31 protein-coding genes and 1 other RNA gene (2 of these 32 only partly in view) are annotated in these 57,671 nt (G+C 55.4%); 20 read left to right on the forward strand and 12 right to left on the reverse strand.

Going from position 1 to position 57,671, the window contains the following annotated elements; genetic code table 11:
• The 11 genes from nuoL to menE form a co-directional block, all read left to right on the forward strand.
• Positions 1-178 carry the end of an NADH-quinone oxidoreductase subunit L gene (nuoL, locus tag M2403_RS10615; RefSeq protein WP_208950899.1) on the forward strand. Its footprint begins 1,670 nt before the window's first position, so the window shows 178 of its 1,848 coding nt (coding positions 1,671-1,848); its start codon lies beyond the left edge, outside the window; it ends in the stop codon at positions 176-178.
• A 97-nt stretch (positions 179-275) separates the two neighbouring features.
• Entirely contained in the window at positions 276-1,805 is a 1,530-nt protein-coding gene (gene nuoM, locus M2403_RS10620; RefSeq protein WP_152324363.1) for an NADH-quinone oxidoreductase subunit M, read from the forward strand.
• A gap of 6 nt (positions 1,806-1,811) precedes the next feature.
• Complete coding sequence (gene nuoN, locus M2403_RS10625; RefSeq protein WP_259229104.1) at positions 1,812-3,272, forward strand: NADH-quinone oxidoreductase subunit NuoN; 1,461 nt, start codon at positions 1,812-1,814, stop codon at positions 3,270-3,272.
• A gap of 205 nt (positions 3,273-3,477) precedes the next feature.
• On the forward strand, positions 3,478-3,993 hold the full coding sequence (locus tag M2403_RS10630; RefSeq protein ID WP_217153359.1) for a DUF1097 domain-containing protein: 516 nt from the start codon (positions 3,478-3,480) through the stop codon (positions 3,991-3,993).
• A gap of 103 nt (positions 3,994-4,096) precedes the next feature.
• Positions 4,097-4,405, forward strand: coding sequence for a DUF883 family protein (locus M2403_RS10635; RefSeq protein ID WP_152324361.1), 309 nt, complete (start codon positions 4,097-4,099; stop codon positions 4,403-4,405).
• Positions 4,406-4,635: 230 nt separating this feature from the next.
• Positions 4,636-5,976 carry an isochorismate synthase MenF gene (gene menF / locus M2403_RS10640; protein ID WP_165058284.1) on the forward strand — a complete coding sequence of 447 codons (1,341 nt, stop codon included), beginning with the start codon at positions 4,636-4,638 and terminating at the stop codon, positions 5,974-5,976.
• Positions 5,977-5,999: 23 nt separating this feature from the next.
• The gene (gene menD / locus M2403_RS10645; RefSeq protein ID WP_259229105.1) at positions 6,000-7,673 is read left to right on the forward strand and encodes a 2-succinyl-5-enolpyruvyl-6-hydroxy-3-cyclohexene-1-carboxylic-acid synthase; all 1,674 of its coding nucleotides are present in this window, start codon (positions 6,000-6,002) and stop codon (positions 7,671-7,673) included.
• Entirely contained in the window at positions 7,670-8,467 is a 798-nt protein-coding gene (menH, locus tag M2403_RS10650) for a 2-succinyl-6-hydroxy-2,4-cyclohexadiene-1-carboxylate synthase (RefSeq protein ID WP_259229106.1), read from the forward strand. Before menD ends, menH begins: the two co-directional genes overlap by 4 nt.
• Positions 8,454-9,311, forward strand: coding sequence for a 1,4-dihydroxy-2-naphthoyl-CoA synthase (gene menB / locus M2403_RS10655; RefSeq protein WP_152324357.1), 858 nt, complete (start codon positions 8,454-8,456; stop codon positions 9,309-9,311). Before menH ends, menB begins: the two co-directional genes overlap by 14 nt.
• A complete protein-coding gene (gene menC, locus M2403_RS10660) occupies positions 9,311-10,312 on the forward strand; it encodes an o-succinylbenzoate synthase (protein WP_152324356.1) in 1,002 nt (333 codons plus the stop codon). The genes menB and menC overlap by 1 nt, the downstream gene beginning before the upstream one ends.
• Positions 10,297-11,673 (forward strand): o-succinylbenzoate--CoA ligase, encoded by a 1,377-nt coding sequence (gene menE, locus M2403_RS10665; protein ID WP_217153362.1) that lies wholly within the window; start codon positions 10,297-10,299, stop codon positions 11,671-11,673. The genes menC and menE overlap by 16 nt, the downstream gene beginning before the upstream one ends.
• A gap of 55 nt (positions 11,674-11,728) precedes the next feature.
• On the opposite strand, the gene M2403_RS10670 is transcribed toward menE, so the two are convergent.
• Positions 11,729-13,162 carry a catalase gene (locus tag M2403_RS10670; protein WP_217153363.1) on the reverse strand — a complete coding sequence of 478 codons (1,434 nt, stop codon included), beginning with the start codon at positions 13,160-13,162 and terminating at the stop codon, positions 11,729-11,731.
• Between the two features lie 320 nt (positions 13,163-13,482).
• Here M2403_RS10670 and M2403_RS10675 point away from each other — a divergent pair, with 320 nt between their 5' ends.
• Both M2403_RS10675 and M2403_RS10680 read left to right on the forward strand, forming a co-directional pair.
• A complete protein-coding gene (locus M2403_RS10675; protein WP_152324353.1) occupies positions 13,483-14,028 on the forward strand; it encodes a YfaZ family outer membrane protein in 546 nt (181 codons plus the stop codon).
• A 156-nt stretch (positions 14,029-14,184) separates the two neighbouring features.
• Positions 14,185-15,393, forward strand: a complete 1,209-nt coding sequence (locus M2403_RS10680) for a nicotinamide mononucleotide deamidase-related protein YfaY (protein WP_217153364.1) — start codon at positions 14,185-14,187, stop codon at positions 15,391-15,393.
• Between the two features lie 652 nt (positions 15,394-16,045).
• Here the strand turns inward: M2403_RS10680 and yfaE are convergent.
• The 4 genes from yfaE to ubiG form a co-directional block, all read right to left on the reverse strand.
• Positions 16,046-16,306, reverse strand: a complete 261-nt coding sequence (gene yfaE, locus M2403_RS10685; RefSeq protein ID WP_152324350.1) for a class I ribonucleotide reductase maintenance protein YfaE — start codon at positions 16,304-16,306, stop codon at positions 16,046-16,048.
• Positions 16,307-17,437 (reverse strand): class Ia ribonucleoside-diphosphate reductase subunit beta, encoded by a 1,131-nt coding sequence (nrdB, locus tag M2403_RS10690; RefSeq protein WP_013574613.1) that lies wholly within the window; start codon positions 17,435-17,437, stop codon positions 16,307-16,309.
• 71 nt (positions 17,438-17,508) lie between these two features.
• Positions 17,509-19,791: a class 1a ribonucleoside-diphosphate reductase subunit alpha gene (nrdA, locus tag M2403_RS10695; RefSeq protein ID WP_259229107.1), complete on the reverse strand. Its 2,283-nt coding sequence runs from the start codon at positions 19,789-19,791 to the stop codon at positions 17,509-17,511.
• A gap of 503 nt (positions 19,792-20,294) precedes the next feature.
• Positions 20,295-21,032 carry a bifunctional 2-polyprenyl-6-hydroxyphenol methylase/3-demethylubiquinol 3-O-methyltransferase UbiG gene (gene ubiG / locus M2403_RS10700; RefSeq protein WP_152324347.1) on the reverse strand — a complete coding sequence of 246 codons (738 nt, stop codon included), beginning with the start codon at positions 21,030-21,032 and terminating at the stop codon, positions 20,295-20,297.
• 260 nt (positions 21,033-21,292) lie between these two features.
• On the opposite strand from ubiG, the gene gyrA reads away from it, so the two are divergent.
• Together gyrA and rcsC are read left to right on the forward strand one after the other, a co-directional pair.
• Positions 21,293-23,944 (forward strand): DNA topoisomerase (ATP-hydrolyzing) subunit A, encoded by a 2,652-nt coding sequence (gyrA, locus tag M2403_RS10705; RefSeq protein WP_165058267.1) that lies wholly within the window; start codon positions 21,293-21,295, stop codon positions 23,942-23,944.
• 149 nt (positions 23,945-24,093) lie between these two features.
• The gene (gene rcsC, locus M2403_RS10710) at positions 24,094-26,961 is read left to right on the forward strand and encodes a two-component system sensor histidine kinase RcsC (RefSeq protein WP_165058265.1); all 2,868 of its coding nucleotides are present in this window, start codon (positions 24,094-24,096) and stop codon (positions 26,959-26,961) included.
• Between the two features lie 75 nt (positions 26,962-27,036).
• Here rcsC and rcsB read toward each other — a convergent pair whose 3' ends face one another.
• The 3 genes from rcsB to M2403_RS10725 are packed head-to-tail and all read right to left on the reverse strand — an operon-like array spanning position 27,037 to position 31,641.
• On the reverse strand, positions 27,037-27,687 hold the full coding sequence (gene rcsB, locus M2403_RS10715) for a response regulator transcription factor RcsB (protein ID WP_013574620.1): 651 nt from the start codon (positions 27,685-27,687) through the stop codon (positions 27,037-27,039).
• A 4-nt stretch (positions 27,688-27,691) separates the two neighbouring features.
• Positions 27,692-30,382 (reverse strand): phosphotransferase RcsD, encoded by a 2,691-nt coding sequence (gene rcsD, locus M2403_RS10720; protein WP_259229108.1) that lies wholly within the window; start codon positions 30,380-30,382, stop codon positions 27,692-27,694.
• 38 nt (positions 30,383-30,420) lie between these two features.
• A complete protein-coding gene (locus tag M2403_RS10725; RefSeq protein ID WP_259229109.1) occupies positions 30,421-31,641 on the reverse strand; it encodes an MFS transporter in 1,221 nt (406 codons plus the stop codon).
• A 754-nt stretch (positions 31,642-32,395) separates the two neighbouring features.
• On the opposite strand from M2403_RS10725, the gene M2403_RS10730 reads away from it, so the two are divergent.
• From M2403_RS10730 to M2403_RS10745, 4 genes are all read left to right on the forward strand, one after another.
• Positions 32,396-46,264: an Ig-like domain-containing protein gene (locus M2403_RS10730; protein ID WP_259229110.1), complete on the forward strand. Its 13,869-nt coding sequence runs from the start codon at positions 32,396-32,398 to the stop codon at positions 46,262-46,264.
• 75 nt (positions 46,265-46,339) lie between these two features.
• On the forward strand, positions 46,340-47,719 hold the full coding sequence (locus tag M2403_RS10735) for a TolC family outer membrane protein (protein ID WP_165058259.1): 1,380 nt from the start codon (positions 46,340-46,342) through the stop codon (positions 47,717-47,719).
• 48 nt (positions 47,720-47,767) lie between these two features.
• On the forward strand, positions 47,768-49,945 hold the full coding sequence (locus M2403_RS10740) for a type I secretion system permease/ATPase (RefSeq protein ID WP_259229111.1): 2,178 nt from the start codon (positions 47,768-47,770) through the stop codon (positions 49,943-49,945).
• Positions 49,946-49,962: 17 nt separating this feature from the next.
• Positions 49,963-51,132, forward strand: a complete 1,170-nt coding sequence (locus tag M2403_RS10745) for an HlyD family efflux transporter periplasmic adaptor subunit (protein WP_259229112.1) — start codon at positions 49,963-49,965, stop codon at positions 51,130-51,132.
• A gap of 207 nt (positions 51,133-51,339) precedes the next feature.
• On the opposite strand, the gene M2403_RS10750 is transcribed toward M2403_RS10745, so the two are convergent.
• Both M2403_RS10750 and M2403_RS10755 read right to left on the reverse strand, forming a co-directional pair.
• Positions 51,340-51,421, reverse strand: a non-coding RNA gene (locus tag M2403_RS10750) — RtT sRNA.
• A gap of 111 nt (positions 51,422-51,532) precedes the next feature.
• Positions 51,533-53,521 carry a DUF4034 domain-containing protein gene (locus M2403_RS10755; RefSeq protein ID WP_259229113.1) on the reverse strand — a complete coding sequence of 663 codons (1,989 nt, stop codon included), beginning with the start codon at positions 53,519-53,521 and terminating at the stop codon, positions 51,533-51,535.
• Between the two features lie 769 nt (positions 53,522-54,290).
• On the opposite strand from M2403_RS10755, the gene ompC reads away from it, so the two are divergent.
• A complete protein-coding gene (gene ompC, locus M2403_RS10760; RefSeq protein WP_152324338.1) occupies positions 54,291-55,418 on the forward strand; it encodes a porin OmpC in 1,128 nt (375 codons plus the stop codon).
• A gap of 126 nt (positions 55,419-55,544) precedes the next feature.
• On the opposite strand, the gene M2403_RS10765 is transcribed toward ompC, so the two are convergent.
• On the reverse strand, positions 55,545-55,931 hold the full coding sequence (locus tag M2403_RS10765; protein ID WP_104921314.1) for a helix-turn-helix domain-containing protein: 387 nt from the start codon (positions 55,929-55,931) through the stop codon (positions 55,545-55,547).
• Between the two features lie 501 nt (positions 55,932-56,432).
• On the reverse strand, positions 56,433-57,671 hold the 3' portion of the coding sequence (locus M2403_RS10770; protein ID WP_152324337.1) for a penicillin-binding transpeptidase domain-containing protein. Its footprint extends 534 nt past the window's final position; only the last 1,239 of its 1,773 coding nucleotides appear in the window; its start codon lies off the right edge, out of view; it ends in the stop codon at positions 56,433-56,435.

Consider the following 57,671-nt stretch of genomic DNA (forward strand, 5'->3'; position numbering starts at 1 on the left):
GCTGGTCGCGAAACTCCTGCAACGTGATCCGCTGAACTCGATGATGAATCTGCCTGCGCTGTTTGCCCGTCTGGGTAACCGTGGTCTGACTCTGAGCGAAAACGGTCAGGTACGTTGGTACGTCGCGTCAATGGGGCTCGGTGCGGTCGTCGTTCTGGCGCTGCTGCTGGTGATTTAAGCCTGCATTACGGGTGTAGTTATCAATGCCGGTCTGTTGGTGTAACTGACCGGCAAGTGAAATAGCCTTCGGGCATAAAAGAAGGGAACGACACGCCATGCTATTACCTTGGCTAATATTTATCCCCTTTATCGGCGGGCTGCTGTGCTGGCAGACTGAGCGCTTTGGGAGCAAAGTACCGCGCTGGATCGCGTTGATTGCGATGGGGCTGACGCTGGCTCTTTCCGTGCAATTGTGGTTGCAGGGAGGATATTCATTAACGACGCCTGCGGGTATTCCACAGTGGCAATCCGAATTTTCGGTGCCGTGGATCCCTCGTTTTGGCATCAGCTTCCATCTGGCGCTGGACGGTTTGTCCCTGCTGATGGTGGTTCTGACCGGTCTGCTGGGTGTCCTGGCGATCCTCTGTTCGTGGCGTGAAATCCAGAAGTATCAGGGCTTCTTCCACCTGAACTTACTGTGGATCCTCGGCGGCGTAATCGGCGTGTTCCTCGCCATCGACATGTTCCTGTTCTTCTTCTTCTGGGAAATGATGCTGGTGCCGATGTACTTCCTGATTGCCTTGTGGGGACACAAAGCGTCAGACGGTAAAACGCGTATCAGCGCAGCAACCAAATTCTTCATCTATACGCAGTCCAGCGGTCTGGTGATGTTGATTGCCATCCTCGGTCTGGTGTTTGTGCATTACAACGCCACCGGTGTATGGACGTTCAATTACGCTGACCTGCTGAAAACGCCAATGTCGCACGGTGTTGAATACCTGCTGATGCTCGGTTTCTTCATCGCGTTCGCGGTGAAAATGCCGGTTGTGCCATTGCACGGCTGGTTGCCCGATGCACACAGTCAGGCACCGACCGCCGGTTCCGTCGACTTAGCCGGTATTTTGCTGAAAACCGCAGCCTACGGGATGTTGCGTTTCTGTCTGCCGCTGTTCCCGGAAGCGTCACACCAGTTTGCCCCGATTGCCATGTGGCTGGGTGTGATTGGTATCTTCTACGGCGCGTGGATGGCGTTCTGTCAGACCGACATTAAACGTCTGATTGCATACACCTCAGTTTCGCATATGGGCTTCGTACTGATTGCTATCTACACCGGCAGCCAGCTGGCATACCAGGGCGCAGTGATTCAGATGATTGCACACGGCCTGTCCGCAGCCGGTATGTTCATCATCTGTGGTCAGCTTTACGAACGTCTGCATACCCGTGATATGCGCCAGATGGGCGGATTGTGGGGCCGGATTAAATACCTGCCAGCGTTGTCGCTGTTCTTCGCCGTCGCCACCTTGGGGATGCCGGGTACCGGTAACTTCGTCGGTGAATTCCAGATCCTGTTCGGCAGCTACCCGGTTGTGCCGGTGATCACTGTCATCTCAACATTTGGTCTGGTGTTCGCTTCGGTTTACTCACTGGTGATGATGCAGCGCGCTTACTATGGCAAAGCAAAATCTGACGAACCGCTGCCGGGCATGACCTCACGCGAACTGTCGATCATCTTGTTGCTGGTAGTATTGCTGGTGGCGCTGGGCTTCTACCCGCAGCCAATTCTGGATACTTCAAGCGCCGCGATGAGCAACATTCAGCACTGGTTCGGGTCTTCAGTTTCCACTATTTCAACGACAAGGCCGTAATTCGCCATGACATTTACACTTCAAAATCTGATCGCACTATTACCGCTGATGATCGTCGGATTGACGGTGGTGGTGGTGATGCTGTCCATTGCGTGGCGACGCGACCATTTTCTTAATGCCACTCTGACAGTCATCGGGCTGAACGTTGCCTTACTTTCCCTTTACTACGTCGGGCAGGTCGGGCCGCAGGACGTCACACCGTTGCTGCGCGTTGACGGCTACTCGATGTTCTACATCGGGCTGGTGCTGCTGGCGAGTCTGGCCACCAGTACGTTTGCTTACCCGTGGCTGGCCGGTTATCCGGACAACCGTGAAGAGTTCTACCTGTTAGTTCTCATCGCGGCCATGGGCGGCATTCTGCTGGCATGTTCAAACCATCTGACGTCAATGTTCCTCGGGATCGAACTGATTTCCCTGCCATTGTTCGGCCTGATTGGTTACGCCTACCGCCAGAAACGTTCGCTGGAAGCCGCTATCAAATACATGCTGCTGTCGGCTGCTGCGTCTTCTTTCCTGCTGTTCGGTATGGCACTGCTGTACGCACAGTCCGGTGATTTGTCCTTCGCATCTCTGGGCAAAAATCTGGGTGACGGCGTGATGCTGCATCAGCCGCTGCTGATGGCCGGTCTGGGCATGATGATTGTCGGTCTGGGGTTCAAACTGTCGCTGGTTCCGTTCCACCTGTGGACGCCAGACGTTTATCAGGGCGCACCTGCACCGGTTTCGACTTTCCTGGCAACCGCCAGCAAAATCGCAATCTTCGCGGTAGTGATGCGTTTGTTCCTCTACGCGCCGGTGGCTGACAGCGAATCGATCCGGATTGTGCTGAGCATTATTGCGTTCTGCTCAATTCTGGTCGGTAACCTGATGGCAATCAGCCAGAGCAATATCAAACGTCTGCTCGGTTACTCTTCCATCGCTCACCTTGGTTATCTGCTGGTGGCGCTGATTGCGGTACAAACGCATCAGTTGTCGATGGAAACTGTCGGCGTTTACCTGGCCGGTTATCTGTTCAGCAGCCTCGGTGCTTTCGGTGTGGTCAGCCTGATGTCCAGCCCGTACAAAGGTCCGGACGCGGAATCGCTGTTCTCCTACCGTGGTCTGTTCTGGCATAAGCCAATTCTGTCTGCGGTAATGACCGTGATGATGCTGTCACTCGCCGGCATTCCGATGACGCTGGGCTTTATCGGTAAGTTCTACGTGATTGCGACCGGTGTGACCGCGCATCTGTGGTGGCTGACCGGTGCTGTGGTTGTCGGTTCTGCGATTGGTCTTTACTACTATCTGCGCGTAACGGTGAGCCTGTATCTGAGCGCGCCTGAAACGCTGGTTCGTGATACGCCTAATAACTGGGCGCTCACGGCAGGCGGGGTGGTTGTACTGATTTCCGCGATTCTCGTGCTGCTGCTGGGTATCTTCCCGCAACCGCTGATCTCGCTGGTGCAGATGGCGCAACCGCTGCTCTGATAAAGCCTGTACACGCAGTCCTGAAAGCTGACATAGCCGCTCTCATGAGCGGCTTTTTTAATCGTATCGATGCATTTTTGTGATATCAATCACATTTATATGTACGTTCATTCAAATATTACATTTGTTTTGTGATCTTGCCCATTCCATTATTCCCGCCAATGCGTACACTGCGCGCTTGTTCAGATTCGTATGGATTTACACCATGAATGTTTTAGTGATGATTGCCATAACCACCGGCATCCTCTCCGGTGTCTGGGGTTGGGTGGCCATCAGCCTTGGGCTGATAAGCTGGGCGGGATTCCTCGGATGCACGGCATATTTCGCCTGTCCGCAGGGTGGACTACGCGGATTACTGATCAGTACGCTGACCTGCATGAGCGGTGTCTTTTGGGCGGTCGTCATTATCGCGGGCAGCGCCATGCGCCCCGAATGGAGCATTCTCGGTTACATGCTGACCGGCGTCGTCGCTTTCCTGATGTGCATTCAGGCCCGGCAACAGTGGCTGGCTTTTGTGCCGGGAACATTTATCGGTGCCTGTGCGACTTTTGCCGCGCAGGGCGACTGGCGTCAGGTGGTGGTGTCATTGCTGGTCGGACTGGTATTCGGTTACGCGATGAAAAACAGCGGATTATGGCTGGCGAAACAGCGTGAAAAACCGCGTGCGCAGCTGGAAAAATCCGTCGTTTTTGTGAAAACCAAAGGGTCAGAAGGTTCTTAAAACTCCCGAATTTACGGCAGTTTATGGGATCCGGCGGGCATTTACTCCCGTTCTGCGCTAGGGTTATAGGCAGTGTGAACTTTCACATCATAAGGAGATAAATATGGCTGACCAATTTGAGACACAGCAGAACTCGTTAGATGACGATTTGCGTATGCTGACTGAAACTCTGGAAGAAGTGCTGAAATCTTCCGGTGATAAAGCCGATGAGAAGTATGTTCAAATCAAAGCGCGTGCAGAAAATGCACTGAAAGATATCAAATCGCGCATTGATCCTCAGGCTCGCTCTTACTGCAAAAAAGCCCGCAAAGTTGCAGAACAAACTGACAGCTATGTGCGCGAAAACCCATGGCACGGCGTTGGTGTAGGCGCGGCTGTCGGTCTGGTGGTTGGCCTCCTTCTGCGTCGCTAATCCCGCTGAGCAGGAGCGGTTTTCGCTGCTCCTGCTACCTCACGTTTGATTACTCCTTTCTCTCCTCCTATACTCCTTCTTAGCTAACGTCACTCACTTCAGCTTGATCTGTCGCATATTTTCATTTTTCGTATCGCCGCATAATTCATCCGTAATTGATCCAACCCGTTTTTTGATCCAGAAGGGTATTTCTGCCCGTCACAAAACATCCGGTATGGCCCGAGGTAGCGGTGAAACAAATATCAGCAATCATTGAACAGCTTGATACAGCCCTGGCAGGCGAATGGCCTGATACCGCGGGTATCCGACAGTTCAGTTATTCTCTGCAAAAACAGCCTGACACCGGCCTGCTTGAATGGTTATCCGCACAACCTTGCTATCCAAAATTCTACTGGCAGCAGCGCGATGGCGATGAAGAAGCCGCCGTGTGTGGCGATGCCTATGCGTTTGGCAACCTGTCGCAGGCGCAGGATTTTATCCGAGAGTACCAGGACATTTCCGATCTGCATATCTGGGGCCTGAACGCCTTTAATGCGGACAACGATGACGCCGCATTTGCGGCCAACGCTCTCTTCCTGCCACGCATTGAGCTCTGCCGCAAAGGCACCACTTACTGGCTGCGCTGTACCGTTTTCAGCACCCTTTCGTTATGGAATGAAGCGCGCCGGACCCGGTTGTTCCTGCGTTCGCTGGTCGCCAGCCGGGATTTGCCGCCGATCACTTCCCGCGTCATCCAGCACCAGCATTTGCCCGCTCAGCCGCAGTGGAACGAACTGATTTCACAGGCGCTGACCTGTATCGAACAGCAGCAATTCGACAAAGTCGTTCTCGCCCGTAAAACTACCCTAACGCTCAGCCAGCCGCTGAACGCCTGCGCTTTCCTCGCCGCCAGCCGCGAAGTCAATCATCGCTGTTATCACTTTATGCTGGCGTTCACGCCGCAACAGGCTTTTCTGGGATCCAGCCCGGAACGTCTGTTCCTGCGCGACCATACTGAGTTATTCACCGAAGCGCTGGCGGGCACTGTCGCTAATCATCCTGATGATGGTGAAGCACAAATGCTGGGTGAATGGCTGCTGAATGACGGCAAAAACCAGCGTGAAAACTTGCTGGTGGTTGATGATATTTGCCAGCGTTTGCAGGGCGGGGCGCATTCTCTGGACGTGATGCCCGCTGAGATTCTGCGGTTACGCAAAGTGCAGCATCTGCGCCGCAGCATCCACGGCGAGCTCGCCGAGGCCGATGACGCCGGATGCCTGCAACGTCTGCAACCGACGGCGGCGGTGGCCGGATTACCGCGTCAGGCCGCGCGTGAATTTATCGCCCGTTATGAGCCATTTGACCGCCAGTGGTACGCCGGTTCTGCCGGGTATCTCAGTACCGAACAAAGTGAATTTACCGTGGCATTGCGCTCTGCGGCGGTAAAAGGGCAACAGCTGGAACTTTACGCCGGGGCGGGGATTGTCGCCGGTTCTGACGCTGCACAGGAATGGCAGGAAATCGAAAACAAAGCCGCCGGTTTGCGTACTTTGCTGGAAGAGCACTACACGCCTGCCGTTCAGGCCGGATAATCCTTTGCCGGAGTGAGTTCATCATGTCTGTTGCCGTCTTTAACCGTCGCTGGGCGACGCTGATCCTTGAAGCACTGACCCGCCATAATGTGCAGCATGTCTGTATTGCTCCCGGTTCCCGTTCAACGCCGCTGACCCTTGCAGCCGCGGCACATCCGTATCTGATCTGTCACACCCATTTTGACGAACGCGGCCTCGGCCATCTGGCGCTCGGCCTGGCAAAAGCCGGCGGGCAACGTGTTGCGGTGATTGTCACTTCCGGCACGGCGGTCGCCAATCTTTATCCGGCACTGATCGAAGCCGGGCTGACCGGCGAAAAACTGGTGCTGCTCACCGCCGATCGCCCGCCGGAACTCATTGACTGTGGCGCCAATCAGGCCATCCGCCAGACCGGTATTTTTGCCAGCCATCCGGTTCAGACGCTGGATTTGCCGCGTCCGACGCCGGAAATCAGTGCCCGCTGGCTGGTGTCGGCGCTCGATAACGCGCTGGCGCAGCAGACGCATGGCGCGGTACATATAAATTGCCCGTTTGCTGAGCCGCTTTATGGTGAAGATAACGGTGAACATCAGGTCTGGCTGCAAACGCTGGGCGACTGGTGGCAGGGAGATCAGCCGTGGCTGTCTTATTCGCCGGTGCAGCATCCGGTGGCACAGTCTGACTGGTTTTCATGGCGGCAAAAGCGCGGCGTGATTATCGCCGGTCGTATTTCAGCGCAGGAAAGTGAGCTGGTCGCCCGCTGGGCAGAACTGCTTGGCTGGCCGCTGATAACCGACGTTCAGGCATCAACCGGTAATCCGCTTCCCTGTGCCGATTTATGGCTTGCCTCCCCGCAGGCGCAGGCTGTGCTGTCGAAAACTCAGCTGGTCATTCAGTTTGGCGGCGGTTTAACCGGTAAGCGTTTGCTGCAATGGCAGGCCGCGTGCCAGCCGGAGGAATACTGGCTGATCGACACCTTACCGGGCAGGCAGGATCCGGCGCAGCACCGTGGCCACCGTATTCAGGCCGATGTCGCTGAGTGGCTTCTGGCGCACCCTGCGCAGCCTCAGCCGGACTGGGCAGAAGAGCTGGAACAGTGTTCCCAACGCGCGCTAAACGCCGTGGAAAATCGTCTTGAAGGCACCTTTGGTGAGGCCGCGGTGGCGTGGTGTCTTCCCGCTTTATTGCCGGAGCACGGTCAGCTTTTTCTTGGCAACAGCCTGATTGTCCGGCTCGTGGATGCTTTCGCGCAGTTGCCTGCCGGTTATCCGGTTTTCGCCAACCGCGGCGCCAGCGGAATTGACGGCCTGCTTTCAACAGCCGCCGGTGTTCAGCGCGCAACCTGCAAACCCACGCTGGTGCTTCTCGGCGATATCTCCGCACTTTACGATTTAAACGCGTTGGCGCTGATGCGCCAGTGTTCCGCCCCGACGGTCATCATCGTGGTGAACAACAACGGCGGGCAGATTTTCTCTTTGTTACCGACGCCGGAGGCCGAGCGTCAGCGTTTTTACTGCATGCCGCAAAACGTTGAATTCAGCCATGCGGCAGCGATGTTTGGTCTGGATTACGCCTGCCCGGATTCCATGAGCACGTTACGCGACGCCGTCAGCCAGTGCTGGCAGCACGGCGGCGTAAAACTTATCGAGCTGAAAGTCAGTGAAACGGAAGGCGCTGAGTGTCTGCGTGATTTAGTCAGAGAGGTCAGCGCATCATGACGCTGGCCTGCACGCGGCTCAGTGGCGACGCCGAAGGGCGTCCGTGGCTGGTCTTTCTCCACGGTTTGCTGGGCAGTGCGGAAGACTGGCAGCCGCTTTTGCCTTCGCTGACCGGATGGCCGTGCTTACGGGTGGATTTGCCGGGGCACGGGCGTTCCACCGCGATTACCGCCGCTGGTTTTGCCGACGTCAGTCAGTTGCTGACCGACACGCTGAACGGGCAGGGCATAACTTCTTACTGGCTGATCGGTTATTCGCTGGGCGGGCGCATCAGCCTGTATCACGCCTGTCACGGCGACACGTCCGGCTTGCAGGGTGTGCTGGTGGAAGGTGCACATCCCGGGCTGACCTGTCCGGCGGAACGCGCGCAGCGCCGTCATCACGATCAGCAATGGGCTGCGCGTTTCACGCAAGCATCCTGGCCGCAGACACTCGCCAGCTGGTATCAGCAGCCGGTGTTTTCCAGCCTGACGGACGAACAACGCGCCGGGCTGGTTTTATTGCGTGAGGGCAATAATTCCCGCGCCGTTGCCGCGATGCTGGCCTCCACGTCGCTGTCGGTGCAGCCGGATTTGCGCCCTGAACTGCGTCTGCTTTCCCGTCCACTGGCGTGGCTGTGTGGCAGTGCCGACACCAAATTTATCCATCTTGCACAGCAGTCCGGTTTCGAACTGCGTACCGTCGCCAATGCCGGGCATAACGCCCATCGTGACAATCCGGCGGAATTTGCCCGTCAGGCGCTGGCGTTCATTAATTCACCTGTCTTAAAGGAAGTTGAACATGATTTATCCTGATGAAAAAGAACTGTATGCGCCGGTTGAATGGCGTGATTGCACCGGCGAATTCGAAGATATCCGTTATCACAAATCTGCAGATGGCATCGCTAAAATCACCATCAACCGTCCGCAGGTGCGTAATGCGTTTCGCCCGCTGACCGTCAAAGAAATGATCCGTGCGCTCGACGATGCCCGTAACGACGAAGGTATTGGCGTGATCGTGCTGACCGGCGAAGGCGAAAAAGCCTTCTGCGCCGGCGGTGATCAGAAAGTCCGCGGCGATTACGGCGGCTATCAGGACGCCAGCGGCGTGCATCACCTGAACGTGCTGGATTTTCAGCGTCAGATCCGTACCTGCCCGAAACCTGTTGTGGCGATGGTAGCCGGTTTCTCCATCGGCGGCGGACACGTTCTGCATATGATGTGCGACCTGACGATTGCCGCGGATAACGCCATTTTTGGCCAGACCGGCCCGAAAGTCGGTTCCTTCGACGGCGGCTGGGGCGCTTCTTATATGGCGCGCATCGTCGGCCAGAAAAAAGCCCGCGAAATCTGGTTCTTGTGCCGTCAGTACGACGCGAAAGCCGCGCTGGAAATGGGCCTGGTTAACACTGTAGTTCCGCTGGCCGATCTGGAAAAGGAAACGGTGCGCTGGTGCCGCGAAATGCTGGAAAACAGCCCGATGGCGCTGCGTTGCCTGAAAGCTGCACTCAATGCTGACTGCGACGGTCAGGCCGGGTTGCAGGAACTGGCGGGTAACGCCACGATGCTGTTCTACATGACCGACGAAGGTCAGGAAGGCCGCAACGCGTTTAATGAAAAACGCCAGCCGGACTTCAGCAAATTTAAGCGTAATCCGTAATGCGCCGCGCCACGGTGTACCGGTATAGCCTGCCGATGGAGGCGGGCGTGGTGCTGCGCAATCAGCGTCTGAAAACGCGTGACGGTTTGCTGGTATCACTGTGGCAGGACGATAAAACCGGCTGGGGCGAAATTGCGCCGCTGCCCGGTTTTAGTCAGGAAGCGTTGCCGCAGGCGCAGGATGCCGTTCAGCACGGGCTGAGTCAGTGGGTGCAGGGCGCATCGCTGACGGCGGTAGCGTCGGCGTTCAGCAGTTTGCCTTCTGTGGCGTTCGGCCTCAGTTGTGCCGATGCGGAATTGCGCGGCGAATTGCCGGAAGTCATGAGTTTGCGCTGTGCGCCGCTGTGTCATGGCGATCCGAACGAACTGTATGCGCGTCTGGGTGAATTGCCGGGTGATTTATTTGGCCAGAAAGTCGCCAAAGTGAAAGTCGGTTTGTACGAATCGGTAGGCGACGGGCTGAATGTCAGTATGTTGCTGGAGGCGTTGCCGGAGCTGCGTTTACGCCTCGACGCTAACCGCAGCTGGACGCCGGTCAAAGCCGAGGGGTTTGCCCGTCACGTCGCCCCTGAGCTGCGTTCCCGCATCGCTTTTATCGAAGAACCCTGCCTGACGCGTGAACAATCCCGCGATTTTTCCCGTACCACCGGCATTAAGATTGCCTGGGACGAAAGCGTGCGCGAGCCCGGTTTTACCGTTCAGGCCGAGCCGGGTCTGGCGGCAATCATCATCAAACCTACGCTGACGGGAAGCCTGTTACGCTGCCGCCAGCTGATTGCGCAGGCCCACGCGGCGGGGCTGGAAGCAGTCATCAGTTCATCGATTGAATCCAGCCTCGGGCTGACGCAGCTGGCGCGTATCGCGCAATGGCTGACGCCCGACGCCGTGCCGGGGCTCGATACACTGGATCTGATGCAGGCACAGTTGATCCGGCAATGGCCGGGTTCCACACTCCCGCTGACGGATGTTTCTCAACTGGAAAAGGTATGGCAGAGCAAATGATCAATGACTGGCCGTGGCGTGAACGGGCGAACCGTTCGCCGTTTGCCATGGCGCTGAAAGCCGGGGATATCACCTGGTGCTGGCGTGATTTGCAACATCGTGTTGATTCACTGGCCGCCGGATTTATTCAGCAGGGCGTCAGTGAAGGCGCGGGTGTTGTGCTGCGCAGTAAAAACAGTCTGGATGCGCTGCTCAGTTATCTGGCGCTGTTGCAGACTGGCGCGCGTTTACTGCCGCTGAATCCGCAGTTGCCGCAAGGTCTTTGCGAAAAATTATTACCCCAGCTGGACATCAGTTTTGTGCTGGAACTGACCGGACAGCCGCTGTCCCTGAGCCAGACGCCGCTGCATTTGCGTAACGCGTTTTCCGTCAGCTGCGTTTCATGGCAGCCGGAGCGTATTGCAACAATGACGCTCACTTCCGGCTCCAGCGGGTTGCCGAAAGCCGCAGCGCATACCCTTTCCGCTCATCTTGCCAGTGCGCGCGGCGTTCTGGGTTTGATTCCGTTTACACACAACGACAGCTGGCTGCTTTCGCTGCCGCAGTTTCATGTATCGGGGCAGGGGATTATCTGGCGATGGCTTACCGCCGGTGCCACGCTGGTGCTGGCTGGGGATAAAAATATCGAGACCGCGCTGGCGGAATGCAGCCATGCGTCGCTGGTGCCGACGCAGCTCTGGCGTTTGTTGCAACAAACGGCATTCCCGGCGTCCCTGCGACACGTTCTGCTCGGCGGTGCGCAGATCCCGCTGGAGCTGACCACGCAGGCCGAAAAGGCTGGTGTGCAGTGCTGGTGCGGTTACGGGATGACGGAAACGGCGTCCACGGTGACGGCCAAACGCGCTGATGCGTCGGCGGGTGTGGGCATGCCGCTGGCCGGAAAAGACGTCCGTATTTCTGACGAAGAAATCCTGATCCGTGCCGACAGTCTGGCGGCCGGTTACTGGAAAAACGGTAGTCTGATGCCGCTGACGGATGCCGATGGCTGGTTGCATACCCGCGATCGCGGCGGGTGGCATGCCGAAGAACTGTTTATCGCCGGGCGTCTGGACAATCTGTTTTTCAGCGGCGGCGAAGGCATTCAGCCGGAAGATATCGAAAAAGTGCTGGTCAGCCATCCTCAGGTTTCGCAGGCTTTTGTGGTTCCCGTTGCTGATGAACAATTCGGACATCGTCCGGTGGCGGTGCTTGACGCACAGGCCGGGCTGGTTTATGCGGAACTGAATCTCTGGCTTAGCCGGAAATTACCGCATTTCCAGTTGCCGGTGGCGTATCACGCGTTGCCCGAAACGCTGGCGCAGGGCGGTATCAAAATCTCCCGGCTGCGCATCCGGCAGTGGATTGAAACGCTGACCGCGTAGACGAAAAAAGGGCCGCATTGCGCGGCCCTTATCATTGCTTACGGTGTAAACCGGATCAGGCTTTCAGTGCTTCTTCAACGCCCGCGCCATACGCCGGATCGACTTTATAGAACAGGTCGAGCTGGCGTAGTTGCGTTTCAGGTGACGCATGCTTCAGTTCACCGGCAATGCGCGCAAACATACGCTGATGTTCGGCTTCAGACAGGAGGTTAAACAGCAAACGCGGCTGAGTGAAATAATCATCATCTTCACGATGATTCCAGTGATCGGCTGCGCCCTCAATGCTCAGCGGCGGTTCGCTGAAATCGGGCTGTTCCTGGAATAAACCTGCGCTGTTCGGCTCGTACGTCACGCCGTTACCGCTGTTGCCGTCAACGCGCATCGCGCCGTCGCGGTGATAATTATGGAACGGGCATTTTGGTGCGTTCACCGGGATCTGATGATGGTTCACGCCCAGACGATAACGGTGCGCGTCGCCGTAAGAGAACAGGCGGCCCTGCAACATTTTGTCCGGTGAGAAGCCGATGCCCGGCACCACGTTCGCCGGGCTCATCGCCACCTGCTCAACTTCGGCAAAGTAGTTTTCCGGATTACGGTTCAGCTCGAATTCACCGACCTCAATCAGCGGATAATCGCTGTGCAACCAGACTTTGGTCAGGTCAAACGGGTTGTACGGCAGTTGAGAGGCTTCCGCTTCCGGCATGATTTGCACGAACAGTTTCCAGCGCGGGAAATCGCCGCGTTCGATGGCGTCATACAGGTCGCGCTGTGAACTTTCGCGGTCGGTGCCGACCAGTTTTTCGGCTTCATCGTCCATCAGGTTTTCAATACCCTGCTGGCAGCGGAAATGGAATTTCACCCAGAAACGCTCATTTTCTGCGTTGATAAAGCTAAAGGTGTGGCTGCCGAAACCGTGAATGTGACGGTAAGACGTTGGCAGGCCACGGTCACTGACGTCGATGGTCAGCTGATGCAACGCTTCCGGCAGATGCGAGAAGAAATCCCATTTATACGCCGGGTTACGCAGGTTAGTGCGCGGGTCGCGTTTCACGACGTGGTTCAGATCCGGGAACTTCAGCGGGTCACGCAGGTAAAATACCGGCGTGTTATTACCGACCAAATCCCAGTTGCCTTCTTCGGTGTAAAACTTCATGGAGAAGCCGCGGATATCACGTTCTGCATCCGCCGCGCCGCGCTCACCGGCCACGGTAGAGAAACGGATAAACATGTCGGTTTGCTTGCCGATTTCAGAGAAGATCTTCGCGCGGGTGAACTGCGTAATATCGTGCGTCACAGTGAAGGTACCGTGCGCGCCGGAACCTTTCGCGTGCATTCGACGCTCAGGGATCACTTCGCGGTCGAAGTGCGCTAATTTCTCAAGAAACCAGACATCCTGCAGAAGCAGCGGGCCACGGCGGCCAGCGGTGATGACATTGTTATTATCGACGACGGGTGCGCCAGAGGCTGTTGTTAATCCTTTCTTCGTCATGACAATTCCTTCCAGTTTGAAACGGGTGTGGGGTAAAAGGGGCTGTGGAAGCCTTTTTACATTCCTTGTCTGAGGGTTGCTTTCCTAAGCAAAATTCACTCTACCCACAAGTAATAAACCCTATATTGATCAGGGGCAAATAGGCTGGAGTTATCATTCCGATTAGAAATCGTCGTTTCATCAATGAAATCGATGTTTCTTACAATTTACCGCCTTTTCGCGAATGTTTTAAAGTTCCAAAAAGTTGTTACAACAGAGTGAATTGCTTTAGACTTCACGCGGAAGAATCATTGTCGTTTAGCAATTATTTAGGATAAATAATGAAAAAGTTTCTTGTCGCTGGTGTTGCTGCCAGCCTGATGTTCGCGGCTGCTTCTGCAAATGCAATCAGCGTGAATGGTGAAGTTGGCGAGCATTACACTCACTTAGGCGTGGGCTTCGGCACCACTTCTCCGGGTCTGGCTTTAAGCGGTGACTGGACACATAACGATGACGACGGCGATGTTGCAGGTCTGGGTCTGGGCTACAACATCCCGCTGGGTCCGTTCATGGCCACCGTTGGCGGGAAAGGGCTTTACACCAACCCGAAAGACGGCGACGAAGGTTACGCGGCAGCAGTTGGTGGCGGCCTGCAATTGCCAATCGCTAAACTGTTCACCCTGTACGGTGATTACTATTATTCCCCGGATTCACTGTCCAGCGGCATTGGCAACTATAAAGAAGCTAATGCAGGCGTGCGTCTGACCGCGATTCCGTTAGTGACCGTGAGCGTGGGTTACCGGTACATGGCGCTGGACGGCAAAGATGGCAACCGTGACAACATCGTGGCTGATGGCGCATACCTCGGCGGCGCCATCAACTTCTGATCCCCGTCCTCTTTCGGGAAATCTCCTGATAAGCCTGCTTAGCAGGCTTTTTTTTCGCCTGAATGTTCCCTTCCGCACTCTCACTTTGTGCTTTTGCAATTGTGTTTCGGCCTGAGCCTTTCTACAGTGGAGTGACAAAAACAGAAGGAGAACGGGATGCTTAGGGTTGAGATGCTGAGTACGGGTGACGAAGTGCTGCACGGCCAGATTGTGGATACAAATTCTGCGTGGCTGGCGAATTATCTGTTCGAACAGGGTTTACCGATGACCAGCCGCGAAACCGTGGGTGACAGTCTCGACGCGCTGGTGGCCGTTCTCGAAGAACGCAGCCATATCGCGGATGTGCTGATTGTAAACGGCGGTTTAGGGCCAACAACGGATGATTTAAGTGCGCTGGCCGCGGCTAAAGCCTGTGGCGTAGAACTGGTGGAGAATGCCGGCTGGATTGAAACCATGCAGGCATTCTTTAATGAACGTGGCCGTCCGATGGCCGAATCTAACCGTAAACAGGCACAAATTCCGGCCAATGCCGAACTGCTGGATAACCCGGTCGGCACCGCCTGCGGGTTTAGCGTGAAGCTCAACCGCTGTGAGATCTTCTTCACGCCGGGCGTACCTTCTGAATTTAAAGTGATGGTGGAGCAGCAAATCGTTCCGCGACTTCACAAACAATTTCCCGCACTTGAAGCGCCGTTGTGTCTGCGTCTGACCACGTTCGGACGCGGCGAAAGCGATCTCGCCACCGAACTGGATAAACTTGAACTGCCGGAAGGTGTGGTGATGGGTTACCGTTCGTCATCGCCGATTATCGAGCTGAAAGTCACCGGCCCGCGTTCGCAGGAAGCCGCGATGCACAAAGCGTTTGAGCGTGTACGGGAAGTGGCGGGGGAGAGCACGATTTTCGAAGGGCTGGGCAGTCTGCCAGATCGTCTGGCTGAGCGTCTGCTGGCACAAAATCTGCGTCTTGCGGTGAGTGAAAGTTTCACCGGTGGTCTGCTGAACTGGCGGCTGCAAAGCGCAGGTGTTCCGCTGGCAGGAGGAGAGCTGCTGGCGCACAGCGAAGAAGCGTCACCGGAAAAATCCCTCGAATGCCTGCTGGCGCGGGCTCAGGGGCTGGCGGAAAAAACCGGCGCACAACTCGCACTGGCCGTCGGCGCACTGTCCGGCGAACACCTGAGTCTGGCATTGCATACGCCGTCCGGCACCAGCGGATTAACTATTCGTTATACCGCCACGCGTCACGGACTGACGTTACGGCAGGAGACGATGGCGATGGTGGCAATGGATATGCTGCGCAGGTATCTGAACGGGTGGGAGCCGGTAGCGGACTATCCTTGGCTCGACCGAGTCGAGAAAGTCTGGTGATTATTTAAGGTCAAGACCTTGGGCTGCGGCCCAAACTGGCTCTAAGGTCAAGACCTTGGGCTGCCGCCCAAACTGGCCCAAAGGACGCGTAAACGCGCGCCCTCTGGACTCCCGCGTTTTTTAAAACACGTGCCAAGCAACCCGGCTCTGTTTCAGAAACGCCAGCTATTGCCGCATAATCCCGCCGCTGCGCGGTGCCCTCCGTTCGGGTTACAACCCGCGCAAAATCGCGCGGTTTTCCACCTCTCCTCCGGCGCGATTTTTGAACGCGGCCAGAGGCTTTTTAGGTCACAGCTTCACCGGCTCGGATCACATGAAAAGCAAAACACTTTGCTTAATATTCAATTGGTTTTTTCTTTTAAAATGGTGGGATGGCGCGATAAAAAAATCCTGCTGAACGGAGCGGCTTCGAGACCTTAGGCTCGAAGGCCGAGAGAAGGCACCGCGCAGCGGCAGGGTTTTGAGCCACATGTGGAGTCACAGAACACGTCCATCGGCCTTGCGACAGCGCATGTTTTAAAAAAACGCGGGAGTCCAGAGGGAGAAGGTTTATTCTCCCTCTGGTCGGTGTGGGCCGACGCCCACGACCTTGATTTTGATTTAGAATTTAAACCGGAAGCCAATCTCAACAGCGGGCACGGGCAGCAGCCCGCTAAAATTCAACTTCAATATCCCCCACCGGCAGGCAGCAGCATGGAAGGACATCTCCTTCCGCCACAAACGCCAGAGGTTTCTCACTGTACTCAACCGTCCCGCGAACGAGCTTCATGCGACATGAACCGCAATAACCTTCGCGACACTGGTATTCCACTTCAACCTGATGATGTTCAAACACTTCCAGCAAGTTCCGGTGCTCTGCGTTACAGACCAGTTGCTGGCCGTTTGCTGAAAGTGTGATGGTTCTGTCCGTCATTTACAGCTCGAAATCACTCAGATCGTCAGCATGAACTTCAGAGTCAATCTGACCGACCAGATAGGAGCTGACCTCCACTTCCTGCGGTGCAACCTGCACGTTGTCGGACACCAGCCAGGCGTTGATCCACGGAATTGGGTTAGAGCGGGTTTTAAATGGCGCATCCAGACCCACAGCCTGCATACGGATGTTGGTGATGTACTCGACGTACTGGCACAGAATGTCTTTGTTCAGGCCGATCATCGAGCCGTCTTTGAACAGATATTCAGCCCAGTCTTTTTCCTGCTGCGCGGCGAGCACGAACAAATCATGGCATTCCTGCTGACATTCCAGCGCGATCTCAGCCATTTCCGGATCGTCCTGACCTGAGCGAAGCAGGTTCAGCGCGTGCTGGGTACCGGTCAGATGCAGGGCTTCGTCACGGGCGATCATCTTGATGATTTTCGCGTTGCCTTCCATCAGTTCACGTTCTGCGAACGCAAACGAACAGGCGAAGCTGACGTAGAAACGCACGGCTTCCAGGGCGTTGACACTCATCAGACAGATGTAGAGTTTTTTCTTCAGCTCACGCAGGTTTACCACGACAGTTTTGCCGTTAACCTGATGCGTGCCTTCGCCCAGCAGGTGATAGTAGCTGGTCATCTCAATCAGCGTATCGTAATAGCCGGAGATATCTTTCGCGCGCTTGAGGATTTCTTCGTTGGTCACGATATCGTCAAACACAATCGCCGGATCGTTAACGATGTTACGGATAATGTGCGTGTAAGAACGTGAGTGAATGGTTTCTGAGAACGCCCAGGTTTCGACCCACGTTTCCAGCTCCGGGATAGAAATCAGCGGCAACAGCGCGACGTTCGGGCTGCGGCCCTGAATGGAATCGAGCAGCGTCTGGTATTTCAGGTTGCTGAGGAAGATGTGTTTTTCGTGATCCGGCAGTGCCTGGAAATCGATACGGTCGCGGGAAACATCAATCTCTTCCGGACGCCAGAAGAAGGACAGCTGCTTTTCGATCAGTTTTTCAAAGATTTCATGCTTCTGCTGGTCGAAACGGGCAACGTTAACCGACTGGCCAAAGAACATTGGCTCAAGAAGCTGATCGTTTTTATTCTGGGAAAAAGTACTGTAGGCCATAACTTCCTCGAAATTCTCGGCAAAAACCCCCTGACGGGGGTTTTGAATAATAATTGAGTTAAAACAGACGATTAGATTTTGCAGGCGCCGCTTTCGCAGTCATCAACCACTTCAGCTTTCATGTCTTCCTGCACATCGTCAGCACCGTCGCGGGTGTTCTGATAGTACAGCGTTTTCACGCCAAATTTGTAGGCCGTCAGCAGGTCTTTCAGCAACTGCTTCATCGGCACTTTGCTGTTCGGAAAGCGCGACGGGTCGTAGTTAGTATTAGACGAAATCGCCTGGTCGATGAATTTCTGCATCACGCCAACCAGTTGCAGATAACCGTCGTTGTTCGGCATATCCCACAACAGTTCGTACTGATCTTTCAGACGCTCATATTCCGGCACAACCTGACGCAGGATCCCGTCTTTCGACGCTTTGATACTGATGTGGCCGCGCGGTGGCTCGATACCGTTGGTGGCATTGGAGATCTGCGAAGACGTCTCGGAAGGCATCAGCGCGGACAGCGTGGAGTTACGCAGGCCGTGGGTTTTGATGCTTTCGCGCAGGGAATCCCAGTCCAGATGCAGCGGCTCGTCGCAAATCGCATCCAGATCTTTCTTGTAGGTATCCACCGGCATGATGCCCCGGGAATAGGTGGTTTCATTGAACCACTGACACGCGCCTTGCTCTTTCGCCAGCTCGTTGGAGGCTTTCAGCAGGTAATACTGAATGGCTTCAAACGTTTTGTGCGTCAGGTTGTTGGCGCTGCCATCGGAATAACGCACGCCGTTTTTCGCCAGATAATACGCGTAGTTAATCACGCCGATACCCAGCGTACGACGGCCCATCGCGCCACGTTTCGCGGCTTTGATCGGGTAATCCTGATAATCGAGCAGGGCGTCAAGGGCACGAACTGCCAGCACTGCCAGCTCTTCCAGATCGTCGAGGCTTTCGATAGCGCCGAGGTTGAAAGCAGACAGCGTACACAGCGCGATTTCGCCGTTTTCGTCGTTCACATCGTCCAGCGGTTTGGTTGGCAGCGCGATTTCCAGACACAGGTTAGACTGACGAACTGGCGCGATTGCCGGATCAAACGGGCTGTGGGTGTTGCAGTGGTCAACGTGCTGAATGTAGATACGGCCTGTAGAAGCACGTTCCTGCATCATCAGCGAAAACAGCTCAACCGCTTTTACTTTCTGCTTACGGATGCTGGCGTCCTGCTCGTACTTCTCGTAGAGACGTTCGAACTCGTCCTGATCGGCAAAGAAGGCATCGTACAGGCCTGGCACGTCGGACGGGCTGAACAGCGTGATATCGCCGCCTTTCACCAGGCGCTGATACATCAGTTTGTTGATCTGCACGCCGTAGTCCATATGACGGACGCGGTTGCCTTCAACACCACGGTTGTTTTTCAGCACCAGCAGGCTTTCAACTTCCAGATGCCACATCGGATAGAACAATGTGGCTGCGCCGCCGCGAACGCCGCCCTGAGAACAGGATTTCACGGCGGTCTGGAAGTGTTTGTAGAACGGGATACAACCGGTGTGGAACGCTTCGCCGCCACGGATCGGACTACCCAGCGCACGGATGCGACCGGCGTTGATGCCGATACCGGCACGTTGGGAAACGTATTTCACGATAGCGCTGGACGTCGCGTTGATGGAATCCAGGCTGTCGCCACATTCAATCAGAACGCAGGAGCTGAACTGACGGGTTGGGGTGCGCACGCCAGACATGATCGGCGTAGGCAGAGAAATTTTGAAGGTAGAAATCGCGTCATAGAAACGTTTGATGTAATCCAGACGGGTTTCACGCGGGTAGCCGGAGAACAGGCAGGCCGCGACCAGAATGTACAGGAACTGTGCGCTTTCGTAGATATCGCCGGTCACGCGGTTCTGTGCCAGATATTTCCCTTCCAGCTGCTTCACAGCGGCGTAGGAGAAATTCATGTCGCGCCAGTGGTCAATAAAACTGTCCATCTGCTCGAACTCTTCAGCCGTGTAGTCTTCCAGCAGATGTTTGTCGTATTTACCCATTTCAACCATGCGCGTGACCTGGTCGATCAGTTTTGGCGGTTCAAACTGGCCGTAGGCTTTTTTACGCAGGTGGAAGATTGCCAGACGGGCGGCCAGATATTGGTAATCCGGGGCATCTTTGGAGATCAGGTCGGCAGCCGCTTTGATAATCGTTTCATGAATATCAGCGGTTTTAATCCCGTCATAGAACTGGATGTGTGAACGAAGTTCTACTTGAGAAACTGATACGTTTTGAAGACCTTCCGCTGCCCAGTCAATGACACGGTGGATTTTATCAAGGTTGATGCGTTCTGTGCGGCCATCACGTTTAGTAACAAGCAGACTTTGGTTCATTCGGTGTGATACCTCAAAGGTTTATACAGTGCCTGACCTGGCCGTGAAAACACGCGCGACAGCACAAAGAGTCCCTTGTGTGCTGGTCAGGATATAAACACAATATATTGTGGGTTTGTTATTTTCTGATGACAAGATAGTGACTGAATGGCCCTTTTGCAAGTGAACAAAATGGCCTGTTTTGTGGATAAGTTGGGGAGAAATTTCTGCCTCAAGCCTGAGGAGTCCGTCATTGCTGGCGCGACAAACCTGTCAATATCTGAGATACGATTTTCTTATATTTTTGCGAAAGGTGATCGACTGCCGGTTTATTAAACGTTAGAAAAAAACGCTATATTGATCTGGATAACTATTCTAAAAAAACATGTTGCGCCTGCCGGATGAACCAACGCCCTAAAAACTAAGGTTTAAGTGAAATTATGAGCAGGGATGTTTGGGTAAACTCTGAAGATTTCAGCCCGGAACGCATCTTCCGGGCTTGACGCAGGGGGGATTTCGGGCACTCAGCTCACGCTGTTATTTTCAGCCTGTGTATGAATCATGTAATTCACATCAACGTTTGGCCCGAGTTTGAAATGGTCGGTCAGCGGGTTGTAATGCAGCCCCATAATGTGGCGTTCAAACAGCGGTGTGCGGTCAATCATGTTCAGCAGCTCTGACGGCTTGATGAACTTTTTGATGTCATGCGTGCCCTTCGGCACCATCTTCAGCACGTATTCCGCGCCGAAAATCGCCATCAGCCAGGCTTTGTTATTGCGGTTGATGGTGGAGAAGAAAACGTGGCCGCCGGGCTTTACCAGACGGGCGCAGGCCGCAACCACTGACGCCGGGTCTGGCACGTGTTCCAGCATTTCCATACAGGTCACGACATCGTACTGCTGCGGATGCGCATCGGCATGTGCTTCGACAGTTTCCTGCACGTAAGTGACTTTCACACCGCTTTCCAGCGCATGCAGACGCGCGACCTGCAACGGCTCGCCGCCCATGTCCAGACCGGTCACTTCTGCGCCAGCCACCGCCATGCTTTCACTTAAAATTCCGCCGCCGCAGCCGACGTCGAGAACCTTCTTCCCGAACAGGCCGTCGGCGCGCTCCAGAATGTAGTTCAGACGAAGTGGATTAATGCGGTGAAGGGGTTTGAATTCGCCTTCCAGATCCCACCAGCGCGAGGCGACGGCCTCAAACTTGGCGATTTCTTCATGGTCAATATTCTGTGGCTTAGAGGCCGGTGTGGTTGTCATGAGCGTGATGAACTCCTTATATCCAGATGAGCGGATTATACATATTCCGTCCGGTTTGGTTCAGTTTTGTCGCGACTGGCTAATCTTTGTACGAATTCACGCGCTTTGCGCAAAGGTTTGAATCATGTTGGATAATACTGCGCAAAAGGGGGAGGTTGTTTTCCACGTTTGGCTGGTTTGTGGTATAGTTTTACACCTTTGCGCTATATATGCCTACGTGGGCAGCGGCCATGAATAATCAGTAGAGGGATAGCAGCTCCATGAGCGACCTTGCCAGAGAAATCACACCGATTAACATCGAAGAAGAGCTGAAAAACTCTTACCTGGATTATGCGATGTCCGTTATTGTCGGACGTGCGCTCCCAGATGTGCGCGATGGTTTGAAACCGGTGCACCGCCGCGTACTTTTCGCAATGAATGTTCTCGGTAACGACTGGAATAAAGCCTACAAAAAATCGGCCCGTGTGGTCGGTGACGTTATCGGTAAATATCACCCGCACGGTGATACTGCTGTTTATGACACCATCGTTCGTATGGCTCAGCCTTTTTCACTTCGCTACATGCTGGTGGACGGGCAGGGTAACTTCGGTTCGGTGGATGGCGACTCCGCCGCCGCCATGCGTTATACCGAAATCCGCATGTCAAAAATTGCACACGAATTGCTGGCAGACTTAGAAAAAGAAACTGTCGATTTCGTGCCAAACTATGACGGCACCGAACAAATTCCTGCGGTAATGCCAACGCGTATTCCTAACCTGCTGGTTAACGGCTCGTCAGGTATCGCGGTCGGTATGGCGACGAACATTCCGCCGCATAACCTCACTGAGGTGATCAACGGCTGTCTGGCGTACATCGAAGATGAAAACATCAGCATTGAAGGGCTGATGGAACACATCCCGGGGCCAGATTTTCCGACGGCGGCGATCATCAATGGCCGTCGTGGTATCGAAGAAGCTTACCGTACAGGCCGTGGCAAAATCTCCATCCGTGCCCGCGCTGAAGTGGAAGCGGACGCCAAAACCGGTCGCGAAACCATCATTGTTCACGAGATCCCGTATCAGGTGAACAAAGCCCGTCTGATCGAAAAGATCGCCGAGCTGGTGAAAGAAAAGCGTGTCGAAGGCATCAGCGCACTGCGCGATGAGTCCGACAAAGACGGTATGCGTATCGTCATTGAAATCAAACGCGACGCTGTCGGTGAAGTGGTTCTGAATAACCTCTATTCACTGACGCAGCTGCAAACGTCTTTCGGCATCAACATGGTGGCATTGCACCAGGGTCAGCCGAAAATTCTCGGTCTGAAAGAGATCCTGTCTGCGTTTGTCCGTCACCGTCGTGAAGTCGTCACGCGTCGTACTATCTTCGAACTGCGTAAAGCCCGTGACCGTGCACATATCCTTGAAGCACTGGCTATCGCGCTGGCAAACATCGACCCAATCATTGAACTGATCCGTGCTGCACCGACGCCGGCTGAAGCGAAAGCGGGCCTGATCGCGCGTTCATGGGATCTGGGTAACGTTGCTGCGATGCTGGCAAGCGCCGGTGATGATGCGGCTCGTCCTGAATGGCTGGAACCACAGTTTGGTATTCACGACGGTAAATACTTCCTGACTGAACAGCAGGCACAGGCGATTCTGGATCTGCGCTTGCAGAAACTGACCGGCCTTGAGCACGAAAAACTGCTGGATGAATACAAAGAGCTGCTGGTGCAAATCGCCGAGCTGCTGTTCATCCTGTCCAGCCCTGAGCGTCTGATGGAAGTCATTCGTGAAGAACTGGAAGCGATCCGCGATCAGTATAACGATCCGCGTCGCACCGAAATTACGGCGAACTCTTCTGACATCAACATCGAAGACCTGATCAATCAGGAAGACGTTGTGGTGACATTGTCGCATCAGGGGTATGTGAAATATCAGCCTCTGACCGACTATGAAGCGCAGCGTCGCGGTGGTAAAGGCAAATCAGCCGCACGCATTAAAGAAGAAGACTTTATCGACCGTCTGCTGGTGGCTAACACCCATGACACCATTCTGATGTTCTCAAGTCGCGGACGTCTGTACTGGATGAAAGTCTATCAGTTGCCGGAAGCCAGCCGCGGTGCCCGTGGCCGTCCGATTGTCAACTTACTGCCGCTTGAGCCAAACGAACGTATTACCGCCATTCTGCCAGTACGCGAGTACGAAGAAGGCCGTCATGTGTTCATGGCAACCGCAAGCGGTACCGTGAAGAAAACTGCTCTGACCGATTTCAGCCGTCCGCGCAGCGCCGGCATCATCGCCATTAACCTGAACGAGGGTGATGAGCTGATTGGTGTTGACCTGACTGACGGTAAAGACGAAGTCATGCTGTTCTCTGCCGCCGGTAAAGTGGTGCGCTTCTCCGAAGAAGCCGTCCGCTCGATGGGCCGTACGGCGACCGGTGTACGCGGTATCCGTCTGGGCGAAGGCGACAGCGTTGTGTCCCTGATTATCCCACGCGGCGACGGTTGTATTCTGACTGTGACGCAAAACGGCTTCGGTAAACGGACTGAGTCAACAGAATATCCAACCAAATCCCGTGCAACGCAGGGCGTTATCTCAATCAAAGTGAGCGAGCGTAACGGACCGGTTGTTGGCGCGATTCAGGTAGATGAAGCGGATCAGATCATGATGATCACCGACGCCGGTACGCTGGTGCGTACCCGTGTTTCTGAAGTGAGTACAGTAGGCCGTAACACCCAGGGTGTGACGCTTATCCGTACCGCAGAAGAAGAACACGTCGTCGGTCTGCAACGTGTTGCAGAGCCGGTAGAAGACGAAGAACTGGATGGCGTAGCCACTGAAGCGGGCGAACTGGAAGCGGCACAAGCAGCCGATTTGCCGGACGACGCAGAAGGTGAAGACGATCAGCCAGCAGACGACGAAGAAGAATAAGTCTTCTTAGTCGGATTAATGAAGGGCATAACATGGCAACGTGTTATGCCTTTTTTATTAACATCGTATTTTTTAGAAACCACGACAATAGTGTATTCTGAATCCTAAACGTATCCTGCTCACTGAGCCGTTACACCGATGGTTAATCCTTGAAATATCTTGCTTCGTTTCGAACAACGCTAAAAATATCCCGCTATCTGTTCCGGGTGCTGGCGCTTATGTTGTGGACACTGGGTGTGCTGCTGACCACCTTTTATGTGCTGAATATCTTCCACAACAAAGAATCTGAGATCCGCGATGAGGATAACCTCAACTACGATCTGGCGCAGAGCTACGTCAAAAACTCCAATGACGTCATGCACAGCATAAAGTTTATGGCCGAAAAGCGTCTCAGCGATTCCATGAACGGGCTGGATATCATCAATGGCATGATCAGCACCAAAAGCACGCCGCCGACCTATCTTTCGCTGTTTCCTGAGTCCGATTGTTCTCAGATAAACAGCAGCTACCGCAACTCGCTGGCGTCGCTTGGTAACATGATCCATTACTGGAAAGACAATTTCTCCGATGCTTACGATCTGAATCGTGTGTTCTATATCAGCGGCGAGAATTTGTGTCTGGTGGATTTTGGGGTCAGCAGCGAACCGCTGGAGCGTGAAAGTCAGGAGCAGCTGAAATCGTTGCATGAGAAAATCCTGCAATACCGCAACGGTAAAAACCAGGACAAGGCCAACAGCCTGTACTGGGTGTCGCAGTCCGGTAATAAAGATTCCGGCTATCTGTATGTATTAACCCCAATTTATGTCGGTAATAAACTCGAAGCGCTGATGGGTATTCAGCAAAATTTGCGTCTTGAAGATTTACTGAATCCTAATGCCCAGCACACCGGCGTGACGCTGCTGGATGAAGACGATCAGCCGTTGCTGAGCATTTCTGAAGATGACGGTAACACGGCGACGCTGGGAAATTACCCGGAAGAAAGCTCTTATTTCGGCTACATGAACGGCTATAAAGATCTCATTTATAAAAAGCCGCTGACACCATCCACGCTGAGCGTAGTCTATTCAATGCCGTTCAACACCTTGCTTGAACGGTTCAAGATACTGATTTTCAACGCCGTATTGCTGAATATCTTCTCCGGTCTGCTGCTGTTTATTCTGGCCTGGGTATTTGAGCGTAAGATGTTTTTACCGGCGGAAGAAAACGCGTTCCGTCTGGAAGAACATGAGCAGTTTAACCATAAAATCGTTGCCTCGGCGCCGGTAGGAATTTCGATTCTGCGCATCAGTGATGGCGTGAATATCCTGAGTAATGAGCTGGCGCATAATTATATCAATATGCTGACGCAGGAAGACCGCCAGCGTATTACGCGGATCATCTGCGACCAGCAGGTCAATTTTGTTGATGTGATTACCAAGAATAACAACAACATCCAGCTGAGTTTCGTTCACTCTCGCTACCGGAATGAAGACGTGGCGATCTGCGTTCTGATAGACGTCAGCTCGCGGGTGAAAATGGAGGAATCACTCCAGGAAATGGCCAATGCGGCGGAACAGGCCAGCCAGTCGAAATCCATGTTCCTGGCGACGGTCAGCCATGAATTGCGTACGCCGCTGTACGGGATTATCGGTAACCTGGATTTACTGCAAACGCAGGGGTTGCCGCAGGGCGTTGACCGTCTGGTAACGGCGATGAACAACTCCTCGGCGCTTTTACTGAAAATCATCAGCGACATTCTCGACTTCTCGAAAATTGAATCCGAGCAGCTGAAAATCGAGCCGCAGGAATTCTCGTGCCGTGAAGTGATTACCCACATTGCCGGCAACTATCTGCCGCTGGTGGTGAAAAAGCATCTCGGCCTTTACTGTTTTATCGAGCACAACGTGCCGCTGTCGTTTAACGGCGATCCGGTGCGTTTGCAGCAGGTCATTTCGAATATCCTGAATAACGCGATCAAATTTACCGATACCGGCTGTATCGTTTTGAACGTCAGAACCTGCGGTAATTATCTGGAATTCCAGGTGCGCGATACCGGCGTGGGCATCCCGGAGCGGGAAATCACCCGCCTGTTTGACCCGTTCTTCCAGGTCGGAACCGGCGTGCAGCGCCACTTCCAGGGCACCGGGCTCGGGCTGGCGATTTGTGAAAAGCTGATCAACCTGATGGATGGCGACATTGACGTTGAATCCGAACCGGGGCTGGGCAGTTCGTTTACCGTGCGTATTCCGTTGTACAACGCCACGTTCCCGTCCGAAGAACCGCTCGATAACTGGCAGGACAAAACGGTCTGGCTGGATGTGCGTAACGCCTATCTGGAAAGCTATCTGATGCAGCTGTTGCGTTACCACGGCGCGAATATTCAGCGCTTTGAGGCAGGAATGCAAAGCCAGCGCGAAGATGTGCTGATCACCGATACGCCGCTCATCCACAAAGGTGAACTGGCGGCACAGATTGAGTTTTCTATCGCGCACATCGGGCCGCCGGTCGAGACACGCCCGGGGTACTGGGTTCACAGCACCTCGACGCCGCTGGAAATCACCGCGCTGCTTAACCGTATTTACCGGCTGGAAACGTCAGCAGAAGAAGGCGGTTTACCGGCACCGGAAGCCACTGTGGTTCACGATTACAGCGATATCACATTGCTGGTGGTGGATGACCATCCGATCAACCGGCGTCTGCTGGCAGATCAGCTGGGCACGATGGGATACGTCGTGGTGACGGCGAATGACGGTATGGACGCGCTGGACGCCATGCGTTCCCATGAAATCGACATCGTTCTCAGTGACGTAAACATGCCACGGCTGGATGGTTACGGGCTGACCCAAAAACTGCGTGAGCTGGGCCATACGCTGCCGGTGATTGGCGTGACTGCCAACGCACTGGCCGAACAACGTCAGCGTTGTCTGGAAGCGGGGATGGATAACTGCCTGTCGAAACCGGTCACGCTGGAGACGTTGCGCGATACGCTGAGTTACTACAGCGCGCTGGTTCGCAAGAAACGGGAAAGTGAGCAGTAATAGAAAAGCAAAAGGCACCCGGAGGTGCCTTTTTTATGTCTTAACGTTCAATAATCAGAGTAACATCCTGAAACGTTAGTCTTTATCGACTGGCTGGGAACTGACGGAAGACAGGTAGTTAAGCAGGGCGATATCGTTTTCCACGCCCAGTTTAAGCATCGCAGATTTCTTCTGGCTGCTGATGGTTTTGATGCTGCGGTTCAGCTTTTTAGCAATCTCTGTCACCAGGAAGCCTTCTGCAAACAGACGCAGAACTTCGCTTTCTTTCGGAGACAGACGCTTGTCGCCGTAACCGTTGGCGCTGATTTTTTCCAGCAATTTGGCAACGCTGTCAGGGGTAAACTTCTTGCCCTTCTGCAACGCGGCCAGCGCTTTCGGTAAATCGGTTGGCGCGCCTTGTTTTAGCACAATCCCTTCAATATCCAGATCCAGGACAGAGCTCAGGATCGCCGGATTATTGTTCATGGTCAGAACAATAATGGACAGCTGCGGATAGTGACGTTTGATGTACTTGATCAGCGTAATTCCGTCGCCGAATTTGTCGCCCGGCATTGAAAGGTCAGTAATCAGAACATGGGCGTCAAGTTTGCTTAAGCTGTTAACCAGTGCTGTCGAGTCTTCGAATTCACCGACAACGTTCACCCATTCAATTTGTTCAAGGGACTTACGAATACCAAACAGGACGATAGGATGGTCATCAGCAATAATTACGTTCATATTATTCATGTGATTAGCTACCTTGCTGGAGCAGTCTGGAGACAAAAGAATCAATGTGATTGATGGTTTCAGTAATCTGTAATGCATCGCCGTCTGCGATGTATTGTTCTAACGCTTCGCACATTTGCTTGCCGGGAGTCAGATTCAGCATGGCGAATACCCCCTTAAGGCGATGTGCTGTTTGTGACAGTGACGTAAAATCACGACGTTGGTTTTCATTATACAGTTTCTCAAGATCTTCCGGTACTGTCTCGACAAAAAGCTGATAGTAATCGCTTGATTTTAACTGCTTTTCGTACTGATCGAGAGAGTCTTCGCCGGGTTCTTCGGGTGAAACACTGTCATCGGAAACAGAAAATTGCTGTTCGATTAACAGTAAGGTTGCGTCGATCAGCGCACTGCTGATGTTGTAATTGACGCGAATATAATGCTTTTCAAGCGGCTGGAAACCGGCTTCATCGTCGGTCAGCAGCAGCGTATATTTATCGCTGTTTTGCGCATTATCCGTCAGTAAAACGTCGTACTCGCGCGTCACCTGGCGCTCGTCTGCCACAATACACACCGCGCCATACGCATTCATGGTGCGGGTGACAATGCCGCGAACTTCTTCCGAGGTGATGTCGAGTAAAACCGTGACATCATTGAGCAACTGCTCATGTTCGGCTTCCACTTCCTGCGCCTGCGGACGCTGCTTCACGCGCACGGTGTAGCGGGTTCCGATGTTCAGCTTACTGCGGATTTCGAGCTGACCGCCGAGCTTCTTGCACAGCTGATTACACAGGAAGAACGTCAGTCCAGACCCGTGATTAAAGCGATCGACTAACGTCTGGCTCAGGAAAGGATAATTCAGATTGCTCAATTCTTCCTTCGAAATTCCGCTGCCGGTGTCGGTAATGTGGAAAATCAGCTGATCCGGGCGATCTTCGTCCTGTTCACTGGTCAGCGTGATTTTGCCCAGCGACGTGGTAACGATGGCGTAATCGATCAGCAGCGACAGAATTTTCTTCACCGCCTGCATATCGCCCACAAAGGACGCTTCCGGCGCAATCTGGAAATGGTTCAGCAGCCCGAGCCCTTTCTGGCTGAGGCGGGGCAGGGCGTCGAGTAACAGTTCATCAACCATCGCCGATAACACATAACCGTCGCTGGAAGGCTGCCAGTCCTGCGTTTCCAGCCGCGTCAGCAGGGTAATATTGTCCACCAGCGTCAGTGCGTTACGCGATTCATTGAGCAGTTTGGCTTCCAGCGCCAGACGCTCTTCCGGTTGCTGTTCTTCGGTCAGCGCCTGCGCCAGTCCGTTGAGTTCATGAAGCGGCTGGTTAAGCTCAATGCCCAGATTATGCAGCATCAGTTTGCGCGCCTGGAGGTTCTTTTCGAACTCGCGTTTGGCCTGTTGCAGCGTCCGGTTCACCATCACTTCTTTGTCCTGATCGTGCAGCATGAACAGGTAGGTTTCCGGTGAAATCTGGCTGCGGAGCATGCGTATCTCGTACACCTCATTATTGACGGTGGCCTGTATCGTACCGTGATGCTGCTCGGCCATATTGGCAATTTTATTGAGGCTCAGGTGCGGCAACAGCTGATCGGCAATCTTGTTGCTCAGGATCACGCTGTGGTTACTGAAATTGTACACCAGCAATCCAAGCGGCAGACCGGAGATAATTTCCTGATTGAGCGCCTGCTGCATCTGCAACTGCGCCGCCATATTTTCGCTCGGGCGGATGTACTGATGGCGGATGAAATAGATGCTTGCCATCGCAAGTCCCATCAGGAACAGATTGATGAGGATCAGCCAGAAGTTGTTGCGCGACAGATCCACGACCAGGCTAAACAGCGGCACATGGTAAGTTAGCGACAGCGGAGAGTTGTTCAGAGGGACATTAAAGACCATCGACCAGCCTTGCAGCGTAATGGTGCTCGCGGCGCCGTCGTCGGTCGGATCCCCTTCATTGACGTCCGAGGTATTGCCGTTAAGCTGGAAATTATCCCGCGCCATGCTCGACGGGATCAGGTCGCTCATCGGTAAATCAAAGGCAATTACCGTCGCCAGATGACCCGGATTATTGAAGGTCGTGCGCAGGGAGAATGAATATTCATTGCTCTGGCGGGATTTGCGCAGCGGAGAATAACTTTCCCGCTCGTCCAGCGTGTTGGCCTGCTGGAGCATTTCCGCACGGCGCGATTGCAGCGTGCTGGTGAAATAGTTTTCTTTCAGCCGGGAATCCTGCTGCTGCAACGGCACGGTGGTAATCAGCATCATGCTGTTGTCCTGGCCATTCAGATAATACAGGGAATAAGGCAGGGTGGTTGAGCCCCACTGATCGTCGAGAAATGCCGAGACCTTCAACGTGAGATCCAGCGTCGAGCTGTCGTGCGTACCGAAGATCAGCGCATCCGTTTTCTTATGCGGCTTGGAAACGAAGAACATATCCTGACGAAGACGGATTTCCTGCGCATTCACTGCATCGGGCGTCATCGGCTGACCGGAAAAATCATCGTAAATCTGGTAAGTCATGTAGCGATATTTATCGATGCGTTTTTGCAACTGATCGGCAAGAGTTTGCGTCGTGTGCAGTTTGTCATTCATGTACGCGTTGGTGTAGTTGTAACCGTAAAGGCCCAGCCCCACGACCAGCAGCAGAATGAACAACCAGAAGAAACGCGTAATGTTGGTTGATGTCAGTGATAAATATTTACCAGCCATGATGATGAATTTTTTCCTTCATTCTTGTTATCACTCTTTTATCGGAGCACGGCTTTCGCGCAGGCCGTGACACATAACATCATTGCTGCCACGCAGCCCAGTGCGACAGACAAACTGCTCAGTTGCGCGATAAAGCCAATCAGCGCGGGACCAGCCAAAATACCGGCATAACCCAGGGTTGTCACGGAAGCGATAGCCATGCTGGCGGGCATCGCCGTCTGATTCCCCGCGGCGCTGAACATAATAGGCACCAGATTCGACGCACCAAAACCGGTCATGATGAAGCCGAGACCGGCAAACCAGAGATTGTCTACCGTGGTCAGTAAAATCATACCAAGGCTGGCGCAAAGGCTGCCAAACATCAGCACTTTATAACGTCCCATTGCCGCAATAATACGGTCGCCGGTCAGGCGGCCCAGGGTCATCGCAATAGAAAACACCGCATAACCCAGACCGGCCTGATGGGCGGAAACGCCGCGTTCCGTGGTCAGGAACAGCGCGCCCCAGTCCAGCATTGAGCCTTCGGTCAGGAACATCACAAAACATAAAAAACCGAGCAAAATCACCCAGCCGCGCGGCAGAACAAACATCGGCCCGTCGCCGTCGTGACGGGTGTCTTTCCAAAAATGAGGGCTGGTCAGCACCACTAAAACAGCCAGCGCGGCCACCACGATCATCACCGAAATAAACGGTGTCATGCCCAGAAAGAGCAGGCCGGTGATCGCCAGTGCGCCAAAAATACTGCCCATGCTGAAAAAGCCATGGAACCCGGACATCATCGCGCGTCCGCTGGCTTTTTCGACCACCACGGCGTGAACGTTCATCGCCACATCGACCATGCCAATTGCTGCGCCGAATACCAGCAAAATCAGCGCCATACCTTCAACGCTGTTCATTAGCGTCAGTAACGGCAGCGCCAGCAAAAGCAATGTGCTGGCGATTAAAATCACGGTTTTGCACCCGAGTTTACCGGTGAGGAAACCGGTCAGCGGCATCGAAAACGTCGAGCCTGCGCCGATACACAGAAGCAATAATCCGAGCGTGCCGTCGCTGATATCGAGCCGCAATTTTACAAACGGCACCAGCGGCGCCCAGGCTGCCATGGCAAAGCCGGAAAGCAGAAAAATAAGCCGTGTCGCGTGTTGCTGTGCGACGCCGGGCTGTGGCGTTCCGGCGAATTGTTCTTCTGAAGAATTCTGTGAATCAACGTCTGAAACACTTTCTGTAGCAGGCTGTGTGAGCAGCGGGTCATGAGGCATGGTGCAAAATCCCTTTGTACTGATTGGCGAAATTATAAAAAAAATTAATTAATCAATCCTGCTGCCGGTTTTCTCTCTGAAACGGTCCGGAAGGGGTTGCACGACAACCCGGTTTTCGCTTAACCCGTCGGCTTTTAACGGCTGAGAGGTTCTGAAAAACATCACACAAACTTACTAACCGGGCATCTTATCAGAAAGCATAAGTCACTGTGATTGCGCATAGTCTTAAATATTTGCTGGCGGAATACAGTAGTGCCAGAAAATCTAAGAGGCGATCACACAATTGGTAAGTCAATTTGATGAGTTATCAGTGCGGCTAATGCTTGATTTTATTAATAATGATCCCGCTTAGTCTTTAAGATGAAGTTGCAAACTTGTTATTTATCATCATGTTGTTTTTTAACGCTTTGGGCTAGAACAGGAATTACCTCGCGTCAAACTTATATTTCCACTCCAAACGATAAATAAATTTTATCTTAAAGATTATCTTTTTTTTATGCACTTAACTTAAATCATGCATATAACTTATGGAGTTTCGGACAAAAAGTTACCGTAACGATTACATAAAAAGAACATTCTAGCCTTAAGTGACGTGTTAATTGCTCGATTTGTAGTCTATGGCATTCCCCAACACCAGTTGGAAGTTAACCCATTTTCGTAATGGTCATCATACCTGCTGAACCGCTCTTCTCCGATAACGGAAAGCGTGGGCCATGCTCGTGTGAGTCTCAACTGGATGTTATAGGGGTACAACATGGCTCAGAACGGTAGCGTTGTTATTGATGTTCTCTCTCGTAAAAATGGTGCAGTAATCTCTCAGGTTTCCAGTGCCAGTCAGGATGTTACCCTCAATCAGGCCAGCATAATTCGCATTCACGGCACCCGTGAAGCGGTGTCCAGCTATGAGCGCGTGGGCAATGATCTCGTCATCCACATGAAAGACGGCAGCACCGTCCGCTACCACAGTTTCTTCAACACCGAAGGTGCCGAAGACAGCGTTCTGGTATTCGATGATGGTGTTCATCCGATTGAACACGCCGCGTTTGTCGATACCGGTGCCACAGCCGGTGCCGTACCGATTGTTCCCGCTTATCAGACCATCCCGGATATCGGTGTTCTGCTTGAAGATTCCTCAAGTTTTAGCCCGGGCGTATTAGCCGCGGTGCTGGGCGTTGTGGCGCTCGGCGCGGGTATCGCGATTGCCGCCGGCGGCGGTGGTGGCGGCGGGGGCAGCAGCAGTAATAACGGCGGAAGTGATGGCGGCAACAATGGCGGGAATAACGGCGGCAACAATGGCGGGAATAACGGTGGCAACAATGGTGGGAATAACGGTGGCAACAATGGTGGGAATAACGGCGGCAACAACGGCGGAACCACCAATGAAGCGCCAACGCTGACGCTGGCCACGTTTGCCAACGGCAACGTCGTCAATAAAACGGCCGCAGAAAGTACTCAGAATTTCACCGGTGGCACCACTCACGCCGCCGCAGGCAGCACCATCGTGCTGACCATCAATGGCAAAACCTTCACAACCACCGTTGACGGCAATGGCAACTGGAGTGTTCCGCTGACGGCGGCTGAGCTGCACACGCTGGCCGACGGCACTTACGTGGTCAGTGTGACTGTAACCAACACCAATGGCGATAGCGTGACCAAAAGCGTCACCGTGGTGGTTGATACCACACCGCCGGTGCTGACAGTCAATCCGGTGGATGGCGACAACGTCATCGATGCGATTGAACATCAGCAACCGCTGGTCGTGAGTGGAACCGCCTCGGTTTCTGAAGCCGGGCGCACCGTCGATGTGGTGCTTAACGGCGTGCACTACAGCGCCACCGTGACCTCAGAGGGCACCTGGTCCGTCACTATTCCGGCCAACGTCGTTTCTGCGCTGGCCGAAGGGAATTACACCCTCACCACCTCGCTCACGGATGCCGCCGGTAACTCAACCACGACACCGGAAAGCTTTGTCATCAATGACAGCGCGGGCATTCTGACCGTCAATCCGATTTCCGGCGACGGCCAGCTCAATGCAACCGAAGCACAGTCCGCGCTGGTGATCACCGGAACGACGTCAAATGTCGCGGCGGGTACGCAAATTACCGTGGTTCTTGGCGGTGTGACGTATCACACAACCACTAACGCTGACGGCGGCTGGAGCCTGAGCGTGCCTTCCCCGGCGCTACAGGCGCTGACCGATGGCGAAACGACCCTGACCGTCAGTCTGGTTGATGCTCAGGGCGATACTATCAGTCAGTCGACCGGTCTTAATGTTGCCATTCACGGCGTCCCGCCAACGCTGGATCCGGTATTTGGCGGCGATAACACGCTTGATGGCACTGAATCCACCGCCACGCAGATTCTGACGGGTAACACCGGCCTGAAAGGCGACGGCCAGACAGTTACCGTGACCATTGGCGGGCAGCAACTCACCGGCACGGTCGACAGCGACGGCAGCTTTACCGTCAGCGTACCGCCGTCTGTACTCGGCACTCTGCCACAAGGCACCAACAATATTACGGTGACCGTGACGGACACCGCGGGCAACCATAACACCCTCACCACGCCAGTGAGCGTTGACACCATTGCGCCAACCCTGACCGTCAATCCGCTGGAAGGCGACGGTTATATCAGCGTGGCCGAAGCCGCGGGGGTCATGATCCTGACCGGGACAGCATCGGTCAGTGAAGCAGGGCGTCCGGTGGTTATCACCATCAACGGCGTGGATTATCCCGGCGCGGTGGTTCAGCCGAACGGCACCTGGAGCGTGAGTATTCCGGCCGGTTCCCTGAGTAATCTCAATCAGGACGTCACGGTCACCGCGACCCTGACTGACACTGCAGGCAACCAGACCACCAATACCAGCACGATCCACGTGGCTTCCGATCCTCTCCTGCCGCCGGTTATCAGCATCAATCCGTTTACCGGAGATGATTTTATCAACGGTGCGGAAGTCAAAACGGCGCAGGTATTAAGCGGCACCACAACGCGGGTAGAAGCCGGTCAGATTGTGACGATCACCCTGAACGGACATACCTATACCGCTACTGTTCAGGCCAGCGGTAACTGGAACGTCATCGTTCCGGCTGCGGATATGATTGTGCTGACAAACGGTACGCAAACTATTACGGCGACGGTTTCGGATAAGGCCGGTAATGCGGCCACTCCGGGCACCGACACCTTCAATGTGGATATTACGCAGGAAGGTATCTCCATTGCGCCGATTACCGGCGACAACGTTATCAACGTGCAGGAAACGCAGAATGGTTTCCTGGTGACCGGTACCACGCTGGGGGTCTCAACCTTTGAGCTGGTACAACTTACTTTCGGATCCCTGGTTCGTCTGGCGCTGGTGCAGCCGGACGGTACCTGGTCGGTGCAACTGACATCAAACGATTTGCTTGCTGCGGCAGGGGGCCTGACGGGCAACCTGCAATTTACCGCGATTGTTCAGGCAATGGATGGCACGACGGTAAGTAACAGCGTTTCGGTCAATTACGATGCGATCAGTCCGGTACCGACGCTTAACACACCGTTTGGCGACGGTTATCTCAATATTGCCGAAGCGGCAACCGCTGAAACTCTGACCGGCACCACCGGGAAAGTCGGTGACGGGCAGATTGCGACCGTGACGATTGGCGGACATACCTATAACGCCACGGTGGATGGTACCGGCGCATGGTCGGTCAGCCTTCCGTCCGCCGATTTGCAGGCATTACCGGCGGGCAGTAATGCGATAGTGGTCAATGTAACGGACAGCGCAGGCAACACCGCCACGCTGAACGCCACCACAACGGTCGATCTGACCGCGCCTGTGCTGACCATCAACCCGGTTTCCGGCGACGGTTACGTCAATATCAGTGAGGCGGCGGCAGACATCGCCGTCACCGGCACCGCCTCTGTTGCGGATGCGGGGCGCACCGTCACGGTGACGCTAAACGGCCAGACTTATACCGGCGTTGTCGGCGTCAACGGACAGTGGAGTGTGACAGTGCCAGCCGGTGCGCTGGCCGGTGTGGCCGACGGACAATATCCACTGACCGCACAGCTTTCGGATGCGGCGGGCAATAGCACGACAGTCAGCGCTAACGTTCAGCTGGCCACCGATCCGGCCTCCGCGCCGACCATTACCCTCAATGCCTTTGCCGGTGACAACATTGTCGATGGAGCCGAGCAGAGAGCGGCGCAGACCCTGAGCGGCACGACCACGCATGTGGAAGCCGGTCAGGTCGTTTCCATCCTGCTCAACGGCATTACTTACACGGCGACCGTGCAGGCAAATGGCAGCTGGAGCACCAGCGTCCCTTCTTCGGCGCTGACCGCACTGACTAACGGAACGCTGCAAATCACCGCCACCGTGCTCGATAAAGCCGGGAATCCGGCCAGCGGTTCGGAAGAGATCACCGTTAACAACCTGCAAAGCGGCCTGTCCGTGGATCCGGTGACCGGCGATAACCAGCTAAACGCTCTTGAGGCGGCGGCGGGTGTCACCATCAGCGGAACCTCGGTCAACGTGCCGGTGAACGGCGTCGTGACCATTACGCTGAACGGTAAAACCTACACCGCCACTGTCGGCGTTGGCGGTGCCTGGAGTGCGCTGGTTTCAGCCAGCGATCTGGCGACGCTCAGCGATGGCCCGAACACGATCCGTGTCAGCGCGACCGATGCGACAGGGAACCCGGTCAGCAACACCGACGTTCTGAACGTCATCATTCATAACCTGCCAGCCGTGACCCTCAACCCGCCATTTGGCGATGGCATTCTGAATGCCGCTGAAACGGCGACCAGTCAGACGCTGACCGGTAACACCGGCGTGTCCGGCAACGGGCAAACTGTCACTGTGACGCTGGGCGGGGAAACGTATACCGCAACGGTGGGCGGTGACGGTTCATTCACCGTGACCGTTCCGTCAACGGCGCTTTCCACACTGGGTCAGGGGGGGACAACGGTTCAGGTCGCGGCTTCCGATGCCGCGGGCAATACCAGCAACATCACGGTCCCGGTCACTGTTGATACCGTCGCACCGACCGTCACAATCAACCCTGTTGCCGGTGATGGCACCATTAATGCTGCTGAAGCGGACGCTGTTATTGCGGTAACCGGCACGACAGGCGTGACAGAAGTCGGCCAGACCGTGACGGTTTCCATCGGCGGGCACACTTACACCGGCGTGGTCGCTGCGGGGGGCGCGTGGACGGTGAATATTCCGGCTGACGCGCTGGCCAGCGTTGCTAACGGTCAGTACACCCTGACGGCGAGCATTACCGATGCGGCAGGCAATACCGGCAGCACCAGCACGCCGGTGACTATCGTGGCGGATCCGGCGCTTCTGCCAACGATTACCGTTAGCACCTTCGCCGGTGATGATGTGCTTAATGGCGCCGAGCAACAGACCGCGCAGCTGATCAGCGGAACCACGACGCATGTGGAAGCAGGTCAGACAGTGACGATTACGCTGGGTGCACACACTTATAGCGCCACTGTGCAGGCCAGCGGTGCGTGGAGCGTTTCCGTTCCGGCGGTTGATTTACAGGAACTGGGTAATTCCCAGTTTATCATTACGGCCAGCGTAAGTGACAAGGCGGGGAATCCGCAAAACGCCTCGCACCCGATTACGGTAGATACAACGCTGGGGGGGATTTCGATTGATACCATTGCCGGTGACAATAACGTCAACGCGACGGAGGCTGCTGCGGGGATCACCGTCAGCGGCACCACCAGCAATGTGCCGATTGGCACCGTCGTCACCGTATCGTTGGGCGGGCAGAATTACCCGACAACGGTTATTGATGCGGCCGGGCACTGGTCAGTCAATATTCCATCATCCGCCTTTGCGGGGCTGGCGGATGGCACCAGCCATGTGATCGCCACCACGGTGAGCACCGATTTGGGTAACGTCACCAGTACGGTCGATATTGGCATTTACACGCAGGTACCTGTCCCGACCATCAATGCACCGTTTGGTGACGGCCAGCTGGGCACCGCTGAAGCGGCCGCCGTACAGACTCTGACCGGGACGACCGGCCTGACCGGTGACGGCCAGACGGTTGAGGTGATCATCGACGGTCATACCCTGACCGGCACTGTCGCCAGCAATGGCACCTGGACGGTCACCGTGCCAGCGGGCACCCTGACCGGTGTAACCGAAGGCCCGACGCCAATTCAGGTTAACGTGACCGATGCCGGTGGCAACACCGGCACTACGACCGGTTCAGTCAATATCGACTTCACACCGCCGACGCTGACGCTTGCCAACGTTGCAGGCGATAACGTCATCAATGCGCAGGAGCTGGCGGGTATCATTACGCTTTCCGGGCAGGCGGATGCGGCCGATGCCGGGCAGACAGTGACATTACAATTTGGCGGCCAGACTTATCAGGCCGTCGTGCAACCTGGCGGTGCGTGGAGCTTCGATGTTCCGGCGGGCACGCTGACCGGCACAGCAGACGGTAGCTATACGCTGACCGCCACGCTGAAAGATCTGGCGGGAAATACCACGACGACGACGGAAACCTACACCGTAGTTGCCGCGCATCCGCCGGTGCCATCACTCAACACGCCGTTTGGCGATACCTTCCTCAACCTCAATGAAGCCGATGTTGCCCAAACCCTGACCGGGACGACCGGCCTTCTGGGCGCAGGCCAGACGGTGGTAGTGAATATTGAGGGTGTCGATCACCCGGCGACTGTAGATGCGAACGGTGTCTGGACGGTTACCCTCAGCGCAACGGATTTGCAGGCCATATCGGAAGGCCCGCAAACGGTTCTGGTTACGGCAACCGACAGCGTCGGCAACGTGGGTACCGTCAGCAGTGCAATCACAGTCGATTACACGTTGCCAACGCTGAGCTTTAACCCGGTGGCGACGGATAACATCATCAACGCCGCCGAAGCGCTGCAACCGATGGTGATCAGCGGAACGTCCGATCTGCCGGATGCCGGTCAGACGGTTTCTGTCGTACTGAGCTTCAACGGCGTGACGTACAACGCCGTTGTTCAGCCGGATGGCAGCTGGAGCTTCACGCTGCCAAGTGGTGTGGTGCAGGCACTGACGGATACTACCTATACGCTGACGGCAACCATCACCGATGCGGCCGGGAACGTGACGACCGGAACCCATACCTTCAGCGTCGATGCGGCTGCGGCTAATTTGCCAACGCTGACCATTACCGCGGTTTCCACTGATGATTACATCAACGCTATCGAAAAAGGCCAGCCGGTACCGATTACCGGTACCACGACGCATGTAGAAGCAAACCAGGTTGTTACAGTGGTGTTTAACGGCCAGACCTACACGGCCATTGTGCAGCCGAACGGGAGCTGGACGGCGAGTGTACCGGCGGAAGATCTGGTCGGATTGTCCGACGGGCCGCTGACGGTTACGGCGTCCGTGACCGATGTGGCGCAGAACCCGGCCACGGCGTCGCACAATGCTACCGTAATTGCCCAGCCGGGTGATTTGCCAACGGTGACCATTAACGCGGTGTCCGGCGACGGCAACTTCAACATCATCGAACACAACCAGGCGACAACCATTACCGGCACGTCAACCCGTGTTCCTGTGGGCGGAATTATCACGCTGGTCATCACCGGTGAAGGTTATACCCACACGTATACCGCGACCGTGCAGGCCAATGGTAGCTGGAGTATTCCGCTGACGGCGGCGCAGGTGCAGGAATTGCCAGCGGGCAATAACACCTTCACCGTGACGGCGGATGACGTGGCGCAAAATGTGGCGACTGCGACGCAAAACGTCACGGTAGACCTGATTGCTCCGACGCTGAGTGTCACGGTGAATACCGGCGGTGACGGTTACATCAATCTGGCTGAGGCCGTGGCAGGCCTTCCGCTTACCGGTCAGACTGACCCGAATCTGGTCGTCAAAATTACGCTTAACGGTAAGGATTACTTCAGTACGGCCAACGGATCCGGCGTGTGGACGCTGAATATTCCGGGCGTGGATCTTCAGGCCATCACCACGGACGGCAACAAAACGGTCAGCGTCAGCGTCAGCGATGCAGCCGGAAACACCGCCAGTAACTCTGCTGATTTTACGCTGGCAATCCATGCGTTGCCGGTGCTGACGCTGGGCGTTGTGGCCGGCGATGGTGTGCTCAATATCAGTGAAGCAACCGCAGGGATCACGCTCACCGGCACCAGCAGCGGGCTGGCACCGGGGTCGACCGTTCTGGTGACCATTCCGGGGCTGGCGACGCCGGTATCCGGGACGGTCAATCCGGACGGACTTGGCTGGACTGCAACCGTTGAGCCGGGTGCGCTCAGCGGGCTGACGAGCGGCGTGGTGCAGGTCACCGTGACGGCGCAGGACGTGGCCGGTAACCCGGCGTCTTCCAGCGCAAGTCTGGATATCGAGCTGGGCGCACCGCCGGTTCCGACGATTAATACGCCGTTCACCGACGGCATTCTGAACGCCGCCGAAGCGGCAGCCACTCAGCTGATTACCGGTACTACCGGCATTACCGGTCCGGGCCAGACCGTTCTGGTGACGATTGACGGCACACCGGTGCTGGCAACAGTGGGCAATAACGGCGTCTGGACGGCCACCGTGCCTTCCGGTCTGTTACAGGGGCTGGCGGATGCGACACACACCATCAGCGTGACCACCACCGACAGTGCGGGCAACGTCAGCACTGCCGGAACCCTTGATTTCACCGCCCTCACGCACACACTGCCGGTAGCCGGGATCAACACGCCATTTACCGACGGCATTCTGAACTTCGATGAAGCATCTGATCCGCTGGGACAGGTCATCACCGGCACCACCGGGATCACCAGTGCAGGCCAGACAGTTACCGTGGTCATCAACGGTAACGCTGTGCCGGTGGTGGTTGATGCAGCGAACGGAACCTGGAGCGTTTCACTCACTTCTGCCCAGCTGTTGTCCTTGCAGGATGGCACCTGGCCGGTTGTCGTGACCGTGACCGACAGCGCCGGAAACTCCTCGGTGCTGCCAGTTTCTGTCGGGGTACAGATTCATTCCCTGCCTGCGCCAACCATCGATTTGCCATTCGGTGACGGCACGCTGAATATTACGGAAGCCTCTGTGGCGACCGGCGGGCAGACCATTACCGGTACAACCGGAGTGATCGGCGCAGGGCAAACCGTCAGCGTCGCTATTGCGGGCATCACGGGCAGTCCGTTTACGGCAACGGTGGATGCGGCAACCGGCGTCTGGAGTCTTAACCTGACGCCTGCCCAGCTGGCAACGCTGGGGCTGGCGACGGCAACGCATGCCATCACAGTCACTGCGACCGATGCTGTCGGTAACCATAATGATGCAACGGTAAGCTTTACCTCCCACCTGTCCGGGCCGGTGCCGGTCATTAATGAACCTTTCGCGGACGGCAACCTGAATATCGCTGAAGCCGCAGGTGTGAACATCATCACGGGTAACACCGGCATCACCGGCGACAACCAGAACGTTAAACTGACTATCGACGTCGGTGGCACCACCTATACCGCGACTGTCGATCCGCTCACAGGTAACTGGACTGTCAGCCTGCCTGCGGGCGTACTGAATTCTCTGGGCAGTGGTACGCATGATATCAACGTGACAGTTACGGATGCGGCGGGCAACAGTGCGCCAGCGACGCTGCCATTCACCAGCTATCTCACCGCACCAGATGTCACCATCAACACGCCATTTGGTGATGGTTATCTGAGTGCCGCCGAAGCAGCCGCGGTTGCCACAACGCCAGTCATCCTCAGCGGGACGACGGGCGTGACGGGTGCCGGGCAAAGCGTGGTGGTACTTGTCGGCGGTATCGCAATTCCGGGCGCGACGGTAGATGCGGACGGTAACTGGACGGTTTCTCTGAGCGCGGGGGAAATCGCCGATCTGCCGCAGGGACCGCAGCTGATCAGCGTGACCGCGACGGACGGCGGCGGTAATACCGGTTCGGCCTCAACCGATGTCGGCATTGCTGTCACCCTGCTTCCATCAGTGGCAGTCACCTCGTTTGCCGGTACCGGTTTTGACCTGACCTATGCAGAAAGCCAGAACCCGCAAACCATTACCGGTACCACCGTGAATGTGCAGGCCGGGCAACAGGTGACCGTGGCTGTCGGCGGCATTACCCATCAGGCAACGGTACTCGGTGATGGCTCATGGACATTAACGCTGACCCCGGCGGAACTGGCTACGCTGACCACCGGTGAAATTATCACTGCGCAAGTTTCCGATCTGGCCGGTAACCTGGCTAACGGTGTTTCCCTGCCGGTCAACGTGGATCTGACGCCGCCAGTCACGCCAACGCTGACGATTGATCCGGTTACCGGTGACAACGTCATCAACGTGGCGGATAACAATCCGACCAACATCACCGTTTCTGGTAAATCCATCAACGTGCCGGACGGCACGCCGGTGAATGTGACGGTGGGGGGCAATGCGCATGTGGCGACGGTCACCGGGGGGATCTGGTCAGTTTCTGTGGCGGCTTCTGAATTCGTGAACGGCACCAATACAACGGTCACCGCAACCACCCTTCTTCCGCCGACCATTGCCACACAGACCGTCGTGGTCGATACCAGCGCGCCGGTGGTGACCATCAACGACTTTACTGCGGACAACACTATCAACAACCTTGAATCGAAATCGGCGCAAACCATTTCGGGTACGGTGGTTGATAACAACAATAACGATGTGGGCAGTGTGGTGACCGTTTCGCTCAACGGTAAAACCTACACCACGACCGTGCTGGCGGGCGGTCTCTGGTCGGTCAGCGTACCGGCCGCCGATTTGCAGGCGCTGCCGCAGGGCACCGGCAACACCATTACCGCGACGGTCACGGATGCTGCCGGTAACCTCGGGGCTGCGACGCCACATCCGATTACTGTCGATACTTCCGCGCCGCTGCTCGCCCTTAATGCGGTTGCCGGAAACAACATCATTAATCTGGCTGAATCACTGGTAAACGTCGTGCTCGGCGGGACGTCCTCCGGTGCGGATGGTCAGACGGTGACGGTGACACTCGGTGGTGCAACCATCGGGACGGCACTCATTCAGCCGGGCGGCGCCTGGTCTCTGAACCTGACGCCAGCGCAGATGTTGCTGCTCAACGACGGTTCCCTGACCCTGGCGGCGACGGTCTCCGATGCGGCGGGTAACACCACCAGCGTCTCAGCCGGTCTGGATATTTTCTTCAACAAACTGCTCGATGTGAGCGTGGCCAGCGGACTGGGACTAACCGACGGTTACCTCAGTCTGGCGGAATCTCAGGTCGCGCAAATCCTCAGCGGTACGGCAATTGGCGCAGGCGTGGGTTCAGTGGTGTCTACCGTGATTAACGGCACGACACTGTCTGCCATCGTCGGCGCCAACGGGGCATGGGCCTTCACCATTCCGGCAACGTTGCTGGGTGCATTGGGTGATGGCACACAGGTTCTGAACCTGACCATCACTGATGCTGCCGGTAACGTCAAAGTTGAACCGCTGAACATCGACGTCATAAAAACCCTGCCGGTGCTGGGTGCGCTTGACCCGATCTTTGGCGGCAACGGCCTGCTGAATGCGGTCGAAGCACTGACCGCACAGACTATCGGCGGGGTGGCAACGGCAGTGGATGGCACGCAGGTGACCGTCACGCTGGGCGGTAAAACCTACAATACAACGGTGACGGCGGGTGCCTGGAACATCAGCATTCTGCCGGGTGACCTGGCCACGCTGCTCGACGGCAATCTGAACATAGGCATTACGCTGACAGACCCGGCGGGCAACTCCACCAGCACTACGATTCCGGTGGGTATTGCGATCCACAACCTGCCAACCGTCGTGCTTAACACGGTGTTTGGCGACGGCGTGCTCAATATCGCCGATTTGCTGGTCAATCAGACGATCAGCGGGACCGTGTCGAACGTGGCAGCAGGAACGGCGATTGCGGTGCAGGTCGGTACACAGACTATTAATGGCGTGGTCGATGCGACGGGGCATTTCCTGGTCACCGTTACACCGGATATTCTCAGCACGCTGGCCGGTACGACAGCGGCTGTGAGCGTCAGCGTTGTGGATGCGGCGGGTAACGTCGGCACTGCGGCTGCTAACGCCGTACTCGACCTCGTCAGGCCGGTCATCAACCTCACTTCCGTGCTGGGTGACGGGCTGCTCAGCGCCGCTGACGCCCTGACTACTCAGGTGATTGGTGGGACGATCGGGGGTGTGGCGACCGGCACGCAGGTTCAGGTGACGCTTGGCGGGAAAACCTTCCTCGGCGTGACCGACAACACCGGTGCCTTCAGCATCACCCTGCAACCGGGTGACCTGAAAGCACTGGGCGACGGCACCTTTGTGGTCGGCGTTTCTGTCACGGACAGCGGTGGCAACACCACCACGGTCAATGGTTCGCTGACGTCCATTGTCAACGCGATACCGAAAATTGTGCTGGATCCGATCTTTGGCGGTGACGGAATTCTTAATGCTGCTGAAGCGCTGCTCACGCAGACTATCAGCGGGACGGTGACCAACGGACGCGTCGGTGAAACGGTCAACATCAACATTGGTGATGGCTTGCTGAATCTGACTGCGGTCGTCGGCAGTGACGGCAAATTCTCCGCGTCACTTTCGCCGTTGCAACTGGCCGGATTGCTTGACGGCAACCTGACGATCGTCACCTCGGTGACCGATCCGGTGGGCAACACCGCATCGAATACTGTCGGCATCAACGTCGGTATCCACAATCTGCCATCGATTGTTCTTAATCCGATCTTTGGCGATGGCGTGCTTAACGTGGTTGACCTGCTGACGGGCCAGACCATCAGCGGTGTCGCCAGCAACGTGGCGGTGGGAACTCAGGTACAGATTAGCCTCAACGGTAAAAACTACGTGGCGACAACCGGTACCGGCGGCGTATTCAGCGTCACCGTTCCGGTGGTGGATCTGAAGACCATTCTCAATGGCTCGCCAAACGTGGTCGCCAGTTTGACGGATGCCACCGGCAACCCGGCGTCGGTGACCAGTGTACTGAGCGTAGTCGCGCAGTCTCTGCCAACCATTACCCTCAATCCGCTGTTTGGCGATGGCCTGCTCAACGCCGCCGATGCGCTGCTCACCCAGACTATCAGCGGGACTACCACTAACGCGCAGGGTTCGACAGTCAGCATCAACGTCGGCGGTAATATCCTGACCGCGCTGGTGAAAGCCGACGGCACCTTTAGTGTCGCGATCCCGCAACTGACGCTTTCGAGCCTGCTCGACGGCACACTGAACGTGGCTGCATCCGTCACTAACGCCGCAGGCAATGCGGTGAGCGGCAACGCAACGGCGACGGTGGGGATTCATACGCTGCCATCGCTGGTGGTCAACACGCTGTTCGGTGGCGACCATTATCTGAATGCGGCGGAAGCGGGGGTGAATACCAACATTACCGGGACGTCCAACCTGACGAACGGTACGGTGAGCGTGACCGTCGGGACGGTGACGCATACCGGCACCATCACGAACGGCGTCTGGAGCGTGCCGTTTACCTCTGCAGAACTCAAAGGGCTGGCCGACGGTTCGACACAGGTTTCTGTGGTGGTCACGGACTCCGTGGGCAACATTGCAACGTCTTCGAACCTGCTGACCGTACTGACTCATGAACTGCCACTGGTCGCGCTGAATCCGTTGCTCGGCCTGACCCTTGGCTTGGTGGGCGGTATTCTGGGCGGACAGGGGCTGACGCTGAGCGGGACCAGCCGCAACATCGCTCAAGGCGGTCTGGTCAGCGTGACCCTGCTGGGGAATACGCTGGCGGGCACCGTACAGGCCGATGGTTCATGGACGGTTAAGTTCAGCAGCGCATTGCTGAGCAGTTACGGACTGACCGGGTTGCTGGCGGCATTACTTGGCGCGGTTGTTGAACTTAAAGCCGTCGATGTGGCAGGTAATGGTTTTGATGCACATGTCGGTCTGACCGTAGGTTCAACGTTGCCGGCTGACACCCAGACGCTCGCCGTACAGTCTCTGGCGGTAGAGGACACCCATACGCTGGCGGCGGTTCACACCACCGATACCAGCAGTTCAACCACAGACACCACCACCCACACCACCAGTACGCTGACCGATCCGCTGGTCACGGCGGACACCAGTTCGTCCACCACCAGCACCTCGACCAGTGCAACGTCGGAAACCACATCTCATGCGGACACGGCGTTCTCGATTGGTGGTGTCACCATCGACCTGACGGCAACGGACGGCGTGGCGATCGGCGGCGCCGGTAACGACACCATCTCGGTTCATACCCTTGATTTCTCGCAAATCGACGGCGGAACCGGTGTCGATACCTTGTTGCTGGCGGGCACCAATCAGCATCTGGATCTGACTTTGCTCGGGCTGAAAGTTGAACATATCGACATCTTCGATTTGGGCACTTCCGGCACCAACAGCATCTCGCTGAATCTGCACGAGGCGCTGAACGTGAAGGACAACCCGACGGATGAAGTGATCATTAAAGGGGGCGAAGGCAGCCTGGTGAACCTGCAAATGGGTACCGACGGCGCATGGGCTGAAACCGGGCAACGTACGGTGGATGGCCTGACCTTCGACGTTTATCACAACGCTTCACTGGATACATCCAACACGTTGGGAGACGTACTGGTGCAACACGGTTTACACGTCCAGCAAAGCTAAGTCAGACCTGCGCCTCCCTTGTAGCGGGGGGAGGCGCAACACCAAAACAATCGGCGTAATTAAGTGGTGTCGGTAATGAAAAATAAGAAAGTGATACGGCCAGTGGCCGTTATCTTGGGCACGTTGTGCCTGACCGGGTTAACAGGGAATTTCAATGTGGTTGTGGCGGCGGTTAAACAGCCGGAATTTAACTGGCAGGCGGCACCGACGGAAGAGATGCGCGCCAGTCTGACATTACGTGATGCCATCTTGCGGGCGTTTGCGCGAAATCCGCAAATCGCGGAGGCGGCGGCGCAAATCCGCGTAGGCGGCGGGAATCTGGATGCGGCGAAAAGTGCGTGGTATCCGCAGGTTTCATTGCAAGGGGCGGGCGGGAAATCCCGTCAGACGTATGCATCGGGAGATCAGAGCAGCAACGGGTCGGCGGGGATTCAGCTCAGCCAGCTGCTGTGGGATTTCGGGAAAACCAACGGCAGTATCAGCGAGCAGGAGTACCTTTCGGACTCTTACCGGTTTTCACTTTACAGCACGATGACCGATGTGGCGCTCAGCACCATGCAGGCCTATCTGTCGGTCAAACGCTATCAGGCGCTGGTTCTGGCGTCTCAGGACAATATCGAATCGCTGACCCGCGTCAGGGATACCGCTAAACTGCGCGCCGACGCCGGGCTGAGTTCTCAGTCTGACGTCTTGCAGGCGGAAACCCGCATCGCCGGGATGCGGGCAACCGTCGAACAATACCGTGCGCAGGCGCGTTCCTCACAGGCGCAGCTGACCGTACTGACCGGTGTGGTGTCCAGCGACCTGCCGGATCTGCCTGAAAGTCTGCTCAATCAGAAAGTCACTCTCGACAAAATCCCTTATGAAAACAGCACACTGGTGCGCGCGGCGCAGGCCAAGCAGCAGGCGGCGATTGAGCAGGTCAATCAGGCCGAAGCGCAGCACTGGCCGACAGTGAAAGTCCAGGCCGGGCGCACGCGTTATGACAATAACGGTGGCAGCGGTTCGTACTGGGACGATCAGCTCCAGCTGGCGGTGGATGCGCCGGTCTATCAGGGCGGTGCGGTCAGCGCCAAAGTCCGTGCGGCGGAAGGTCAGCGTCAGGCGGCGCAGGCGGATGTGGAAAAAGCCAAGCTGGATATCAACCAGAAAGCCTCCACCGCCTATGCCGACATGATCGGCGGCCAGCAGCGGCAGGTGGCAGGCGAGGAACAGTATTCCAGCGCCACACACACCCGCAGCGTGTATCAGGATGAATACAAACTCAGCAAGCGCAGCCTGAACGATTTGCTCAGCGTGGAGCAGGACGTTTTTCAGGCCGACACCATGCGTATTGGCGCGCTGTACGACGGCTGGGACGCAACGGTGCGTTATGCCGCGGCGGTCGATAATCTGGTCGATATGCTGGGCATTGACCGCCAGAAACAATCCGGTGACACCCTCCCGGCGCTGTAAAAACAGAGCCGCCGGGAGAAGCCAGAAGCATTCGATAACGAGGTTGAAATGAGCAATGAAGCAGCAACACCTTTGTCGATCGACGTCTGGATAAGCGCCATGGGGCGCGTGGCCGAAACATTCGGTAAACCAGCAGATCCTCTTTTTCTTCGCCAGCAAATGCGCTGGTTCGAACATCAGCCGTTACGCCGTCAGCTTGATCGCCTGAGCGGCCTGATGGGATTGCAAATCGGCATGGTCAGCTGGAATCAGGTACGCTGGCGGCAGGAAGTTTTGCCTGCCGTTATTACGCTGGCGCAGGGCGGTATTGCGGTTCTTGAACAGCTGCATGACGACGGCAACGTTGATTACTGGCTGAGCGACGGCGGCGATTTACTGCGTTCGGCCGAGCTGGTAACGCTGCTTGAACAAAGCAACGGCCCGGTCTTTTTGGTTGGCGTCGCGCCGCGCGGGCGCGATCAGCGTATCGACCAGTTTGTTCAGCCGCATAAAAAACACTGGTTCTGGGAAAACTTCCGCGGTTCCGGGCGCAAAATCGCAGAAATCTCGCTAGCCTCAGTTTTGGGTAACGTGCTGGCACTGGCGGGGATTTTGTTCTCCATGCAGGTCTACGACCGGGTGATCCCGGCGCAATCTTTCCCGACGCTGTGGGTACTGTTCTTCGGCGTGGTGCTGGCGGCGGGGATGGAATACATCATCCGCCTGATGCGTACGCTGGTGTCGGATCTCATGGGCAAAAAGATTGACCTCAAGGTTTCATCGCTGTTTTTCGTGCGGGCGATGAGCATCAAAAATGACGACCGGCCAAAATCCACCGGCTCCTTTATTTCCCAGCTGCGTGAAATCGATCAGGTGCGCGAACTGCTGACATCCACCACGGTCAGCGCCGCTGCCGATATGCCGTTTGTCCTGCTGTTTCTCGGCATCATGTTTTTCATCGGTGGCCCGCTGGTGATCATCCCGCTATTGGCTATCCCACTGATTGTTATCCCCGGCATTCTGATCCAGTGGCCGATGGCAAAACTGGCGAAAGAAGGCATGCGTGAAAGTGCGCTGCGCAACGCCGTGCTGGTGGAAACCATCGAAGGCATTGAAGACATCAAAGCCTTGCAGGCGGAAGCGTATTTCCAGCGTCAGTGGGAGCAGACTCATGAAGTCAGCGCCGCCGTGGGTATGAAGCAACGTTTGTGGGGCGCGCGCCTGACCGGCTGGGCATCGACGGTTCAGCAACTGACCTACGGCGGCATGCTGGTGTTCGGGGTCTATCTGGTGCTGAGCGGTGATATCACTACCGGTACGCTGGTCGCCAGCAGCATGCTTTCCTCACGGACCATCGCGCCATTAATGCAGCTGACGATGGTCTTCTCCCGCTGGCAGCATGCGAAAAGCGCCATGCGCGGGCTGGATGATCTGCTGAAAAAACCGGTTGACCGGCCCGCTGATGCGGAACTGTCGCATTGCCCGACGCTGAGCGGTCATTTCAACGTGCGCAATCTGCAATACACCTACGACAAAGAGAATTCGCCGAACGTGCTCGGCATTGGTCAGCTGGAAATCAAACCCGGCGAACGCGTGGCGATTCTGGGCAAAGTCGGGGCAGGGAAATCGACGTTGCTGAAATTGCTGTCCGGCCAGGCCAGCCCGTCGCAGGGCAAAATCCTGATTGATGGCGTTGATATGACCAAAGTCGAACCGGCAGATATCCGCCGCCAGATTGGTTATCTGTCGCAAGATTCGCGGCTGTTCTTCGGCACCTTGCGCCAGAACCTGATGCTCGGGTATCCGCATGCGACCGATCAGGAAATGTTGCAGGCACTGCGCATCAGCGGCGCGTTGTCGATGGTGCAGGCCGATGCCTCCAGCCTCGACAAAATCATCAACGAAGGCGGGCGCGGATTGTCCGGCGGACAACGCCAGATGGTGATGCTCAGCCGCATGATTTTACGAAATCCGCAGGTGGTATTGCTCGATGAACCGACCGCGTCGATGGATGAACAGCTTGAGGATTACGTGATCCGCCAGCTTCACGCCTGGCTGGTCGGACGCACGCTGATTGTGGTGACGCACCGTCCGGCGCTGCTCAAACTGGTTGACAGAATTGTGGTGATGGATAACGGACGGGTGGTGGCCGACGGGCCACGGGATCAAATTCTGGCAACTGCCGCCACCAACACACCGGCTCCGGCCGCGGCGGTGGTGGCTGAAACCAAACAGGGCGCAGCCTGAGCTGCTAAGGGTCCCGCATGGCACACGTAACATTGAATGATGAGTTGGAAGCCGAAAGCCGGAAAGTGTCGTGGGTTATCTGGGTGACGCTCGGCAGCCTGCTGGTCTTTTTCATCTGGGCGCGTTTTGCCGTGCTGGATGAAGTGACGGTAGGTACCGGTAAAGTGACACCGTCGAGCAAAGCGCAGCAGATTGATTCTCTGGACGGCGGCGTGATTTTAAAACTGATGGTGCAGGAAGGTTCGGTCGTCAGCCGCGGCCAGCTCCTGGCACAACTCGACCCGACCCGTTCGCAATCAAACTATGGCGAAGCGGCCTCACGCGTCAGAACCCTTCGCGCGTCTTCTGAACGTCTGAGCGCGGAACTGACCGGTGCGCCGCTGAAATTCAGCCCGGAAACCATGAAATCCCCGGAACTGGTGGCGCGCGAACGTCAGCTTTATTTGTCGCGTAAACAGAACCGTGATGAGACGGTGACCAACCTGAATCAGTCCCTCAAACTGGTGAATGACGAAATCAACATGACCCAGCCGCTGGTCGCCAAAGGTGCCGCGGGGCAGGTGGAAGTCATCCGCCTGAAACGTCAGGCCAGCGAACTGCGTGGCAAAATCGACGATGCGACCAACCAGTACGCGGTGCGTGCGCGCGAAGAGCAGGTGAAAAATAACGCCGATCTGGATGCAGAGTTGCAGGTCATGGCGGGTAAAGAGGATCAGGTCACCCGTTCCGAGTTGTATTCGCCGGTTCACGGCATCGTAAAAGACATTCAGGTCTCCACCGTCGGTGGCGTACTCCAGCCGGGCGGCAAGCTGATGGAAATTGTCCCGATTGAAGACCAGTTGCTGATCGAAACGCGTATCAACCCGCGTGACATCGCCTACATCCGGCCAGGATTACCGGCCACGGTAAAAATCTCGGCCTATGACTCGTCGATTTATGGCGACCTCGAAGGCAAAGTCGAAGGCGTATCGCCGGACACCTTGCAGGATGAAGTGAAGCGCGACCAGTATTACTACCGTGTTTACGTCCGGACGGATAAGGCGTTCCTGACCAATAAAGCCGGACGCCAGTTCCCGATTGTGCCGGGGATGGTGGCGAACGTCGATATCAAAACAGGGCAGAAAAGTGTTCTGGATTACCTGATTAAACCATTGAATAAAGTGAAGGAGTCTCTGAGGGAGCGGTGAGGAGGAGGGCGTTGCTTGTGTGGCTTCAACTTCAACTTCAAGGTCGTGGGCGTCGGCCCACACCGACTTGGGGGACGGCTTATCGCCGCCGCCCCCCAAGCCCCCCGGGCTCTTTCACTGCGCGCTTTGCGGGCACGACGGACATGTTCTGACGCAATTGTGGGTGGCGCAAAATGTCATCGCTGCGCGATTCCCGAATTTCAGGTTTACTCGGCCTACGGCCTCGCCCTTCGGGCCGTCACTTCGTGACGTTGTCTCGCTCCGCTCGGCTCGAGCCTCTGGTCTCGAACCATTCATTCGGTGCCATTTTTGAGCACGCCAATAAACTTATCTAAAAGATAAATCCATTCCGTTTTTGAATTTAAGCCCGGATTGGGCGGCGAGCCCAAAATATCACCCGCTATTGCAGCGGCTCCTGCAAACGAAACTCCGCCACCGGATCTTCCACTTCGGCTTTCCGTTTATCCTGCCATAAATTCATGCGTGCCCGCAGTGAGCCGTTGAGATCCTGATGCACCTGTCTGGTGGCTTCGGATTCGGGATTCAGTTCGAGAGCAAACTCAATAAACTTGCTGGCGGTGTAACGGTTTTTCTTTGTGCCGGTGCCTGTCAGCCACGCCATGCCCAGCGTGTAGGCGGCTTCGGCGCGATCGGGATGCGCAGGATTATGCAGAATTTCGGGTAACCACTGGCCGGTGGCGAGACGTTTTTCCGCTTCTGTGCCGTTATCCAGCGCACAGCTGGCGCGGAAGTAGGCGGCGGAAAGATGTCCGGCGTCGGCGGCGCGCTGATACCAATGCATGGCCTGCTCGTAATCCGGCTCTGCGCCAAGGCCTTCCCGCAGGGCGTTGGCACAGGTAAACATGGCGGGCACCAGCCCGGAGCGTGCGGCGCTGAGCACGCAATCCATCGCGTTGCTGTCGTTGTGATATTGCTCCGGCACATCCTGATGCCAGCCGTTGCGGTAGAAAAAGTACAGTTCGTAGCAGTGAATGGCGCTGCCGTGACGAGCCATTTCGGTCATCAGGAAATGCGCGGCGTCCAGATCGTCGTTGATCGCCATGTCGTGCGCCAGTGTGACCAGATCTTTCACCGGCTGTTCGTCACCGGATTGCTGCATCATAGACCAGGCGTGTTCCATTAATCCGCTGCTCAGCTCTGGTCTGGCGGGCAATCCGTACAAACCATATTGCAACGCGGCAGCGGCAAAGCTGACCAGCACCGGATCGGTGGCCTGACTCAGCGCACGGGTCAGCAAGTGCGTCAGAACCGGCAATCCTTCCTGATGGCCATTCGCCAGCACCGCACGGGAAATAAAGAGCGCGGCAAAATGACCGGGCATCGCCTGCGGGGAAACCGCGAAGAGATCCTGATAAACCGCCAGCCCCGCCTGATCGTCATCCTTCCAGTACGCCATGCAGATCCCGGCCAGATCCAGCAAACGGACGCGGGTAGCGGGCTCCAGTGGTTGTGCAAGTAAACCAGCCAGTTGTTGCTGTAATTGCGCGGCTCGCGGGGATTCCCGGTCCGCGATTTCGCCGGATAAGGCATCGCACAGCGCATTTGCGCGGAACTGGTTGCGCTCATCGTCACTGAATTCCGCACAGAGCGGGCCGTCGATAATCAGCATCTGCTGCTCATCGCTGCCGCCCCAGAATGCGGAATGGAATAAAAGGTAGGATTCCATCGTGCCGACGTCCGCGTGGCGTACCGACATCGCCATGCGCAGCCAGTAACTGAGCGCTTCGTCGTCCGCTTTGCGGGTTTGTTGCAGGGCGGCAGGCAATGACTGCGGCCAGTGTGTCGCAGGTTCAAAACCCAGTGCATGGATGTGCGCGATACCCGCCTGCCAGATTTCGCTGCCCTGAATCGAGAACTTCTCATGCAGCGGTTTGGGGATTTCACCGGCGAATAAAGATTTAAGCCAGTACGGTTCACCGAAGCCGCCGCTGAGATTCATCATATGGCGGAAAGCGTGGGTCGGGCGGGTATGCAGCTCAATGGCTTTCAGGAAAGCCAGCACGGCGTAATCGCAGCAGAGCTGGGCACCAAGCCACTGGTGATCTTCAATGTCTTCTTCATTGGGTGCCTGACGGATCATCCAGGCATTTTCGTGCCAGACCATCCCCAGTAAAACATGCGCGTGATAGCTCTGCGGACATTGCTGCGCCCAGTCGCTGAGGATCTCCAGCGGATTCAGTGCCTGGAACTCCGTGCCGCCAAACAGCGTGGATGGATGCATTAATAATCCGTAATCGCTGTGGCTTTCGCCCTGATTCTGCCAGCTACGCATATGTGACAACAGCCACTCGTCGAGTTTGAGAAAACGGCGGGTTGCCAGAAGCATTCTGGCTTTGGAGATGTTATCTGGCTGGTCCTGTTGTGGCATGGGGTTCCCTGAACAGTTGAAAAATAAGATCTTGCGTGGCACCGGCAGTGTACCTGTCTCCCCTGAGGCGATCAGCGGGATTGGTCTGACTTTATCTATAGTAACGGATCTGAACCGTCGCTGACCAATAAACCCTCTCCACAATATCGATTAATAATAATCCGGAAATTCCTTAATAATTCCTAGGATTAGATATCAACTATTAATAAAATCGGGGTGTGAATAATGGAGAAACTGTGAGGTAATTATGGAGAAAAGTACTTGTTGTGCGCGATATAATTAAGTGATGAATGTCACATTAAGTTATTATTTCTTATAAAAATCAAAAAAAAACCGACCACTAAGGGTCGGCTGTTGTTTCCACAAGACGGGGAATGAGGGTAATAGAATAACAAATAATGATGATAGCGAGAGGGAGTATATATTATTAGGAGGAGGTTGCTTTATCACTTAGTGCGGTAAGTATCATGTATATCCTATTGTTTTTATTGTAATTCTTATTAAATTAGCTTTGCGTGCTTTATTTTAACAATTATCAGTGGCACTAAAAATGCTCAATTTTAATAAATTGTTACACCTTCTAATAAATAGGAAATGTCTTAACTAATTTCGTATCATTTTCTTTCTGGATTAATAGTAATTATATCCAGAGAATGGATTTGCCATGTCGGGCCAAAATTCATACAAGCGTTATGCAATATCTAAAGCAGTAAAAAAACGTGTACTTTACATTCAGTGGCACGGCCCGACACCTATCGAGGACAGAAAAATGAAACTCCGTGTTCTTTCACTCATGATCCCTGCGTTAGTGGTTGCAGGCTCAGCAAGTGCGGCAGAAGTTTATAATAAAGATGGTAATAAACTGGACCTTTACGGTTTAGTTGATGGTTTGCATTACTTTTCAAACAACGCGGGCAATGACGGCGATCAGAGCTACATCCGTCTGGGCTTCAAAGGCGAAACGCAGATTACCGACCAGCTGACCGGTTACGGCCAGTGGGAATATCAGGTTCAGGCCAACCAGGCCGAAAGCTCAGATGACGGTGACCGCGCCTTTACCCGTTACGGTTTTGCCGGTCTGAAATTTGGCGATATGGGTTCCTTCGACTACGGTCGTAACAATGGCGTCATGTATGACGTAGCCGCCTGGACCGACATGCAGCCAGAGTTCGATGGTTCCACCTACGGTGCTGACCAGTTCCTTTATCAGCGTACCAACGGCGTTGCGACTTACCGTAATGACAACTTCTTCGGGCTGGTGGATGGCCTGCACTTCGCTCTGCAATATCAGGGCAAAAATGACAGCGGTGGCGGCGAGCCTGGTACACGTGATGTACTGACGCAGAACGGCGACGGTTACGGGATGTCCCTGAGCTACGATATTGGCGCGGGCGTCAGCGTGGCGGGTGCCTTCTTCAATTCTGACCGTACTGATGAGCAAAATACCGCTCCTGGCATCATGGGCGACGGTAAAAAAGCGGAAGGTTACACCGGCGGTCTGAAATATGACGCTAACAACGTTTATCTTGCAGCGATGTTTACTCAGGCTTACAACGCTTCCCGTTTCGGTTCTACCGATTCAGAAGCTTATGGTTATGCTAACCAGTCACAGGCCTTCGAAGCTTACGCAAGCTATCAGTTCGATTTCGGCCTGCGTCCGTTCGTCGCCTATAACCAAACGCGCGGTAAAGATTTAGGAACCGACCGTCTGGGCAACAACTACCAGGATCAGGATCTGGTGAAATTTGTCGACCTGGGTGCGACTTACTACTTCAACAAAAACATGTCGGCCTATGTTGACTACAAAATCAACCTGATCGACAGCAGCACCTTCACCGATAACGCCGGTATCAACACCGATGACGTTACCGCGGTAGGTCTGGTGTATCAGTTCTAAGCGTGCCTTTCTCAGACACAGAATAGCGCTTTGTTTTTGCAAGACTTGAGTACAAGCAGTCAAAAAAGCAGTAAAAGAACGCGGCCTCTGATGGCCGCGTTTTTTGTCACTGTAAGGCTACGATTCTCAGGCTGATTTCTGATGGATCAGATGAAGCGGGGGAGAAACGTCGAGTTCGATGTTCGGGTTTTGGCGAAATTCATGAGGCGTGATGTTAAAACGCTTACGGAACATGTAGGTAAAATGCGACTGCGAGCCAAACCCGAAATCCATCGCGATATCAAAAATCGGGGTTTCACTGCTGCTCAGCTGATAAACAGCGCTCGCCAGACGGCGTTCCCTGATGTACTTCCCCAGAGAAATACCTGTCGATTCTTTAAATAATTTTTGCATGTGCCAAAGCGAATAGCCTGAATACTCAGCCAGTTCTTCAAGATGGATGACGCGACCAAGATGGCCTTCAATCCATTTACTGAGTGCGCAGACGATAGCGATATGAATGTCTTGAGCCATAACCAGTCTGTATTAAGGTTGAATACCGCTATTATACACGACTTCGCCATGATGGCGTGGCAGGTGTTGCTCAGTTGATGGCGGAGCAGACAACTTGCAGAAATGGCCCGGTGGGCAGAACGACGAGCGTCGTCTGGCGGGCCATCATGTTAACGTAGCAGGATCCAGTGAATTAACCGCGCTATGCCATCGTCAACCACAACAATCCCGACGAGAATAAGAACGATCAAAATGACGAAGTTCTTACCGGTTGGCACAGTGATTTCTCCCTCGTGAACGCTGTTTACCAGGGGCCGCTACCCTGCATATTGAGGGCAATAACGCCCAGACAAACCGCGACAAAAACGATAAAAACGATAAGAAGCCGTTTCATTTTTTTCTGACAGAGCGCGCTGCTCTTCCTCCGCGTGGACTTCAACTGACAAAACATCCGCACGTTAACCGCTTCTTTCGGTGAGATCCAGCGTGTCAGCGTTTTTTCGCTATTTTTCTACGCTTCGTTTAACCATCAGTCGCCGGTCTACGCACCAGATCCGTTTTCTGACCGCCATTGATAACGGTCGTTGGCGGTGTTTCCGGCACCAGCGCATCCGGCGCAATGTTCATGTGGTTAAGAATTTCGCCCATGATATGCCCGAATATCGGGCCCGCTACCGAGCCACCGAAGTGTTTACCGGCCTGCGGGTTGTTGACCATCACCACCAGCGCCACGCGCGGATTACTGGCCGGTGCAACACCGGCGGTGTAGTTGATGTAACCGCCATCGTATTTGCCGCTGGCACCCATTTTTTCTGCAGTACCGGTTTTAATCGCTAAACGGTAGCCGGGCACCGCCGCACTGAGGCCGGAGCCGCCGGGCAGGGCGTCACTTTCCATCATATGAATGACCGTCCTGACCACATCGGCGGACATCACGCGGGTGCCCAGTACCGGAGGCGTAACCTTGGTTATCGACAGCGGACGGTAAATGCCTTCCGCGCCGATGGTGGCGTATTCACGGGCGATTTGCAGCGGCGTGACGCGCAGGCCGTAGCCGAAGGAGAACGTGGCGCGTTCGATGTCTGCCCAGCGGTCACGGTGCGCCGGGAAGTAACCGCTGCTTTCGCCGCCGATCCCTAAATCAGTGGCTTTACCCAGCCCGAACGACTGATAAAGCTGAACCAGCACGTTGGCAGGCATCGCAAGTGCAATGTGTGATACCGCGATGTCGCTGGATTTTTGCAAGATGCCGGTAATGGTCAGCGCTGGCCAGTGCCCAACGTCTTTAATCAGGTGACCGTTAACGGTGTACGGATGGGTATCGAGCACGGAATCCGGGCGAATCATACGGCGCGCCAGACCGGCCATGACCACCAGCGGTTTGACCGTCGAACCGGGTTCAAAACTGTCGCTGATGGCGACGTTACGCATGTCTTTAGGCTGAACGCCCGCGTAGTTATTCGGGTTGTAAGACGGGAAGGAGGCCATCCCCAAAATTTCACCGGTGCTCACGTCGACCAGCACGGCAGCGCCGGATTCTGCCTGGTTGAGCAATACGCCTTCACGCAGCCGCGAATACAACACGTACTGCATAAAGCTGTCGATACTCAGGTTAATGGTCGGCGGCTGTTGCGGTGCGACTTCTTTCAAAATCCCGATGACGTTGCCGTGGCGATCCTGGCGGTATTCGCGCATGCCGGGTTTGCCCTGCAACAAGGCATTAAAACCTTTTTCGATGCCATTAAGGCCTTCGTTATCAGT

The sequence above is a fragment of the Rahnella sp. BIGb0603 genome (genome assembly GCF_024808755.1).
In the GTDB taxonomy this organism is placed as follows: domain Bacteria; phylum Pseudomonadota; class Gammaproteobacteria; order Enterobacterales; family Enterobacteriaceae; genus Rahnella; species Rahnella contaminans.

Coding starts and splice junctions, on each gene's coding strand:
- nuoM (WP_152324363.1), top strand. CDS start 276: ATGCTATTACCTTGGCTAATATTTATCCCCTTTATCGGCGGGCTGCTG.
- nuoN (WP_259229104.1), top strand. CDS start 1,812: ATGACATTTACACTTCAAAATCTGATCGCACTATTACCGCTGATGATC.
- M2403_RS10630 (WP_217153359.1), top strand. CDS start 3,478: ATGAATGTTTTAGTGATGATTGCCATAACCACCGGCATCCTCTCCGGT.
- M2403_RS10635 (WP_152324361.1), top strand. CDS start 4,097: ATGGCTGACCAATTTGAGACACAGCAGAACTCGTTAGATGACGATTTG.
- menD (WP_259229105.1), top strand. CDS start 6,000: ATGTCTGTTGCCGTCTTTAACCGTCGCTGGGCGACGCTGATCCTTGAA.
- menH (WP_259229106.1), top strand. CDS start 7,670: ATGACGCTGGCCTGCACGCGGCTCAGTGGCGACGCCGAAGGGCGTCCG.
- menB (WP_152324357.1), top strand. CDS start 8,454: ATGATTTATCCTGATGAAAAAGAACTGTATGCGCCGGTTGAATGGCGT.
- menC (WP_152324356.1), top strand. CDS start 9,311: ATGCGCCGCGCCACGGTGTACCGGTATAGCCTGCCGATGGAGGCGGGC.
- menE (WP_217153362.1), top strand. CDS start 10,297: ATGGCAGAGCAAATGATCAATGACTGGCCGTGGCGTGAACGGGCGAAC.
- M2403_RS10670 (WP_217153363.1), bottom strand. CDS start 13,162: ATGACGAAGAAAGGATTAACAACAGCCTCTGGCGCACCCGTCGTCGAT.
- M2403_RS10675 (WP_152324353.1), top strand. CDS start 13,483: ATGAAAAAGTTTCTTGTCGCTGGTGTTGCTGCCAGCCTGATGTTCGCG.
- M2403_RS10680 (WP_217153364.1), top strand. CDS start 14,185: ATGCTTAGGGTTGAGATGCTGAGTACGGGTGACGAAGTGCTGCACGGC.
- yfaE (WP_152324350.1), bottom strand. CDS start 16,306: ATGACGGACAGAACCATCACACTTTCAGCAAACGGCCAGCAACTGGTC.
- nrdB (WP_013574613.1), bottom strand. CDS start 17,437: ATGGCCTACAGTACTTTTTCCCAGAATAAAAACGATCAGCTTCTTGAG.
- nrdA (WP_259229107.1), bottom strand. CDS start 19,791: ATGAACCAAAGTCTGCTTGTTACTAAACGTGATGGCCGCACAGAACGC.
- ubiG (WP_152324347.1), bottom strand. CDS start 21,032: ATGACAACCACACCGGCCTCTAAGCCACAGAATATTGACCATGAAGAA.
- gyrA (WP_165058267.1), top strand. CDS start 21,293: ATGAGCGACCTTGCCAGAGAAATCACACCGATTAACATCGAAGAAGAG.
- rcsB (WP_013574620.1), bottom strand. CDS start 27,687: ATGAATAATATGAACGTAATTATTGCTGATGACCATCCTATCGTCCTG.
- rcsD (WP_259229108.1), bottom strand. CDS start 30,382: ATGGCTGGTAAATATTTATCACTGACATCAACCAACATTACGCGTTTC.
- M2403_RS10725 (WP_259229109.1), bottom strand. CDS start 31,641: ATGCCTCATGACCCGCTGCTCACACAGCCTGCTACAGAAAGTGTTTCA.
- M2403_RS10730 (WP_259229110.1), top strand. CDS start 32,396: ATGGCTCAGAACGGTAGCGTTGTTATTGATGTTCTCTCTCGTAAAAAT.
- M2403_RS10735 (WP_165058259.1), top strand. CDS start 46,340: ATGAAAAATAAGAAAGTGATACGGCCAGTGGCCGTTATCTTGGGCACG.
- M2403_RS10740 (WP_259229111.1), top strand. CDS start 47,768: ATGAGCAATGAAGCAGCAACACCTTTGTCGATCGACGTCTGGATAAGC.
- M2403_RS10745 (WP_259229112.1), top strand. CDS start 49,963: ATGGCACACGTAACATTGAATGATGAGTTGGAAGCCGAAAGCCGGAAA.
- M2403_RS10755 (WP_259229113.1), bottom strand. CDS start 53,521: ATGCCACAACAGGACCAGCCAGATAACATCTCCAAAGCCAGAATGCTT.
- ompC (WP_152324338.1), top strand. CDS start 54,291: ATGAAACTCCGTGTTCTTTCACTCATGATCCCTGCGTTAGTGGTTGCA.
- M2403_RS10765 (WP_104921314.1), bottom strand. CDS start 55,931: ATGGCTCAAGACATTCATATCGCTATCGTCTGCGCACTCAGTAAATGG.